A 57,671-nucleotide genomic window follows, 5' to 3' on the forward strand; every position below is an offset into this window, starting at 1 on the left:
CTGCAGCCGGCGAGGGCGGCGGCCACTAGCGAGCCCGCGAGCACGCCGGCCGCTCTCACCCGAGCTCTTTGCGGAACCAGTGGGTTGCTTCGGCGTTGTCGTTGTACGCCGGCACCTCCTGCCACCCGGCCGCCCGGTAGAGGGCAAGCGCCGACGTCAACGTCGCGTTCGTGTCGAGTACGCCGACCGAAGCGCCCAGCTCGACCGCAGCCGCCTCGAGCGCCTCCAGCAACGCCCACCCGGCACCGCGGCCGCGTAACGCGGGGCTGAGGTACATCCGCTTGACCTCCGCCGTCGACGGGTCGAGCAGGCGAACCGACCCGCAGCCGACCGCCGATCCGCGCTCGTCACGTACGACGAGGAACCGGCCGTTCGGCGCCACGAAGTCGGCCTCCGACACCGCGCCGCCGCGGCTGGCGTCGTACCCGAACGCCTTCTGGACCTCCGCGAGGTAGGCCGCGACCAGCTCCCTGGCCTCCTCCGAGCCGGCATCCGCGGGCTCGATCACCAACCCCTGGCGATCCTCCGGTGTGCTCACGGCGTCACGCCTACTGCGCGTGGAGCGCCGCGTTGAGACCACCCCACGAACCGGTCCGCGGCCTCGCCTCGAGGGCACCCGTGACGGTGTTGGTCCAGAACTGCATCCCGCTGATCCCGGCGAGCTCACGAGCGGCGACCACCTCGCCGTCGGGCAGCGTCACCTTCGATCCCGCGGTGACGTAGCAACCCGCGGCAACCACGCAGTCGTCGCCGAGCGGGATCCCGATGCCGGAGTTCGCTCCGAGCAGGCACCGCTCGCCGAGGGACACGACGATCTGGCCGCCGCCGGACAGCGTGCCCTGGATGGAGGCTCCGCCTCCGATGTCGGTGCCGTCGCCAACCACGACTCCCGCGGAGATCCGCCCCTCGACCATCGAGGTGCCGAGGGTGCCGGCATTGAAGTTCACGAACCCCTCGTGCATGACCGTCGTGCCCGGCGCGAGGTGAGCGCCGAGCCGGACCCGGTCCGCGTCGGCGATCCGCACCCCGCTCGGTACGACGTAGTCGGTCATCCGCGGGAACTTGTCGACGCCGTACACCTCCAGACGCACCCCCGCGCCGCGCGCCCGCGCCCGCACCGCGTCGACCTCGTCGGCACCGATCGGGCCGAGTGAGGTCCAGGCGACGTTGACGAGCAGTCCGAAGATGCCGTCGAGGTTGGCCTCATGCGGCCGGATCACCCGATGCGAGAGCAGCTGCAGCCGAAGATAGGCGTCGGCTGCATCCGCCGGCGGGTCGGCGAGCGAGGAGACCACGACCTCGACCGGCTCGACCTTGACCGAGCGGATCTCATCGACGCTCGGTCGCAGCGCCTCGCCCGGCTCCGCGGGCGTCGACCCGAGGACGGGCACGGGGAACCACGCCTCGAGCACCCGCCCGGACCCGTCGTAGGTCGCCAACCCCCGCCCGGACGCCGCATCCTCACGAAACCCCACGCCGCTCACCCTACGAGGTCACACAAAGCGGAAATACCGGCCGCCACCCGTAGCGTGTACGCCGTGATCGACCCGAATCTGTCCGGCGAGGCGCTCACTGCGTCCCTCGTCGACATCCCGTCGCCCTCCGGCGGCGAGACCAGGCTGGCCGACGAAGTCGAGTCGATCCTGCGCGGCGCGACGCACCTGCACGTCGAGCGCGACGGCGATGCCCTGATGGCCCGGACCGAGCTCGGCCGCTCGCAGCGCGTCGTCATCGCCGGTCACCTCGACACGGTGCCGGTGGCGGACAACCTGCCGAGCCGCCGCGACGGCGACAAGCTCTACGGCTGCGGTACGTCGGACATGAAGGCCGGCATCGCGGTGATGCTGCGGCTGGCCACCTCCGTCGAGCAGCCGCGCCACGACGTGACGTGGCTGTTCTACGACAACGAGGAGACCGACGCCGCCCACAACGGGCTCGGCCGGGTGTCGCAGAACAACCCGGACTGGCTCGCCGCCGACCTGGCGCTGCTCATGGAGCCGACGTCCAACCGGGTCGAGGCGGGCTGCCAGGGCACGCTGCGCGTCCTGGTCGTGGTCACCGGCCGCCGCGCCCACTCCGCGCGGTCGTGGCTGGGCGAGAACGCCATCCACGGCGCCGCCGAGGTGCTCGCCCGGCTGTCGGCGTACGAGCCGCGGCGAGTCGAGATCGACGGCTGCGAGTACCGCGAGGGGCTCAACGCGGTCCGCATCGAAGGCGGCGTGTCGGGCAACGTCGTGCCGGACCGCTGCACGATCGCGGTCAACTTCCGGTTCGCCCCCGACCGCAGCGAGGCTGACGCGCTCGCCCACGTGCAGGAGGTGCTCGCCCCGTTCGAGTGCGTATTGACCGACTCCGCGCCCGCCGCACCACCACGGCTCGGCGAACCCTCCGCTCGCGACTTCCTCGACGCGGTCGACGGCGAGCCGCAGGCGAAGCTGGGCTGGACCGACGTGGCCCGCTTCGCCGCGCTCGGCATCCCGGCGCTCAACTTCGGGCCGGGCGACCCGAACCTCGCCCACACCCGCGAGGAGTACGTCGAGGTCCCCCTCATCGCCGAGTGCGAACGGACGTTGCGCCGCTACCTCAGCGGCGAGTGACGGTCCGCCGCCGCGCGACGGGTCCTCGTCCACGTAAGGTCCGATCGTGACCTCAGTCGACCCAGAGCGCCTGCCCGACGCCCAGCCGGTGCTCGGCGGCGCCACCCCGGAGAAGCAACGCGGGCCGATCCGGCTGCGGCGGGGCCAGGTGCAGTCCACCACCACCGACCAGCGGCTGCTCGACACCCGCGGCCCGTCGGACTGGGTGCACACCGACCCGTGGCGGGTGCTGCGGATCCAGTCGGAGTTCGTCGAAGGATTCGGTCTGCTCGCCGAGGTGCCCCGCGCGGTGAGCGTGTTCGGCTCAGCTCGGACCAAGCCGGACTCCCCCGAGTACGCCGCAGGCGTGCAGCTCGGCGCCGCTCTCGCGCGCGCTGGCTGGGCGGTCATCACCGGTGGCGGTCCCGGCGTCATGGAGTCGGTGAACAAGGGCGCCAGTGACGCGGGCGGGGTCTCGATCGGGCTGGGCATCGAGCTGCCGTTCGAGCAGAGCCTCAACGAGTGGGTCGACGTCGGGGTCAACTTCCGCTACTTCTTCGTACGCAAGACGATGTTCGTCAAGTACGCCCAGGCGTTCGTCGTGCTGCCGGGCGGCTTCGGCACGATGGACGAGCTGTTCGAGGCGCTGACCCTCGTGCAGACCCGCAAGGTGACCTCGTTCCCGGTCATCCTCTACGGCTCGGCTTACTGGGGCGGGCTGCTCGACTGGCTGCGCTCGACGATGCTCGCCCACGGGATGATCAACGAGGCCGACCTCGACCTGATCCAGGTCAGCGACGACGTCGACGAGATCGTCGCCATCATCGACCAGAGCCAGGCGGGCCACCCGGACGTCCCGAAAGCCTGACCGGCGTGACCAGACGAGTCCTGGCGAGCGGGCTGCTCGTCGCCGCGCTGCTCGCCGGTGGCTCGGCAGCGACGAGCGCCGCGGGCGCCCGCGCCGGATCGCCGATGAAACACTGCGCGCTGCCGGCGGCCGGCCAGCAGGTGGGCAGCGCGACGCCGGCCCAGGAGGACCTGCGCGCCGCCGACGTCGCCGACGCGATCAACTACGCCGACACGCATCTGCGCGCGAGCGTTCAGATCTTCCGCAACAACTGCCGGGTCGCGGCGGGCCTGCTCGACTCGGTCACCGACAACGCGGCGTACGAGGTCTTCAGCTCGACGAAGAGCGTGATCTCGATCCTGACCGGCATCGCCTACGACCACAACGAGCTGAAGCTGTCCGACCACATCGGCAAGTACCTGCCGCACGGTCCCGGCTGGGGTGACACGGCACACCGCGCCATCACCATCCGGGACCTGTTGACCGAGACCGCCGGACTTCGTGAGTCGATCCTCACCGAGTTCGCCTCGACCGGCACCGACCCCGACGTCGCCCAGGAGGCGCTGGCTCAGCCGCTGGTGCACCGACCCGGAAGGTTCTTCGAGTACACCCAACGGGTGCCGGACCTGCTGGCGTACGTCGTCCAGCGCGCGGTCGGCGAAGACCTCCAGAAATACGCCCAGCAACACCTGTTCGGGCCGATCGGCATCCCGCTCGACAGCTACTTCTGGCTACGCGACCGGTCGGGCAACACCTACGGCTACGCGAACCTGTTCATCCCGCCGACGCAGTTCGCGAAGCTCGGCCTGCTCATGGTCGACGACGGCGCCTGGCGCGGTCATCGCGTGTTGTCCAAGCGCTACATCCGGATGCTGAGCACGCCCACCCCGACCAACCGCTGCTACGGCTTGCTGTTCTGGGTCAACGCCGGGCGCTGGTGCACCAGCGCCAACATCCCGAGCGCGCAGACGGTTCACCACCGGATGATCCCGGCCGCACCGCGCGACCTCTTCGCGATGGTCGGCGCCTTGCAGCAGAACAACTTCATCATCCCGTCCCTGCACATGACGGTGACCTGGACCGGCGCGTTCGGCGACACGACTCTGAACCTGCCCGGCGTCCTCAGCGCCTCGCCCGGCGGCTCCGACCTCTACGACAACTTCTTCCGGTTGCTGATGCGCGGCGTCACCGATCAGCACATCCGAGATCCCGGCCCGTACCGCTCACCCCCGCAGGACTACGACATCGACCCCGTCAACTTCATCAGCCCCGCCGTGCTCGCGACCGACCTCGTCACGAACCCGCAGTGCAACGTGCTGGTGTGTCACGGCACGTTCCCCGCCAAGGGATGGGGTGAGGACGGCCAGGAGATCGCCCGGTACGTCGGCGGTCTGCTAGAACCGAAGCTGTCGTAGTCCTTCAGCCTCGGCGGGGCGTCATCCCCAACGCGGTGATCGCAGCGAGCAGGTCGAGGCCCGCGATCGTCCACCAGGCGTGCTGGAAGCCGTGATGGAGCGCGCCATAGCCAACCGGTGAGCCGAGGACGGCGACGAACACGCTGACTCCGAGCACCAGTCCGATCTGCCGCGACATCGACACCACTGCCGAACCGGTCGCCGACCGCGCTGCCGGGAGGTCGGCGGTCGCCGCACTCATGATCGTCGGGAACGCGAAGCCGACTCCGGCTCCGCCGACCAACCAGCCGGGAAGCATGTCGGCGGCGTACGACGGGCTCGCCCCGACCGCCACCGAGACCATCAGCGTCCCGACGCCGAACAGCGCGCAGCCGAGCGCGGCGAGGCGCCCCGGCGCGACGCCGCGCGACGCCAGCCGCTGCGCCACCGCGGTGAACAGCGGCACCATCAGCGGACCGGGCGCGACGGCGAGGCCGGTGCGAATCGCCGAGTAGTGCCAACCCTCCTGCAGCCAGAGCACGATCGCGAGCAGCCCGGCACCGAAGGCGGCGTTGAACACGACCGCGGTGACGTTGGACCAGGCGAACGACGGCACTCGCAGCAGCGAGAGCTCGATCACCGGCAGGTCGTGGCTGCCGGAGCGGCGCCAGAAGATCGTGATCGCGGATGCCGCGACGACGAAGGCAGCGACGACCCCCGGCGAACCCCACCCCCAGTCCGGACCTTTCACCAGGCCCAGAGCAAACGAGCCGACGCCGACCACGATGAACACTGCACCCAGCAGGTCGGGGATGCGCTCGACCGACAGGTCGTGCGAGTCACTGAGGACGCGGTAGCCGGCGATGAGCGCTGCGACCCCGATCGGGATGTTCACCAGGAAGACCCAGCGCCAGTCGAGCTGCACCAGCAAGCCGCCCACGACCGGCCCGAACGCGGCGGCGAGGGCACCGATCGCCGCCCAGATCCGGACCGCCTTGACCTTGCGATCTGCGGGGGTGGCGGCGAGCAACAGGCCGAGGCTGGTGGGAGTCAGCGCGGCGGCGCCGACCGCCTGCAACCCGCGGAAGGCCACCAGCGACCACAGCCCGGGGCTGGCGGCGCACGCCGCACTCGCGGCGGTGAACAGACCGAGGCCGGCGAGGAAGCCGGTGCGACGACCGTAGCGATCGGCGAGGCGTCCGAGCGGCACCAGCAGGGCGGCGTACAGCACCGCGTAGCCGTTGAGAATCCAGCTGAGGTTGCCCAGCGACTGGCCGTCGAAGTCGCGGCCGATGTCGGCGAACGCGACGTTGACGATGAACAGGTCGAGGCTCGCCATGAACGACGCGGTCGACAACACGATCAGCACCGACCGGTAGCGCGTCGCTGCAGCGGTGACTGCAGCACCGCTCGCCGGCGCTGTCGTGCCGGTGGCGGCAGCAATCGATGTCGTCGACATGTGACCCTCGCAAAAGGTGATGGCAGGTGGGTTTGGATTTCCAACCGAATGGTGGGCACGCTAGCCGACCGAGTTTGATTTGCCAACCCTCTGTGCGACAATCCCTTAGTGAGCCGCACCGCAACCGCCCGCTCGGGATCCGACCACCCAGGAATCGAGGCATCCCCGCGCCGAGAGTGTTCGGTGGCCGCCGCGCTCGACGTGATCGGCGAGAAGTGGTCCTTGCTGGTTGTCCGTGAGCTGCTGTTCGGCGTCGACACGTTCAACGAGATCGCCGCCCGGACCGGCGCGCCTCGCGACATCCTGACCGCGCGCCTGCGCCGGTTGGAAGAGCTCGGCGTGATCGAGCGCCACGCCTACTCCGAGCGGCCGCTGCGCCACCGGTACGCACTCACCGCCAAAGGCCGGGACCTGCGGCCGGTGATGATGACGCTGAAGCACTGGGGTGACACCCACGTGATGGGCACGGTCATGCCGCCGGTGTACGAGCACAGCTGCGGCGCGGTGTTCGAACCGCAAATCGAGTGCGCCGCCTGCGAGCAGACCGTTCAGCCCCGATCGCTGACCAGGACCGACGTCCACCCCTAGCGAGCGCCGCGCGTGATAGATCACATAGGTGGCGCTCGACCTTCGTACCGTCGCTGACGACCTGCTGCTGCGCGACCCGGATCGTGCGGCGATCGTCGATCCCGACCTCACCTGGACCTATGCCGAGCTCGCGGCCGCCGTTCGGCACGCGGCAGCGCGGCTGCGCGCGGCGGGCGTCGAGGTCGGCGGCTTGGTCTACGTCATTGCCAACCCGGGACGGCTGGCGTTGGCCGCGACCTACGCCGCGATGCGTCTGGGCGCGACCCCGGCGCTGCTGAACCCTCGGCTGACCGCCGCGGAGGTCGCCGAGCTGGTCGGGCTGGCCGGCGCTGGAGCAGCGGCGGTCGTCCAGTCCGGCTACACCGACCGCGTCACCGGCCTCGACCTGCCGCTGGTGACCGAGGAACTGCTCGACCCGTTCACCGGCGACGACTCGCCGGCGACGGCGCAGGGAAAGAACGGGTTGCTGCTGTTCACCAGCGGTACGACGGGTCTGCCGAAACCGGTGCCGGTCCCGGCCGCGACGCTGACCGCGCGGCTCGCGGCGTACGTCGACCCGCCCGCTGCGCAGGTCCGGCTGCTCTGCGTGCCCACCCATCACGTCGGCGGGCTGATCGGAGCGATGGTGTGCCTGAGCGGCGGGCACACCGTCGTCGTCCAGCCACGCTTCGACGCCGGCGAATGGTTGCGGCTCGTCGAGACCCACCGGGTCGAGCTGACGTTCATGGTGCCGACCATGCTGGCGCGGGTCGCCGACCACCCCGACTTCCCGACCGCGGACCTGTCGAGCCTGCGGATGGTGACCTTCGGCGCCAGCCCGATGCCCGCCGACCTGCTGCGCCGGCTGACCGAGGCGATGCCACAGACCGGCTTCGTCAACACCTTCGGTCAGACCGAGACCCTCGGCGGGATCACCGCCAGCACCCCGGAGGACAGCCGCCATCCCGTGCATCGCGAGTCGGTGGGACGTCTCGTCCCCGGCGTGGTGGTGAAGGTGGTCGATCCGGCGACCGACCGCGAGGTTCCGGCCGGGGAGGTCGGGGAGCTGCTCGTGCAGTCGGACCAGAACGTCGAGGACGGCTGGCTGCGCACCGGAGACCTGGTACGCCTCGACGCCGACGGCTACCTCTACCCGCACGGCCGGCTCGCCGACACGATCAACCGCGGCGGGGAGAAGTTCGGACCGGCCGAGGTCGAGGCCGCGATCCGCTCGCACCCGGCGGTCGTCGACGCTGCGGTCGCCGGCGTACCCGACCCGGAGATGAACGAAAGGGTCGGCGCGATCGTGGTGACAGGTGAGCCGCTCGACACAGGCGCCCTCCAGCAGTGGTGCGCTGAGCGGATCGCTAAGTACAAGACGCCGGAGCTCGTCGTGTTCGCTGACGAAGTGCCGTTGACCGACATGGGCAAGGTCGACCGCTTGGCGGTCGTCCGCATCGTGACTGGGGGCTGAGGTGCTGTACGTCCACGAGGTGCACGAGGTGAGGGGACGGTCGGAGGAGGAGTTCGAGGCGAAGCTCCGCGACGAGTGGATGCCCATGCTCGCGACGGGCGACGACGCGCGGCTGCTCTGGTACCTGCACTGGATCCACGGGACCGGCCCGGCGTACCACGTCGTCACCGTCACCGCAGTGCGCGACGGCGCCGCATGGCAGCGACTGGCCCAGCGACTGCAGACCGGTGACCTGCGCGACTGGCAGACCGACCTCGACGCGATGCGCCACGGCGTGTCCTCGACCATCATGCTGCCGGTGCCGTGGTCCCCGTTGCAGGACGTCGACTTCGCCACGGTCCCCACGACGCCACAGGACCACGACCCGGTCGTGTACATGGAGGACACCGGCTGGCCGCACGCCTCGCTGGTCGACTACACCAGCTTCTGGGGCACCGGTTACTACGAGCCGATGGAGAAGCGCCCGAAGGACTCGCGCCTGCTCGACATCGAGCTGTGCTTCCAGCCGGCGTACGGCGCCGGCCGGCGCAAGGAGGCGGTCCTCTGGCAGCGCGTCCTCGACAACAACCTGCTGCTCAACCTGCTCACCAAGGACACGCCTGCCGAGCTCAAGCAGCCGGGGATGTTCATGCACGAGGCCCTGAACTACCGCGACACCTGGCGCAGCCGGCTGCTGCGTACCTCCCGCTGGTCTCCCCGCTGATCACGCGTTGAGGTCGACCAGCAGCGACTCGTAGCCGCGCAGCGCCTGAAGGTCGCGCCGGCGACCTGAGCCGGGCACGACCTGCAGATCCGGGAATCGTTCGAAGAGCAGTCGCAGACCGACCCGGCCTTCCATGCGGGCCAGGTTCGCGCCGAGGCAGTAGTGCACGCCGGCGCTGAGCGCGAGATGGTCGCGCGCGTTCGGCCGCTCGAGGTCGAACTCCGCCGGGTTGTCGAAGACGGCCGGGTCGCGGTTCGCGCCGCCCAGGAAGCACAACAAGGTCGTGCCGCGCGAGATCGGATACCCGTCGACCTCGGTGTCGATGATCGCGACCCGGCCGGTGATCTGCACCGGGCTCTCCAGCCGCAGCAGCTCGTCGGGCACCTGCTCCCACAGCGCCGGGTCGGCCGCGAGCCGCTGACGTGACTTCGCCGACGCGGCCAGGACCGCGACCCCGCTGCCGAGCAGGTTCACCGTCGTCTCGAAGCCCGCGCCGAGCAGCAGCAGCGCCGTCGCACGAAGCTCCAGGTCGGTGAGCCGGTCCTCGGGTTCGGCATTGACGAGCTGGCTGAGGATGTCCTCGCCAGGCTTGCGCCGCAGGTTCTCGAAGTGCTGGTTGAACCACCCGTTCATTGCCCGCAGTGCACGGTTGATCGCGGTGTAGTCGCGGTGCGTGACGCCGAAGTCGAGGACCGGCGCGGCAGCATGACCCCACGCCAGGAACTGGTCGCGCATGTCGGCGGGTACGCCGAGGATCTCGGCGATCACCGCGACCGGCAGCAGGTTGGCGTAGTCCGCGACGACGTCGACGCGGTCACGTCCCTGCAGCCCGTCGAGCAGCTCGACCGCGCGCTCCTCGACCCGGTCGGCGACCTGCTGCAGCGCACGCGGGGTGAACGGTTTCGACACCATCCGGCGGTAGCGGGTGTGAGTGGGCGGGTCGACCGCCAGCAACGACGGCGCGTCGATGACGCTGGCCAGCTCCGGGTCGGCCGCGCTGAACAGCCACTGGACGAGCCTCGGCGTACCACTCGCGTCGTTGAGCGCGACGCTGAACGCGTTGCTGTCCCGCAGCGCACCCGACACGATGCCGTAGTCAGCGGTCGCGTTGACCAGTGGCGCCTTGATCACCCGGCCACCGCGGCGGATCTCGTCGAGCAGCGGATACGGATCCTCGCGCGCCCCGGGCTCGAACAGCAGCCTGCTGACCGGGTCGCCGCGACGCGCCTGGATCTTGAGCACGGTCCGAGCGAGCCGGTGCAGCGCGAACCACCGCACCTGCTCCCGCGCCGCCACACCCACCCGGCTCACACCCAGAGCCTAAGCACCCCTGCGTCGAGCCCAACGTTGTTGGTCTTTCACTACCCGTTGAAAGACCAAAAAGGTTGGGCTCGGCGCAGGGGGGTGTGGTTGCGTGGCGCGGTGTCGATAGCTCCGGATGGCAAGGACTGGACCTGGGTGCTCCGCGAGCGGTGCCCGGAGTGCGGCTTCGAGTCGTGGGCCTTCCCGCGCGAGGAGATCGCGGCCATGGTCCGGGCGAACGCCGCGCGATGGCGCGACGTACTCGCCCGTCCCGGCGTACGTGCCCGCCCCGACCCCTCGACCTGGTCACCGCTCGAGTACGCCTGCCACGTCCGCGACGTCTATCGCAAGTACGACGAGCGCGTGCACCTCATGCTCGACAGCGACGATCCGCTGTTCGCGAACTGGGACCAGGACGTCACGGCGATCGAGGACCGCTACGACGAGCAGGACCCCGCCGCCGTCGCGGCAGCCCTGACCGAGGCGGGCGACGCGGTGGCGAGCACTTTCGACGGCGTCGTGGGCGGCGACTGGGATCGCCCGGGCCGACGCAGCGACGGGGCGAGCTTCACCGTCGAGTCGCTGGCCCGCTACTTCGCCCACGACTGGGTTCATCACATCTGGGACGTCAACCGCGCCACGTGAAGGCGCCCGGCCCGCGACATTGCGTCATGATCGTTTCGATCGGCATCCGCGGGTGAGGAGGCTTCGGGATGAGCAAGCTCACCGTGCTCGTGCTGGGCGCCGGATTCGGCGGGCTCGAAGTCGCCGCTCGACTCTCGGAGGCGGCGCCCGGCGAGGTCGACGTGACCCTCATCGACCGCAACGACTCGTTCGTCTTCGGTTACTCGAAGCTCGACGTGATGTTCGGCGTCACGTCGCAGACCTGGCGGACGCGCTATCGCGACCTGGCCCGTCCGTCGGTGACCTTTCGGCAGGAGACGGTCACGGCGATCGAACCCCGCACCAGGACGGTCACGACCGAGACCGGCAGCTACACCGCCGACGCGCTGGTGGTGGCACTCGGAGCAGACCTCGACGTCGCCGCCACCCCCGGGCTGACCGATCGCGACGAGTTCTACTCCGTCGCCGGCGCGGAACGCTTCGCCGCCCGGATCAGCGCCTTCGAGCGGGGCCATGCGGTGATCGCGGTCGCCGGTACGCCGTACAAGTGCCCGCCGGCGCCGTGCGAGGCCGCGCTGATGCTCGACCACACGCTGCGGCTACGCGGCCGTCGCGACGACACCCGGATCACCGTCGTCAGCCCGCTGCCCAAGCCGGTGCCGCCGTCCGAGGCCACCTCCGAGGCGCTGCTGGACGCCTTCACCGAACGCGGCATCACCTTCCGCCCCTCGACCCGGATGACCGAGGTCGTCGGCGATCGTGGCCTGATCCGGCTGGATGACGGCGACACCATCTCCTACGACCTGCTGCTCGCCGTACCTCGGCACCGGGCTCCTACCGCGGTGGCCGGCCTGCCGGCAGGGACGGACGGCTGGGTGCACGTCGATCCCTACACCTTGCAGACCGGCATCCCCGACGTGTGGGCGATCGGCGACTGCGCGGACGCGCCGGTCCCGCGGGCGGGCGTCTACGCCGAGCGCGCTGCCGGCGTGGTCGCCGAGCAGATCCTCGCCAAGCTCGACGGCCGCGACGTCGCGCCGTACGACGGCTACGGCTCTTGCTACATCGACTTCGGCGGCGGCCGGGTGGCCCGGGTCGAGGTCACCTTCATGACCGACGAAGGAGTCCAAGGCGGCCCGTTCGCCGAACCCTCGCTGGCGATCGGCCGGGAGAAGGAAAGCGCCGGACCGGCCCGGATCGCGCGCTGGTTCGGACCGGCGGCGGGCTGACCACTCAGCGCAGCGGGCGGCTGGCCCCCCAGTACTCCCGGTTGAGATAGGAGCCGCGCAGCCGCATCACGTCGACCCGAGCGCCGGTGTACGGCGACTGGATCACCCGGCCGTCCCCGGCGTAGATCGCGACGTGATGGATGCCGGACCGCTTCCGGTTGTAGGAGAAGTAGACGAGATCGCCGGGTCGCAGCGCACGTCGCGGCACGGATCTGCCCACCAGTGACTGGTCGGCGGCGTCGCGCGGCAGCCGGATTCCGAGCATCGAGTACACGGTGGACGCCAGACCGGAGCAGTCGAAGCCCCATGAGGTCATGCCGGCCCACAGGTAAGGCAACCCGAGGAAGCGCCGCGCCTGGGCGACGACCTGCCGGCCGGACGGGCGCAGCGCGGCTGTGTCGGGGGCGTGGATGCTGACCGCCGAACGAGGCAGACTGCCGGCTCGCAGCGGACCTGCGGCGGCAACGACCACGCGGCTGCCTGAGACCTGGATGACCGGAAGGGTCGTCGCGTAGCTCAGCGCCACGGTGCGCAGATGCCCGCCGGCCGTGCCGCGCAGCTGCGCCCGCCGGGCGGTGACGGTCGCCTCGCGGCGCCACGCCCCCCAGTCGGCCGGTTCCGCCGCGAGCTGCCGGCTGGCGATCCAGCCGACGATGCCGGTGGGGTAGCGACCGCCCGTCTGGTCGGGGATCCGGATCCGGCTGAGTGTCCCGCGTCGGGCGAGTACGACGACCTGCTCGCCGTACCTCACCTGGGTCGCCAGGCGCTGGTAGAGGTGGCTGCGCTGGAAGAAGCTCATGCCGTGCAGCCAGTCGAGCAGGTGCGCGGGCGATTGCATCGCCGGCCGGTCGACCGGCTTCACCCGATGCGGGCCGGCCCACACCTCCGCGGCAGACACGGCGACGATTGCATTCCGAGCCGGCCGCGGTGCGGCGGCGGCGCCCGACGCGGTGGCGGCGGAGTCGAGCAGCTCGGTCAGCGCCCGAGTACCGATGGAGGCAGCGCTGGCCGCCGCGACGGACGGGCCCGCGCCGGGAAGGGTGACGGCGGCGAGCAGACCCCCGGCGACCGCAAGACCGGCTACGGCGAGCAGCGCTCGCGGCCGGGCGTCGGAGCAGGGAATGAATCGGGGTGGACGCAAGGTCGTCGGCCTCCATGTGTCGTGCTGGGCGGCACGGATGGCGCAGGACCCCTAGGCATCGACACGTTCCGGCAGACCCTGAAGGCGTCAGGGTCCGGCAGTCACTCCCCGAGGTAAAGGAAGCCGTAGGCCTCGTCGCGGAACGGGATCCCGGCCTCGGTGAGCGCGGCGTCCCAGTCGCCTCGGCAGTCGGGATCGGCGCCCTCGGAACCGTGGTCTGACGTCAGAAGGAACGTCGTGGCCTCGTACATCCCCATCCGGTCGAGATGGTCGAGGAAGACGCCGAGCCGGGCATCGGCGTCGCGCATCGCCGCATGCGCGACCGCCGAGTGCGGGCCGCCCTCGTGATGCCCGGTGTCGGTGAGCAGGACGTTCCACCAGGTCAGCTGCGGCGCCTCCGACGGCGACGGCCACAGGTCCAGCAGCTGCGTCAGCCCAACCGCGTCGACCGACGACGACCACGCGTAGCCCTTGATGCCCACGAAGTCCTCCGTCGTGTGCGGGTCGGTCGTGGGATCGGGCAGCAGCGAGTCCATGTCCGAGGCGCCGCCGGAGGAGCCGGACTCCCGGATCAGCCGGAACGTCGAGTACGTCGCTCCCGAGTCGGCCGGCTCGTTGATGCACGCCGTCGGCCCCGGCACCCGGTCGAAGGCGGTGCGTACGCCGGGGGCGAGCCACTCCGACCAGCGGTGCCAGGTACGCGCATCGTTCGTCAGCCGCTGCACCGCCTCGCTGCGGTCGTAGTAGGCGTTGTTGACGATGCCGTGCCGACCCGGGCCGACGCCGGTGAGCGCACACGTGTGGTTGACCAGCGTCACGCTCGGGAACTCCGCGATCGCGCCACCGGCGAACGCGCAGCCCCGTTCCAGCAGCCGGGCGACGGCGGGCAGCTCCCCCGCCGCGGCCAACGCGTACAACGAGTTCGAGTTGCAGCCGTCCCACAGCAGCCCGACCACGGGGCCGGGGTGCGGGACGAGGACGTCGACGAGCGCCTGCCCGTCCATGTCGCCCAGCTCGGCGAGCGGCACTCCGGCCAACCAGGCAAGCGTCGGCGCGACGTCGGGCACCCGCGCCGCCAGCGGGAGCACGCCCCGTGCGGTCACCGCGGGACCCGACAGGATCAGCGGCGCTCGGGACTGCACCACGTTGAGCGACCCGTGCTCGCCGCGGTGCCCACCCCGCTCGGGCCAGAAGTGACGGCCGGTGTGGACCACGGCGATGTCCGGAGCCGCCGGCGCGCTGAACAGTGACGCCAGCCGCTCGCCCGCCCAGGGGTAGGAGTTGCGGTCGTTGGCCGGGGACGGGTCGGCGAGCTCGTCGACCAACGTGGCGAACGCGAGCGGGTCCTGCGAGGCGATCGGGTTGCGGCCGTGGAGCACCTCAGCGGCTGAGTCCGGCTCGCGGCGCGAGAGGCGAGCGGCGCCGGTCGCGTTGGCCACCACGATGGAGTCGCCATCGGCGTACCCGATGAGGTCGACGACGGCTGACAGCGAGCTGTCGCAGAGCACGTCGACCGCGGCGTCGCGGAGCACCGCCGCGGAATCCGTCACTCGCCCAGTAAAACGGAAGAGCGGATGTGCCATGCGCCCGCTATGGGCTCGGATGGCACATCCGCTCTTGGGGCAGGTTCCGTGGACCTACCCGACCGAGAGCATCTGTACGGCGCGACGGGCCGACTCGGCCCGGCGCTGGCGGCGCTTGAGCACCGCCAGCCGTCGTACCAGCTCCCGATGCCGACGCTGCTCGTTCTCCCGCGACTGGTCGCGGGCTACCGACTCGTACAGCAAGGGGTGAAACATCGTGGAACTCCTTCGAAGCCGGGTGGCGGCGTAGGAGCCGTTCATGCGGCGACCCACACCTCGTCCTTGCGGGGGCGTCCCCGCGGTCGCTTGCGCGCCACGATCGCGCCCTGGACGACCAGCTGGCCGCCCCACACGCCCCATGGCTCGCGTCGCTCGAGCGCCTCGCTCAGGCAGGACAGCCGAAGCGGGCAGTCCAGACAGAGCGCCTTCGCGCGCTCGACGTCAGCCGGTGACTCGGCGAAGAAGAGATCCGGGTCAACCAGGTGACATGGCAGTGCGCATTCGGTGGTCTGCGCCATCTCCTGCCCACCTCCTCCATCTCGTTGTGCCGTTTCGGACAAATCGCGGTGTTTTCGGCAAAACAAAAGCCGCGGACCCTTTCGGGTGCCGCGGCTCCTGAACGCCGGTCTGTCGAACTCCGTCAGACCGGATCCCAGAAGCCTGGGGCACCTGCTGCGCCCTTGTTTCGCTTCGACCACATGGCTGCGGCCGCGAGCGTCGTCGTGCCAAGCGCGCACGTCGATGCCGGCGATACCCACGAAGCCACCTGAACCGGGGCAGCATGGAGGGCCGACATCGCGATCACGTTGCTGATCATCGTGGCCACCTCCTCCGGTTCCGGGCGCGGCCTTCGGCCGACGCCAACTGAACGCACCATACGGGTCGGTCCAGACCGGTGCAAAGCATTTATTGCGGACTTGATCAGAAAGTTATTTCTTCTCGCCGACGACGCGCAGCAGACCTTCCTGGACCATCGACACGACGTGGCGGCCGTCCCGCGTGAACAGCCGGCCGATTCCCAGCCCGCGCCCTCCGGACAAGCTCGGCGAGGACTGGTCGTAGAGCAGCCAGTCGTCGGCGCGAAACGGGCGGTGGAACCACATCGCGTGGTCCAGGCTGGCGACCATGATCTCGCGGTCGTCGTCCCAGGTCATCCCGCCGGCGAGCAGCGCCGAGTCCAGCAACGTGAGGTCGCTGGCGTAGGTGACCGCACAGACATGGATCAGCGGGTCGTCCGGCATCTCGCCGCTGGCCTTCAGCCACACCTGCTGGGTGTGGCGGTTCGCGGTGTCGCCTTCGGGCAGCCACGGCGGGTCGCTGACCCACCGGAGGTCGACCGGCCGCGGCCGGTCCCAGTTCGGCATCGGCGGGAAGCCCTGAGCGATGCGGCGCTCGGAGATCGTCGGGACCGTCTCGGGGTCAGGCGCCGCGGGCATCGGGAGGTAGGTGTCGACGCCGGGTTCTTCCACCTGGAACGACGCCGACAGGTGAAAGATCGGCTTGCCGTGCTGGACGGCGACCACCCGTCGCGTGGTGAACGAGCGGCCGTCCCGGATCCGGTCGACCTGGTAGATGATCGGGATCGTCGGGTCGCCGGGGCGCAGGAAGTAGGCGTGCAGCGAGTGCACGTGGCGATCGTCGGGAACCGTCCGGCCCGCGGCGACGAGCGCCTGTCCGGCCACCTGGCCGCCGAAGACCCGCTGCACGGTCTCGTCGGGGCTCAGCCCCCGGAAGATGTTCACCTCGAGCTGCTCGAGATCGAGAATGGTCAGCAGCGCAGGAAGCGGCGCGGCCTCGGTCACACCGGCGAACTTAGCGCGAGAGCGGAGGTGCCATCCGCTCAGGTGCGGAGTGCGGCGAGGACCTCGTCGCCGTACAGCTCCAGCTTCTTCGGACCGACACCCGGTACGGCGGCGAGCTCGTCGCGATCACCCGGCACCCGCTGCGCGATCGCGAGCAGCGTCTTGTTGTCGAAGACGATGAAGGCCGGGACCCCGTCGTCCTGGGCCCGCCGAAGCCGCCACTCGCGCAGCCGCGCGAACACCGGGTCGTCGGGCAGCACCGCCTTCGGCGAACGGGCCCGCTCGTCCGGCGCCGATGGCGGGCGGACCGCGTCGAGAAACCGGGAGGGCTTGCGCGAACGTCGGCCACCCGGCGCGCGGGCCAGCGCCCAGGAGAGGTTCAGGTGCCGTCGGGCACGGGTGACCCCGACGTAGAGCAGCCGGCGCTCCTCCGCGATCTGCTCGGCCGTCGACGCGTGGATGATCGGCAGTGTGCCGTCGACCAGGCCGACCAGGAACACCGCGTCCCACTCCAGGCCCTTCGCGGCATGCAGCGAGGCAAGGGTCACCCCGTCCACCGGCGGCGCGTGCTGCGCGTCCTGTCGCGCGACCAGCTCGCCCACGAAAGCCGACAGGTCTGCGGCAGGGTCCGCGGCGGCGAGCTCTTCGGCCAGGCCGACGATCGCGCGAAGCGACTCCCACGCGTCGCGCGCGGCACCCGCCCCGCTCGGCGGCGTGTCGCGATACCCCATCGCGGTGAGCACGTCGGCCACGATCGACGGCAGCGACTCACCCGACGTCTGCGACTCCGGCCGCGCGGCTCCCCGCAGCCGGGTCATCGCCTCGCGTACTTCCCGCCGCTCGAAGAACCGCTGCCCGCCGCGGACGACGTACGGGATGCCTGCGTCGGCGAGCGCCGCCTCGTAGACCTCCGACTGCGCGTTCACCCGAAACAGCACCGCTTGCTCGCGCAGCGGCACCCCGGCCTCGCGCAGCGCGGCGATCCGGGAGGCAACGGCGGCCGCTTCGGCAGGCTCGTCGTCGTAGGAGGCAAAAGCCGGCTCCGGGCCGTCGCCGGCCTGAGCCCGCAGCCGCGACTCCGGCTCGATCCGGTTGGCCAGCGTGACGACCTGGTTGGTCGAGCGGTAGTCGCGAACCAGCCGCACCACGCTCGCCGCGGGAAAGCGCCGCCCGAACTCGCGCAGGTAGTGCGGTGAGGCGCCCGTGAAGGAGTAGATCGTCTGGTTGGGATCACCGACGACGCAGAGGTCGTCGCGGTCGCCCAGCCACGCGTCGAGCAGCCGCTGCTGCAACGGGTTGACGTCCTGGTACTCGTCGACGGTGAAGTGCCGGTAGCGCTCGCGGACCTCGTCGGAGATCGATCTGCTGTTCTCGATCGCGGCGGCCATCAGCAGCAGCAGGTCCTCGAAGTCGATCTGGTCGCGGTCAGCGTTGACCTTCTCGTACGCCGCGAACACCCGCTGCACGTCCTCGAAGGGGAACGGCGGCTCGCGGTGAGCCGCCCGGGCGCGGACTGCGTAGTCGGCCGGCTCCACCAGCGCCGCCTTCGCCCACTCGACCTCGCTCGCCAGGTCACGCTGTCCCGCCACGGGGACGGCGAGCTTGCATGCCGCCGCAGCTGCCCGAATCGACGGCAGCTTGCTCTCGATCAGCGTCGGACGCGCCCCCGACGAGATCCGCGGCCAGAAGTAGGTGAGCTGGCGCAGCGCGGCCGAGTGGAAGGTGCGCGCCTGTACGCCGTCGGCACCGAGCCCGCGCAGCCGCGACCGCAGCTCCCCCGCGGCGCGGGTCGTGAACGTCACGGCGAGCACATGACTGGGCGCGATCTGCCCGTCGATCACCTGGTAGGCGATCCGGTGCGTGACCGCGCGAGTCTTGCCCGTGCCGGCACCGGCGAGGATGCAGACCGGTCCGCGCGGCGCCGTCACCGCCTGCCGCTGCTCCTCGTCGAGGCCGCTGAGCACCCGATCCAGCACATCCGCGGCCACCAGCTAATCCAACCAGCAGCCACGGACAGCGAGCCGGGGCCGACGGGAAGGATTCATCGCGTGCGCGCGTTCCAGCCAGTGCCACCGATCGAGACTGGGAGCATGTGATGAGCGGCCGGCTGACGATGTACACCACGAGCTGGTGCGGCTACTGCGTGCGCCTCAAGAAGGGGCTCGAGCGCGAAGGCATCGACTTCGACGAGGTCAACATCGAGACCGACCCCGAAGCTGAGGCGTTCGTCGTCGCGGCCAACAACGGCAACGCGACAGTGCCGACGCTGAAGCTCCCGAACGGTGAGGTCATGACGAACCCGCCACTCCCCACGCTGCTCGCCGCCCTCGGCGCCGGCTGAGCCGTCGGCGCGGGACGCGCCTGTTAGGTTGCCGACCGTGGCCGACATCGCCGGGATGCTCGCGGATCTGCGAGCCGAGTCCGACGACCTCGACGCGGTGATCAGCAGCGCCGACCCGTCGGCGCTATCGCGGCCCACGCCTGCAGAGGGCTGGTCGGCAGCGGACAGCCTCGGCCATCTCTGGTTCTTCGACCGGGAGGGCAGGCGAGCCCTCGAGTCGCCTGCCGAGTTCGGCGCTAAGCTCGACGCGCTGTTCGCCGATCCAGACGGGTTCATCGCGGCTCATCTGGCGTCGATCCGTTCCCTCGGCGACGCCCTCGTACCGTCCTGGCAGGACGAGCGCCGCAAGATCATCGACGCTCTCGCAGCCATCGACCCCGCCAGCCGGGTGCCGTGGTACGGACCGTCGATGTCGCCGATGTCGTTCGGTACGGCGCGGCTGATGGAGACCTGGGCACACGGTCAAGACATCGCCGATGCGCTCGGCGTGACCCGTACGCCGACCGACCGGCTGCGCCACATCGCGCATCTGGGAGTCAGCACCCGCGCCTTCTCCTATGCCGTTCGCGGCCAGCAGGCGCCCGACGTCCCGGTGTTCGTCTGCCTGACCGCGCCCAGCGGCGCCGAATGGACCTGGGGCGACCCGGACGCGCCCGACTCGGTGCGCGGGCCCGCGTTGGACTTCTGCCTGCGGGTCACCCAGCGGCGGCTGGTCGACGACCTCGGCCTCGAGGTGACCGGCGCTGCGGCACGGGAGTGGATGACGATCGCCCAGGCGTTCGCCGGCGGTCCGACCCTCACCGACGCGAGCCGGCGCGGCCTCACCGCCCGCTAGCCGGTGTTGTGGTCAGCCGGTGGCGGCGGCGAGCTCGGCGTCAGCCTGGCGCTGCTGCGCCCGCTTGCTCGGCCGCTTCACCATCGTCGGAGCCGCGTCTTCGTCGCTGACCGTGAAGAACGCGAACACCGCGGCGCACAGCGCCAACGCCGCTGACACGACGAAGGCCGCGTGGAAGGCGCGCAGGTTGGCGTGCGGATGCCCGTGGACGAGGCGCGTGACGCCGACTGCGGAGATCACGGTGGTGAGGATGGCAACGCCGAGAGCGCTTCCGACCTGTCGCGCCGTGTTGAACAGCGTCGACCCGCGGCCGGTCGAGGCCTGGCTGATCGTCGCGAACGCTGCCGCCTGCACCGGGGTGAAGACATGCGCGATGGACAGCCCGAGCAGGAACATCAGGCCGCGCACCAGCCACAGACTCGTCCCGAACCCGATGAAGGTCATGCACAGCGCCAGTACGGCGACACCGGTCAGCCCGGCGGCGATCAGCCGGCGCGGGCCGACCTCGGGGTAGAGGCGGGTCGAGATCTGCGCGCCGATCATCACACCGATGGCCTCGGGGAAGGTGCTCAACCCGGCGTTCAGCGCGGACAGGCCGAGGCCGACCTGGAAGAACAACGCCACGACGTACAGCGTGCCGAGAAACGCAGCCATGCCGATGAACAGCACGATCGTCGAGGACCGGAACAGTCGGTTGCCGATCAGGTGCAGGTCGATCATCGGGTGCGCGTGAGCGAGCTCGTAGCGCACCAGCAACGCGAGCAGTACGACGCCCGCGACGGCCAGGCCGAGGATCGTCGGCGAGCCCCAGCCGCGTGAGGGCCCTTCCGACAGCGCGTACATCAGCGCGGGCAGGCCCGTGCCGGCCAGCAGGAAGCCACCGATGTCGAACCGGCCGGCGTCGGGCTGGCGGTGCTCGTGGAGGAACAGGATGCCGAACACCAGCGCAGCGATGCCGATGGGCAGGTTGACGAAGAACACCCACCGCCACGACACATCGGTGACCAGCAAGCCGCCCAGGACCGGGCCGATGGCCGGCGCGAACGCCGTCGGGACGATCAGGATCCGCGAAGCACGCACCCGCTCGGCGGGCGGGAACGTCCGGTACAGCAGCGCCATCCCGGTCGGGGTGAGCATCCCTCCACCGACGCCCTGGAGGATCCGGAACACCACGAGCTGGGTGAGGTTCTGCGACAACCCGCACAGCGCAGACGCGCCGGTGAAGATGACGATGGCGGTCAGCAGCATCCGCTTCATGCCGAAGCGGTCGCCCAGCCATCCCGAGGCGGGGATGAAGACGGCGAGGCTGACCAGGAAGCCGACGACGACGCTGTCGATGTGAGCCGGGCTGACGTCGAAGTCGTGGGCGAGCTGCGGCAACGCGACGTTGACGATGGTGATGTCCATGATCGCCATGAACATCGCTGACACGAAGACCACGCTGACCGCGATCTTGGGATTGATGCGGTCTGCAAGCACGTCCTAAGCAAACACCGCCGAGGCAACGGAGATTCCCGCGGCTATGCGCATGTGCCATCCGCTCGTTCGAGCCAGCCGGTGATCAGCCAGTGGGCGATCGATGACGCCGGCGGCAGCGTGTCGACCTCGCGCTGCAACGCGGCCCGGTCGAACCACCGCACGTCCTCGAGCTCGTGGTCGCGATCCGCGACGTCGCCGCCGACGACCCGCGCCTCGTACCCCAACATCAACGACTGCGGGAACGGCCAGGGCTGGCTGGCGCGATAGACGACCCGGTCGATGAGCACCCCGGTTTCCTCGCGGACCTCGCGGTGCACCGCCTGCTCGGCCGACTCCCCCGACTCGACGAAACCGGCGATCGTCGAGTACCGACCTGCGGGCCAGGACGGCTGACGGCCCAGCAGCACCCGGTCGGCGCCGTCGTGCAGCAGCACGATCACCGCCGGGTCGGTTCGCGGGAAGTGCTGGGAGCCGTCCGCGACGCAGCGGCGCGACCACCCGGCCTGGATCACCTCGGTCGGCTCGCCGCAGCGAGGGCAACGCGGATGTGTCGCGTGCCAGTTGCCGAGCGCGATGAGCGTGACGAGCAGCCCGGCGTCGAGGTCGCTGAGCGCCGCGCCCATCATTCGCAGGTCGAGCAGCCGGCCACCGAGCACCCGCGGCGGATCACCGATCGTGCCCCAGTAGGCGACGCCGTCCTCGCCGACGCCGAGCAGCAGCCGCTCACCGTCACCCTGCCAGCCGGCGGCGTCGACGAAGTGCAAGGCCGGCGGGCCGTCCTCGAGGGCGGTGGCGCGTCCGGCCTCGTCGACCACCAGCAGCTTTCCGCTCTCCCACGCCGACGCGAGCCACGCTGCGTCTTCGCGATGCAGCGCGGCTCGATCGACGGCGGTGCGTGACAACGACGGGATGGTCTCCACCCCGCCAACCTAGAGCTAGTGCGAGGCGCGAGTTGGCCGGTCCTTCGTCACGCCGGCGACCACGAACTGGTGGCGAGCCGAGGTCCAGCGCCAGGTGATGACGTAGTTCGTGCCGGCCGCGCAGTTCGGTGTGCAGTTGTTGGACACCGAGATGAACCGACCGGCGGCGACGTGTCCGTACGGCTGCGAGGTGCCCGGATAGGCGCAGCTGAGTGCCTTGTGGTTGGGGCACTTCGCGAAATGCGCGGGCAGCCAGGTGCCGTTGGCGTCGTACATCACGCCGCCGAAGTAGCTCACGTCGCCGCCGATCGTGCGCACTGCGACCGACGCGTGGCCGGGGATCACCTCACCGCCGTCCGAGAGCCGGGTGACGAACCGACCGGGGCCGTACTTCGTGACCGGCGCACCGTCGGGATGCCAGGCGCCGCCGGCGTAGCGGACGACGACGATGGCCTGCTTGGTGGCGTAGGCCCCGACGTAGGCCGAGCGGTCCGCGATCGGACCGGCGACATGCTTGCCGTCGTGGGCGGCGGCGTAGCGGGTCAGCGACGCCGCGGACGGCGCGGCCGCGGTGTGGACGCTCTGCGACCCGTTGGCGGGGACGACGACCACGGCAACCGTGACCGCGGCCGCCGCGACGGCGACCAGTCCGCCGCCGACGGAGATTCGAAACCTACGAAGCTTCACTGCGCGCTCCCGGAGTACGTCGAGGGGTGGGCCAACAGGGTCGAGAGGCGCGACAGCGCGCTCCAGTCGTTCACGAATCTCCTTCTCGGTCATCTCATTCATCGGTGGTCACCTTCAACTCAGCAGCGAGCCGCTCGAGGGCCCGGGAGGTGTAGGACTTCACCGCACCGACGCTCACTCCCATGAGGTCGGCGGTCTGCGCCTCGGTGAGATCCGCGTAGTAGCGAAGCGCCACGGCCTCCCGCATCCGGCGGGGCAGAGTGCGCAGCGCGACGACGACGTCCGTTCGGTCGACCGCGGCGGTCGCCGCGTCGTCGACGCGCTCACTGCGATGGACCAGCGGCGCGTACTTCGTGGCGACGAGCCGGCGTCGCATGGCCGACCGGGCGAGGTTCATCACCGTCGTACGCAGGTAGGCCAGCGACGCCTCGGGGTCGCGCAGGCGAGTCAGCCGGCCGTTCGCCGCCAGTCGGACGTAGGCCTCCTGGACGACGTCCTCGCACGCCGCGGTCTCGTCGAGCAGCAGGGCGGCCAACCGCACGAGCCCGCGATAGTGCACGACGTAGAGCGCGGCCAGCGGGTCGCCCCCCGCCGCGTCGCTCACCGCTCCATCGTGCCGCTGTCGCGGCAGCAGCTGCGTCATTCCTGCCTCACGCGGGTCCAGACGCCTGCCTCACCCGGAAGGTTGCACGCCCTCCTGGCCGATCAGCGCGGCGAGCTCGGCACGGCTGAGCAGGCGCTGCGGGCGTACGACGGACATGTCCCGCACGTACAAGAAGCCCGCGGTCACGACGTCCGGGTCGACGCCGGCGAGATCCGCCCACGCCAGCCGGTAGATCGACAGCTGCAGCGCGGCCGCGTCGAACTCCGTCCCGGTCGGTTTGGCTCCCGTCTTGTAGTCGATGACGTCGTATCCGCCGTCGTCGCTGCGGTAGACCGCGTCGATCCGGCCGCGCAACAGCCGGCCGCCGACCACCATCTCGAAGGGCGCTTCGACCTTCGCCGGGATCCGTTGCGCCCAGCCGCCGACAAGGAACTTCTCCTGCAGCTCGGCGAGATCGGCGTCGGACAGGTCGGCATCCTCGGCGCCTGGGAGGTCGTCGGGCTCGAGTAGCGCCGCGGCACCGTAGAGCTGCTCGACCCACTGGTGGAAACGCGACCCGCGCCGCGCCTGTGCCACCGGTCGAGCCGGCAGCGGGCGCGCCAACGCCGCAGCGAAGGCGTCCTCGTCGCGGGCGAGCGCCACCACCTGGCTCGTGGTGAGCCTCGCCGGCACTGGGACCTCGACGATCCGGTTGCGCCGGCGACGCGCCTCGTCGAGCAGCAGCGCGGTGTCGCGCCGCCACTCCTCGCCGATGCCGGCGGAGTCCGCCGCGAGCATCGGCAGCTGCTGCGCGCCCGTGCGTGCCGCGACCACGAGGTCTGCGGCGGCCCGGCGGCGGGCCGCCTCGTCAGGTTCGGTAAGGACCGGCCACGCGACGTCAGCCACTCCGGCGTCGAGGATCGGGTTCCCGGCGCCATCCTCCGGGTCGTCGCACCAGCCGTCGATGACGACCTTCGGTTCGCCGAGCGCCACCACTTCCTTCAGGAACGGCGAGAGCGGACAGGCCTCCTTGCGGGTGCCGCTCCAGCAGTAGGCCGACAACCAGAGCTCTCGGCGGGCACGGGTGAAGGCGACGTAGGCGAGCCGCCGTTCCTCGTCGGTGGCGTCCGAGCGCCACTCGGCCTTGAACGCCTCGAAGTCGCTCTTCTCGTAGCCGCCGAGCTCCGGCAGGTCCTCGCGATCGCCGCGGCAGGCGAACGGCAGCACCGCCGCGCCGGTCACCCAGCTCGACCTCGACCGCGACGTCGGGAACACGCCCTCGACCAGCCCGGGGACGGCGACGATGTCCCACTCCAAGCCCTTGGCGGCATGGATCGTCATCAGCTTGACGGTGTCGGTGTCCGACACCGCGCCGAGGTCCAGACCGCGCTCGTTGTCGGCGGCGGCGCGCAGGTAGGCGACGAACGCGGCGAGGTCGGCCTCGCCGTCGATCCCGTTGAACTGCGCCGCGACGTCGAGGAACGCGTGGATGTTCGCGCTGCGGGCCGCCGCCAGGGCGGCGTCGGCGGCTTCGATCTCCACGTCGAGTCCGGTCGTCGCGATGATCTCGGTGACCAGGTCGACCAGCGGCTGACCGACGAGACGGCGCAGCCGACGGATCTCCGCCGCGAACCGCCCGAGCCGCTCGACCGCCTCGGCGGACAGGCCGGGGTGCTTGCCCGGCGACTCGATCGCTTCGAGCAAGGAGGGCGCCTCGACCGGATCCGCCGTCGTCGTCGCCTGGGCGAGCACGGTGTCGACGCCCGCTGCGACCGACGGCTCGTCGGCAACCGCACGGGAGTCCGCCCCAGCGGCAACGTCCGCGTCCTCCACCTCCCCGGACAACCGCAACCGCGCGAGGTGGCCGGCGCGGCGCCCGATCGCGGCGAGGTCGCGTACCCCGATTCGCCAGCGCGGGCCGGTCAGCAGCCGGACCGCCGCGGCGTTCGACGTCGCGTCGGCCAGCAGGGTGAGCATGGCGACGATGTCGCTGACCTCCGGCATCGCCAGCAGACCGCCGAGCCCGACGACCTCGACCGGGATGTCACGCGCGGCGAGCGCCTGGTGCAGCCGCGGGAAGTCGGTACGCCGGCGGCCGAGGACGGCGATCTGTCCCGGCGCCGTGCCGTCAACGATCGCCCCGGCCACCCGATCGGCCAGCCAGCTCGCCTCGTCGTTGGCGGTGGGCAGCCGCGACACCCGGACCATCCCGCTGTCGGTGAGATCCGGCTTGGCGCGCAGCCACGGCAGGTCGAGCCAGGACCGCCGCTTGGTGAGCAGCGACGTCTGCAACGGTTCGGCGACGGCGTTCGCGACGTCGAGAATCCGCTCGTGGCAGCGAAAGCTCATCATCAACGGCATCGCAGCCGTCGAAGCCGGGTCGGGCGCGAAGTGCTCGGCGAAGCGCGACAGGTTCGACGACGCCGCGCCACGCCAGCCGTAGATCGCCTGGTTCGGGTCTCCGACCGCGGTCACCGCGTGGCCACCGCCGAACAACGTCGCGAACAGCACGCGTTGCGAGACACCGGTGTCCTGATACTCGTCGAGCACGACCAGTCGGTATCGGTCGCGTTCGATCGCCGCGACCTCGGGCGCGCGCTCGGCGATTCGGCAAGCGAGCGCGATCTGGTCGCCGAAGTCGATCAGATCCAGCCGCGCCTTCTCCTCCTGGTAAGCCGTGACGAGGGCCAGGAGCTCGTCGCGGGACAGCGTGCGCTCGGCCATCTCGCGGACCCACGCCAACGTCTTGGGCAGGCTTGCGACCGCCTCTCGCACCGCCGCGTCATGGCGACGGACGTCCTCCGGGGTGCACAGGTGGTCCGACAGTTCGCCGGCCAGCGCAACGATCAGCTCTGCGACGTACGACGTGCTCCAGTCCAGGTGCGGGAACGGGCCGGGCGCCCGGCTCGCGACGCGCATCGCGAGCTGCCACTGCACCGCCTCGGTCAGCAGCGTCGCGCCGGGCTCGCGGCCGATTCGCAGCGCGTGGTCGCGCACGATCTGCGCGGCGTAGGAGTTGTACGTCGCAACCGTCGGCAGCTCTTCGGTGTCATCCGCGGACGGTTCGCGCGCGGGCAGTCGGGCGACGCTGTGGCGGACCCGCTCGGCGAGCTCGCCGGCCGCCTTGTTCGTGAACGTGACGCCGAGGATGCGGTCGGCCGGGACGCCGAACCAGGCGATCGCGTGCACGATCCGCGCCGCCATCACGGTGGTCTTGCCCGACCCGGCGCCGGCGACGACGAGCTGCGGGACGAGATCGGCAGTGATCACCGCGAGCTGTTCGTCGGTGAAATCCTTGCCGAGCAGCTCGGCGAGGTAGCTGCCATCGGCGGTCGGGACAGTGGTCACGACATCACCTGTGCGCCGTCTTCCCGCGACGGACACGACGTTCGGAACCGGCAGTAGCCGCAGCCGTCGTTGGGCCGGGCCGGGAACGTCTCGTTGCGGATCCCGCTCGCGATACCCCCGACCAGCTCGTCCACCCAGTCCTCGTCCGGACCCAGCGCGTCCTGACGCTGCACCTTCACCTTGTCGCGCGCACTCTTGCGCAGCTGGACGAGCTCGGCGCCGCCCGGGGTCGTCGACCACTGGGCGAACGCGCCTTGCCGCGTCACGAGCTGGTAGACCCCGAGCTGGGCGTCGGTCTTCACCCGCTCGTCGGTGGGCGGGTTGCGGCTGGTCTTCAAGTCGACGACGACGAGCTTGCCCGCACTGTCGAGCTCGATGCGGTCGGCCCGGCCCCGCACCACGACGTCGTCACTGACCGCGATCTCGAAGGCGACTTCTGCGCTGGCGCACTCACGGTCGTTCGCGGCGTGCCAGGCAAGGAAGCGTTGCAGGGCGTCGCGCGCCTCTTTGTGGTCTCGCACGGCCTGCCACTTCGCGTCGTACGGCAGCAGATGCCACACCGAGTCGAGCCGCTCGACCAGCACGTCGATGTCGGCGTCGAGCTCGCCGACCACGACCGCCTCGGCAAGGGCGTGCACGATCGACCCGAACCCCTGGGCCGTGGAGGTGCTCTCGCTGGCGTGCGCCTCGCGGTCCAGGAACCAGGCGCGCGGACAGCGGTCGAAGGCCGCGACCGCCGACGCCGACAGCGCCACCGGCTGGTCCGGGTCGCGGACCGCGGCGGCACCGGGGGTCCAGTCCGCCAGCCCCCACCATCGGTCCGGCGACGCGGCGGCGACGAGCGGCTCCCCGTCGTCGTCGGCGGCATCGGCGAGGTCGGCAAGACACGCCGCGGCGACCGCCTGCAGCTCGGGTTCGATCGCGTCGTCACGCAACGCACGTCGCAGCCGGCCGACCAGGGATGCCGTCGACAGCACGCCCGTGCTCGACGTGATCGACTCGGGCAGCTCCAGGCCGGTCTCGGTGAGCAACCGCGACGGCCGCTCCGCGAGGTCGTCGGTGCCAGAGGTCGCGGTGAGCACCAGCCGCTGACGAGCGCGGGTGACCGCGACGTAGAACAGCCGCCGCTCGTCGGTGAGCAACGCCGCCGTCGTCGGGCCGCCGCCGGGCACCCCCGCGGCTAGCCCATCGGCGTCGAGCAGAGTGCCGCGACGGCGTACGTCGGGCCAGACGCCCTCCTGCACGCCGGCAACGACGACGAGGTCCCACTCCAGGCCCTTCGAGCGATGGGCGGTCAGCAACCGCACGGACCCGAGTGCGCCGGCCTTCTCCTCGAACGGCGCGGCGGGGATCTCCTGCGAGGAGACTTCGTCGAGCAGGCCGTCGACCGTCGCCCGCGGCTGGCTGTCCTCGAGCCGGTTGGCGAGGTCGAACAGCGAGAGCACCGCGTCGAGGTCGCGGTCCGCCGCTCGGCCTTCCGCGTCCGGCGAAACCGCTGCGTTGGCGAGCCGATGCGCCCAGTCGGACCCGTCCCACAGCGCCCACAGCACTTCTGCGGGGGTGCCGCCGCCGGCCGCGACCTCCTCAGCAGCACGCAGGATTCGGTTCAGCCGCAGGGCGGGGGCGGCGATCCAGTCCTCCACCGTCGCGAGCACCCCCGGGTCAGCCACCGCCTCGGCGACGAGCAGGGCGGAGGGCCGTGCCAGGCCACCTGCCGCCTCGCGGTCGATCTCGCGTAGCCGCCGTCCCAGCGCGCGCAGCTGCGACGGAGACGCCCCCGCCAGCGGTGAGGTGAGCAGCAGTCGCGCGATCTCGGGAGAGATCGACGCGGGCTCGCGGCCGAGCCGCTTCGCCCGCAGCCGCTCCGCGACCACCTCCAACGCGCGCAGCAGCGGTGCGACCGCCGGGTCACGGGACAGCGGCAGCTCGTCGGCGGCGACCGACACCGGCACCCCGGCCGCGACGAGCGCGCGGCGTACCGTCGGGATGCTGCGTACGCCGGAGCGGACGAGCACCGCCATCCGCGACCAGGCGATCCCGTCGAGCAGGTGGCTGCGACGCAGCAAGTCCGCGATGCCCGCGACCTCCGCCGCCACCGAGGAGAACAGCCGAATCTGCGGCGGCGGACCGGGCGGACCGGCAGGCTCGAGCCCGCGATGCTCCTCCCGGCGGGGGGTCAGCTCGCCGAGCGGGAGGCGCGCGGCCGCGGCGCGCGAGAGCGCAACCAGATCCGGGCCCGATCGCCGGCACACCCGCAGGGCGGTGACCGGGGCGGGCGCCCCCGCCGCAGTACGAAAGCGGTCGGGGAACTCGATGATCCCGCGTACGTCGGCACCCCGGAAGCCGTAGATCGACTGGTCCGGGTCGCCGACCGCGACGAGCAGCCGACCACGACCGGCGAGCAACCGGAGCAGCTCCTCCTGCGACGGGTCGGTGTCCTGATACTCGTCGACGTATACCGCGCGGTAGCGGGTGCAGACCTCCGCAGCCGGCCCGCGCAGCAGCCTGACGGCTCGGTCGACCAGGCCCGCGTAGTCGACCTCGTTGCGCAGCGAGAGCACCTCGAGGTACTCGGCCATGAAGTCGCTGGCGGCGATCCACGACGCCTGGCCGTGCCGCTCGCCGAGGGCGCGAAGGGCAGACGGGTCGAGACCGCGCTCGCCGGCGCGGTCGAGCAGGTCGCAGACCTCGCGGGCGAACCCGCGCAACGTGAGCGCCGGCCGAAGCTCGTCGGGCCAGCGGGTACGTCCCTGGCCGGCGGCGTTGCCCGCGAGCAGCTCCCGCACCCGCAGCTCTCGCTCCGCGCCCGACAGCAGCCGCGGCAGGACGTCACCGGGCGCGACGCCGTAGCCGCGCAGGATCTGCAGGCAGAAGCTGTGGAACGTCGACGCGGACGGCTCGACGACGGTGCGGCCGAGCCGTGCGGCGATCCGGCTGCGCAGCTCCTCTGCGGCCTTGCGGCTGAAGGTGAGCACGAGCACCTCGTCGGGCGCGGCGCCCTGGCGCACCCGCTCCACGACCGCCTCGACGAGGGTGGTCGTCTTCCCGGTTCCCGGACCGGCCAACACCAGCAACGGACCGTCGCTGTGGTCGACGACGGTCTGCTGGGAGGGGTCGAGCTCGGGCGCCGCGACCGGTTCGACCGGTGCGCGCACCAGCCGGTAGGTCGGGCTCGCGTTCACTCCGTAGATCTCAGCACCCGGCTACGACGTACCCCGTCCCAGCGGGCGCGGCGCAGGTCGACCCGTTCGCCGTCCATCGGTACGCCGTCGGCACGCAGCAGCGGAACCTGGCGATCTCTGACCTCGGGCGCACACGACCCGTCGCTGCGCACGACGCGATGCCACGGCACCTCTGCGCCGTAGTGGCGCATCACGACCGCGACGGTCCGGCCGGTGCCCTGCCCGACGTACTCCGCGACATCGCTGTAGGCCATCACGTGGCCGACCGGGATCGCGTCGACCGCGTCGAGCACCGCGCGCGCGTAAGGCGTCACGCACCGGACCCTAGTGACCACTAGCGTCAGGGCCCATGCGCATTCTCGTGATCGGCGGTACCCGGTTCGTCGGGCGCCACATCGCCCAGACCGCACTCGATCGCGGCCACGACGTCACGCTGTTCAACCGCGGGCGCAGCGACCCGCAGGCGCTGCCGGCTGCGACCCACCTCGCCGGTGATCGCAACAGCGACCTGTCCGCGCTCGCGGATGGCGAGTGGGACGCGACGATCGACGTGAGCGCTTATGTGGCGCGTCAGGTCCGCAGCCTGCTCGATGCGCTCGGCGGGCGGGCCGGACACACCACCTTCATCTCGACGATCAGCGTCTTCGACGTCGGACGGCTGCCGCGGCGCGGCTTCACCGAAGAGGCACCCCTGCTCGAACCGTCCTGGGCGCAGGACTACGACGCTGCGAAGTACGGCGAGCTCAAGGTGGCCTGCGAGCTCGCGGTGGCGGAGGCCGCGACGACGCCGTTGATCATCCGGCCCGGCTTCGTCATCGGACCCGGCGACAACACCGAACGCTTCACCCACTGGGTGCGCGAGGTCGCGGCGGGGAAGGCGTTCGACGCCCCAGACCCGGACCAGCCGCTGCAGGGAATCGACGCCCGCGACCTCGCGGCCTTCACCGTGGCGGCCGTCGAGCACGCTACGACGGGGACCTTCGACCTGACCGCGCCGGCTCAGCCGCCGACGTTCTCCCAGGTGTTCGACACCATCGCGGCGGCACTGGACGTCGGACTTCCCGAGATCACGTGGAGCAAGGCCTCGGCCGCGCTACCGCTCAGCCTGCCGCGAGAAGCCTGGCCGATGATGCACGCCGACGTCTCGAAGGCGGTCGACGCGGGCCTGACGTGGCGCCCCCTGGCCCAGACGGTTCGCGACCTCGCCGACCACATCGGCCTGCGTACGGCCTAGTAGAGCGGTTCGTCTCCCAGCACCTGGGTCTGCCAGGCGGTCACCCCGCCCTGCACATGCTTGGCGTCGGAGAAGCCCGCGTCCTTGAGCAGCGCCAGAGCCTCGGCCGAGCGCACCCCCGACTTGCAGTACAGAACGACCGGCTTGTTCTGCGGCAAATCGGCCAGCTTCGAGGGCAGCTCACCCTTCGGGATCAGCGTCGCGTCGGGGATGCGCACGATCTCCCACTCCGCAGGCTCCCGCACGTCGACGAGATAGATGTCGTCCCCGCGCTGCTTCATGGCGTTGAGCTCGCCCGCGGTGATCGTCGACCCGGCCGCAGCTTCGACGGCCTCGTCCGACACGACGCCGCAGAACGCCTCGTAGTCGATGAGCTCGGTGATCGTCGGGTTCTTGCCGCACAGGGGGCACTCCGGGTCCTTGCGGACCTTCACCGACCGGTAGGTCATCTCGAGCGCGTCGTAGATCATCAACCGGCCGACGATCGGTTCGCCGATCCCGGTGATGACCTTGATCGCCTCGTTGACCTGGATCGAACCGATCGATGCGCAGAGCACGCCGAGCACGCCACCCTCGGCGCACGACGGGACCATGCCGGGCGGCGGCGGCTCCGGGTACAGGCAGCGGTAGCACGGGCCGTGCTCGGACCAGAACACCGACGCCTGGCCGTCGAAGCGGTAGATCGAACCCCAGACGTAGGGCTTGTTGAGCAGCACACAGGCGTCGTTGACGAGGTAGCGGGTCGCGAAGTTGTCGGTCCCGTCGACGATCAGGTCGTACTCCGCGAAGATCCCCATCACGTTGGAGGAGTCCAGCCGCTCCTCGTGCAGGTTGACCTGCACCAGCGGGTTGATCTCGGCGACCGACGCCTTCGCGCTCTGCGCCTTCGACCGCCCGACGTCGCTCTGGCCGTGGATCACCTGACGCTGCAGGTTCGACTCGTCGACGACGTCGAAATCGATGATGCCGAGCGTCCCGACGCCGGCGGCAGCCAGGTACATCAGAGCGGGCGAACCGAGTCCTCCGGCGCCGACACAGAGCACCTTCGCGTTCTTGAGCCGCTTCTGACCGTCCATGGCGACGTCCGGGATGATCAGATGCCGCGAATACCGACGTACCTCTTGCGGCGTCAGCTCCGCGGCGGGCGCTACGAGCGGGGGAAGCGGCACAACGTCACCTCTGGTCGAGAGCTGTCAGGCGCAGGCGCCGGTCGGTTACAAGCCTTGCACAGCGGAAAACCCCCGGATCGCACCGGTTGTTCCATCGCCGACCGAGAAGGGCGGCTACCAGGAGAACCAGCGACGGCGACCTTCGGGCGCCTGTTCCTGGGCGTCGTCATGGCCGTCGGAGTGGCCGTAGGCCTGCCACTGTGCTTCCTGGTCGAACGGCTCGTTCGCCGACCCCGGTGATCCTGCGGCGGCCGGCGCTGCACCAGGCGACGGGCTCCACGCCGGCAGCGGCGGCGGGACCGCGGCGCCCGGCGAGCTCGCGCTGAAGTCGACGTCCGCGCTGTCTTCGACGTCGTCGGGGTGCTGGTCGTCGTCGGGGTGCGTGTCGTGGTCGGGCGCCGGTTCGTCGTCGGCCGTCTCCGGCACGGCCGTCAGCGTCGCTGGCGCTGTCGCATCGGTGGTGGCCGGGGCGGGCGCGTCCGCGGACGTGGTCTGCGCCGGGGTCTGCGGCGCGGACGCCTGTGCGGTGGAGGCCGACACCGCGGCCGCCGGCTCGTCGACCGGGGCGATCGCGGCGACCGAGTCGGCGCGGGCGCGGCCGAGCAGCGTCTGCGCGAGTGCGACGATCGCGTCGTCGATGTGAGCCTTGATCCGCTCCTCGGCAGCCGCCACCGCCGCGTCGACGTCTGCATCGGAGGCCCCGCCGGAGGTCGCGGCAGCCGGCGCGGGCGCGGCCTTGGCCAGCTCCTCGACCTGCTCGCGCAGCGCGGCGAGCGCAGCGGTCGGCGAGTCGGCCGCCAGTGTCGCGACCTGACCCCGCAGCGAGGACAGCTCGCCGGCCAGCGATGCCAACCGGGGTTCGAGGGCAAGGACAGCGCTGTCGTCCCCCGACCCGCTCGACACCGCGAGCGCCGCCTGTGTGCCGGAGGCGATCGAGTCGAGGCTTGCCTGGGTCCCGGTAGCGAGCGCCTCGACCCGGCCGTGCAGCGCCTGCAGCGAGGCGTTGTGCTCGGTCAGCGACTGGCCCAGTCGCTGGGACAACGGGCCGATCATGCCCTCGAGGGCGGCCAGCCGCTCACTGACACCCGAGTCGGGCCTCGCCACCGCCGTCTCGATCGCGCTCAGCCGTTGCGCCAGCGGCGCGAACGAGCCTTCGATGCCAGTGAGGCGCTGCTGGAGCCCGTTGATGTTGTCCTGAAGTGCCGACACGCGCTCGCCGTACGAGGGCAGGGCCTGCATGCCCGTGGTCAGTACGCCGATCGTCTCGGCCTGCGAGCGCACGTGCGCGTCGATCGCGCTGAGGGCACCGCGGGTGTCCGCGAGCTCCTCACCGCGTTGGGCGACCATCCGCGCCACTCCGTCGAGTCGCTCGGCAAGGAAGCGGACCGCTTCGCGAAGCTCGGCGATCACGCCGTTCGCCACCTCGGCGCCCGCGACGCCGGGCTCGGCGCGCATCTCGGCGATCTGCTGGCCGAGCCGCATCACCTGGTTGCGGACATCGGTCAGCGCCGCGGTCGGGTCAGGCGCGGAAGGCACCGATCCTGGCGCTCCCGACGGGTCCATGCTCACCGACATCTCCTTGATCGATCGCTTGGAATGAGTATCCCCGTTCGAGCGGGTTCGCGCAGTCTTCGACGCTTCTCCCGGAACGTCGCGTCACGGATCGGCGAACGCTGAGTACGCTTCGGCCACCGTGACCGCATCAACCGAGACCGCCGACCGGGGCCGGCGGCTGCCTCGTTCGGCGCGGCGCAAGCAGCTACTCGGCGCGGCGCAAGAGGTGTTCGTCGCGCACGGGTACCACGCCGCTGCGATGGACGACATCGCCGAACGTGCCGGGGTCAGCAAGCCGGTGCTCTACCAGCACTTCCCGAGCAAGCTCGAGCTCTACCTCGCGCTGCTCGACCTGCACGCCGACGCGCTGGAGCGTCAGGTCCGCAACGCCTTGGAGAGCACGAGCGACAACCACGACCGGGTGTTTCGCTGCGTGGAGGTCTACTTCGACTTCGTCGACGAGCCGGGCGGTGCCTTCCGGCTGGTGTTCGAGTCCGACCTGCGCAACGAACCCACCGTGCGAGAGCGGGTGGACCGTGCGCTGCAGCGCTCGGTGGAGGCGATCGCAGACACGATTGCGAGAGACACCGGCCTCAACCGGGAGGATGCGGAGGTCCTGTCCTGCGGGCTTGCTGGGGCGGCGGAGATCAGCGCCCGATGGTGGCTGGACTCGGAAGGCCGCATCCCCAAGCAGCGGGCGATCGAGCTGATCCAGACGCTGACGTGGCGCGGGATCGGCGGCTACCCGCGTGCCGGGTCGCCGCCGGCCTGAGGGCCGGTTCACCGTCGGCGTAGCGCCAGATCTGCGGCTACCCGCGAGCCGAGTCACCGCCGGCGCGAGGGCCGGTTCACCGTCGGCGTAGCGCGAGATCGGCGGCTACCCGCGAGCCGAGGCACCGCCGGCCTGAGGGCCGCTTCACCATCGGCGTAGCGCAAGGTCGGCGGCTACCCGCGAGCCGAGGCACCGCCGGCGCGAGGGCCGGTTCACCATCGGCGTAGCGCAAGGTCGGCGGTTACCCGCGAGCCGAGTCACCGCCGACGCGAGGGCCGGTTCACCGTCGGCGTAGCGCGAGTTCGCCCCGGCGTACCGGCCGGTCAACTAGCCTGCCCCGCATGGAGGTTCGCATCGGCATCAAGGGCGCCCCGCGCGAGATCTCGTACGAGAGCGCGCAGACCGCCGACGAAATCCAGCAGCTGGTCGAGAAGGCCATGCGCAGCGAGGACCCTGCGTTGACCCTCGTCGACGAGAAGGGCCGGCGCGTGATCGTCGCCATCGACAAGCTGGCCTACGTCGAGATCGCCGAAGGCGATCCGCGCCGCGTCGGCTTCGGCGCCCTCTAACCAGCAACGCTCCGTTGCTGGGCCATTCCCCCCAGTAACGCTCCATTGCTGGGCCATTCCCCCAGCGACGCTGCGTTGCTGGGGTGGTAAGCCGGGTGACGCTGCGTTGCTGGGGTCAGGAGGCCAGGCCTAGCGACTCCATGCGCTCGGTGTGGCGCTGAGTGAGTCTGGCGAGCATCTCGCCGAGGGCGGCCAGGTCGCCGGCACCGCCGACGATCAGCCGGGTCAGTGCGTCGCGGTCGACCGCGACCCGCTGCGCCTGGACCAGCGCCTCCCCGACGAGGCGGCGTGCCCACAACGCCAGCCGGCCGGCGACGGCCGGATCCGCCTCGATCGCCGACCGGACGTGCGCCACCGCGAACTCGGCGTGTCCGGTGTCGTCGAGGACGTCTGCGACCAGCGACTGCGTCTCGTCGTCGGCGAACTCGGCGATCTCGCGATAGAAGTCGGCCGCGAAGCCGTCGCCGACGTAGGCCTTGACCAGGCTCTCCAGCCAGTCCGACGGCGACGTCGAGTCGTGAAAGGAGGTCAGCGGCTCGACGAACGGCGCCATCGCCACCGTGGAGTCGACGCCCATCGCGGCGAGTCGCTCGTGCAGCACCTGGTAGTGCTCGAACTCGGCGACCGCCATCGCGCCGAGCGCCGCCTTGTCCCCCAGGCTGGGCGCGAGCGAGGCATCAGCGGCGAGCCGCTCGAAGGCGGTCAGCTCGGCGAGGGCGAGTACGGCGAGCAGGTCGACGGCCGCTTGATGGTGATCGGCCTCGCTCATCGGGTCAGACCAGTCCACGTGCACCGCCACCTTCGGTTGGCCGAGCAGTTGGCCGACGCAGCCGGCCGAGTCGACGGCCAGCCGACGGCGCGGACGCGCCGGCGCCCATGCCGCCCGCCGCACCTTAGCCGCCGCGCCACTACACTTGTGGCTGCAAGATCCGAATCCCCGCACGACCCGTGAAATCCGCGGAGCGCCGTGGTGTGTCGGCCCCCCGCGAACCCGCGGGCGCGGGCCCACCAAGCAAGCAGACGGACTCCGCCCGTAGGCAGGAGCCCGTCCCACCTTGAAAACCTTTGCCGAGCTTGGGGTTTCCGACGACATCGTCGAGACCCTGGCAAGCCACGACATCACCACCCCGTTCCCGATCCAGGCGCTCGCGGTGCCGCTGGCCATCAAGGGCCACGACCTCATCGGGCAGGCCCGCACCGGCACCGGGAAGACCCTCGCCTTCACCATCCCGGTGTTGCAGCAGGTCACCCCGAACGCCGAGAGCGGCAAGCCGCAGGCCCTCGTCGTCGTACCCACCCGTGAGCTCGCCAGCCAGGTGGCGCGCGACGTCGAGCTCGCCGGCGGCGGGCGCGGCACCCGCGTCCTCGTCATCTACGGCGGCCGCTCCTACGAGCCGCAGCTCGAGGCGTTGCAGCGCGGCGTCGACGTCGTCGTCGGTACGCCGGGCCGACTGCTCGACCTCGCCAACCAGCGAGCGCTCGACCTGTCGCAGGTCAAGATCCTGGTGCTCGACGAAGCCGACGAGATGCTCGACCTGGGGTTCCTTCCCGACGTCGAGCGGATCGTGTCGCAGCTTCCCGAAGCACGCCAGACGATGCTGTTCTCGGCGACGATGCCCGGACCGGTCGTCGCTCTCTCGCGCCGCTACCTGCGCCACCCGACCCACGTGCGCGCCGAGTCTCCCGAGGACAGCGCGACCGTACCCACCACCAGCCAGTTCGTCTTCCGGGCCCACCACCTCGACAAGCCCGAGGTCCTCGCCCGGGTGATGCAGGCGGAAGGTCGCGGCCTGGCGATGGTGTTCACCCGCACGAAGCGCTCGGCCGACCGGATCGCCGCCGACCTCGCCGAGCGCGGCTTCGCCTCCGCCGCGGTGCACGGCGACCTCGGTCAGGGCGCCCGCGAGCAGGCGTTGCGCGCCTTCCGCAACGGCAAGATCGACATCCTGGTCGCGACCGACGTCGCCGCGCGCGGCATCGACATCCAGGGCGTCACCCATGTCGTCAACTACGAGTGCCCCGACGACGAGAAGACCTACGTCCACCGGATCGGCCGCACCGGCCGCGCCGGTGAGACCGGCACGGCGGTGACCTTCGTCGACTGGGAGGACGGCTACCGCTGGGGCATGATCAACAAGGCCCTCGACCTGCCGTTCCCGGAGCCCGAGGAGACCTACTCCACCTCCGACGTGCTCTACGAAGAGCTCGACATCCCGCGTGAGGCGACCGGTCGGCTGCCGAAGGCGGCGCGGACCCGCGCCGGCCTCGACGCGGAGGAGATCGAAGACCTCGGCGAAACCGGGCGCCGCCGTCCCGCGCAGGGCAACGCCCGCGGCACGGCCGAGCGCCGCTCCGGCGGCGGGTCACGGCGCGGCACGAACGGCGCACCGCACGCCGACGCACCACGTGCCCCGCGGCCGCCGCGGCAGCGTCAGCGCACTCGGGGCGGTACGGCGGTGACGCCCGGCGACAACGAGCCGGCGCGACCGACACCGCCGGCTGAGAGCGCACCGAGCGCCGAGGGCGCGCCGCGCAAGCGCCGCCGCCGCCGTTCCCGCGGCGGCAGCGGTCGCCCTGACGGCGCATCAAGCGCGACGACGACCACTCCGACAGAATCGGCGTCGACGGACGTCTGAGAACGTGTCCCGGCAAACAGCGACCCGAGGGGGAGTTTGATGGCGCTGCGGACAGTGGGCCCGCGGCTCACCGGTGAGAGTGTCGAGGACCTCGTCGCCTGGGTGACCAACCTCGCCGGATGCCCGACCGTCACCGACACGGTGGTCGCCACCTGCGCGCACCCGTTGCACGCCGACGACCCCGCCGCCTGGTTCTACGTCGAGGCGGACGCCGAGGCAGGCGTGGCTCGGCTGCGCTGCATCGCCGGCGGGCACGTCCACGAGCTGCTCGACTCCGCCGACCACTGGACCTACCCGAAGGCGTGGCAGTGCCCGGCATGCAGCCAGTCCATCGCTGAGGTCGTCTACGGCATCCACACCGAGGACGGCACCGCCCGATGGGTGGTGGTCGCGGTGCGCTGTGTCGAGTGCGGTGAGGTGATGGGCGTCACCGACGTCGTGGTGCCCGAGGTGCCGCTCGAGGAGCTCAAAGCCCAGCTCTGAGCGGCGTCAGATCTGCCAGGTGAAGCGCACCCAGCTGGGTCGGTGGCAGGACGGGCACTTCAGGTACGCCGGGTACTCGCGGTCACCGATCCCGATGGCCTTCACCTCGTCACCGTGCCCGACCCGCAGCGCCAGGTGCAGCGACGGGAAGGTGGCCCGGATCGCCTGGACCGGCCCGAGCACGGTGCGCGCCTGGCAACGCGAGCACTCGACGAGCGCCGAACCCACCCCGGGGCGGGCCACGTCGGCCGCGGAGGTGAACAGCGCGCGTTTGCCCTCGGCGTCGACCGCGGCCGGCGGCGCGGCCGGTGCGGACGCCGCGTGAGGCGTGCGCGGGCGTACCCGGTCGAAGCTGGTCATCCGGCCTCCGTCCCGGTCTGCGCCACATCGGCGTACGTCGCGTCATCACGTGTCGGGTCGACCTGCGCCGGCTCGCTCGCTGCCGCGTCGAGGTCGATCGTCTTCGCCGGCTCCGGCGGCAGCCCGGCGAGGCGGCGGGCGAGCGCGCGGTAGGCGTTGGCGCCCGGCGTCGTACGACCCGCGCGCATGATCGTCTTGCCGGCCGCCGGCGCCTCGGCGAACCGCACCGACCGCGGGATCGGCGGCTCCAGCACGTCGAGGGCGTACCGGCTGGCGATGTCGGCGAGGACGGCACGCGAGTGCAACGTCCGGCCGTCGAAGAGCGTGGGCAGCACTCCCAGCACGGTCAGCGCCGGGTTGGTGAGCCGCTGCACGTCGTTGACCGTGTCGAGCAGCTGACCGACACCGCGGTGCGACAACGTCTCGCACTGCAGCGGGACGATGACCGAGTCAGCCGCGGTGAGGGCGTTGATGGTGAGTACGCCGAGGGTCGGCGCGCAGTCGAACAAGACGACGTCGTAGTCGGCGCGCAAATCCTCCAGCGCCAGCCGAAGCACGTGCTCGCGCCCGGTCCGGGTGAGCAGCTGGGCCTCGCACCCCGCCAGGTCGATCGTCGCCGGCAGCAGGTCAGGCCCTTCGGCGGTGTGCTGCAGGACCATGCGCGCCGACACCCGGCCGAGCAGCACGTCGTGGATGGACAGCTCGAGGTCTTCGGGATCGAGACCGAGCGAGAAGGTCAGGCAGGCCTGCGGGTCGAGGTCGACGACCAGCACCCGGCGATCGAGCTCGCACAGGGCGGCGGCGACCGAGGCGACCGTCGTCGTCTTTGCGACACCGCCCTTTTGGTTGGCGACGGCGTACGTACGGCAGTTCGTCAAGGTGTCCTGCCAGTGCTCGTAGGGGGCGACGCACCTGTGCGGAGTGCCCAACAGGCTAGCGGTTAGCCTGCCGCGGTGAGCGTCCCCAAGCATTTGCAGCCCGATCCGGCGATGTCGCCCGCCCGGGTCCCGGCCGCCTCGGGCGAGCTGGCCGCACTGGTCGCCTCCCCCGAGCTGGCCGGCGCCACCGGGTCGCGGCGCGGCGTGCTGCTCGTGCCGGGCTACACGGGCAGCAAGGAGGACTTCTGGCACCTGCTGCCGGCACTGGCGCGCAACGGCCGGCCCGCCACAGCGATCGATCTGCGCGGCCAGTGCGACTCGGGTGGTCCGGAGGAGGTCACGGCGTACACGATCGAGGCCCTGGCCGCCGACGTCGCCGCGTTGCTCGCGGCCGCTGACGAGCCGCTCCACCTCGTCGGGCACTCCTTCGGTGGCCTGGTGTGCCGGCAGGCGGTCCTGTCGGGCGCCCCGGTTCGCTCGCTCACCTTGCTCGGCTCGGGCCCCGGTGCGCTCGGCGGGCACCGCGCCGACCTGGTCGAGGTGATGCGGCCGATGCTCGACGAGGGGGGCGTCGCCCACGTGTGGGACGCCATCGGTGCCTCGGCGACGGCCGGACAACCCGCCGAGGTCGCCGCGTTCATCGAGCACCGGTTCCGCGGCTCGCCGGCGGCGGCGCTGCTGGGGATGGGCAACGCGCTGGTCAGCGCCGCCGACCGGGTCGACGAGCTCGCCGCAGTCGGCGTACCGATCCTGGTGGCCTGCGGGGAGAACGACGACGCCTGGTCGCCGGCGGACCAGCAGCTCATGGCAGCGCGGCTCGGGGCGCCGTTCGTCCCCCTGCCCGGCGCCGGCCACTCGCCGAACGTCGACGTGCCGGACCTGGTCGTCGAGACCCTGGAGTCGTTCTGGGAGCCGCTCGACTAGGCCGAGTCGTCGATGGTCGACACGATCTCCTCGGCGAGGCCGGCCCACGGCCGGACCGGTTGCGGGGCTGCCTGCTGACCCGCCGCGCAGTGCGCGCGAAAGTCACACCAGCCGCACTGCGGCCCGGGCCGCGACGGGAACAGCTCCTCCATCGCGTCCCGGTCGTCGCCGGCGGCGGCGGAAGCGGCGTGCACCTCGGCAAGCTCCACCCCGATGTCCTCGACGCGGGCGAGCTGACGGGCCAGCGACTGCTCCGTGTGCTCCCACACCACCACCTCGCCGCTCGGCAGATGATGCAGCTCGACCCGGTGACACGGCAGCCGCATCGTGCTCGCCGCGGCGGCCGCATAGATCGCCAGCGCGAGTGAGCCTCGCGCGTCGTCAGTCGTCAGCACGTGACGGCCCGTCTTGTAGTCGACGATCACGAGCTCGTCGCCGCGACGGTCCAGCCGGTCGATGCGCCCCGACAGGGCGAGGCGGCCCGTCTTCATGGCGACGGTTCGCTCGACGCCGAGCGGCTCGTGCGCCGGATCGAGGGTCTCGACGTAGCGCTGCGCCATGTCGGCGGCGCGGTCGCGCCAGGCGGACGCGTGCTCGTCGTCCCGGAAGCCGAGCGGCTCCCACTTGTCGTGGATCAGCCGTCGTACCGCTTCGGGCGTGCGCTGCTCGACCGGCAGGCTCCACCACGCGGCGAGGGCGGCGTGCACGGCGGCGCCGACCGAGTTGTGCGCCCATGGGGCGCCCTTGGCGGGCGTCGGCCGGTCGAGGTAGCTGAACCGGTAACGGCGAGGGCAGTCGAGCCAGCTCGTCAGCCGCGACGGCGTCGCCGAGAACAGCCGCGGCGGCACCGCGAGGTCCAGCGCCCCCTGCTCGGTCACGCCCCCAGTCTGGCGGGCACCTGGGACAGTCGCGGGGAGATCGAGCCGAAACCGACCTCGCGTGCCCCGGTGCGGTCGCGCAGGTCGGTCAGGTGGATCTCGTCGTACATCAGTACGCCGGCGGTCGCCGGCCACACCAGCATCCACAGCCACGCGGCCTGCGCCTCACCGAGGAATCCCGCCCGGTCGGGAGCCAGCGGCACGCTCCACAGCGCGGTCGGGTGGGAGGCCGCGATGACCTTGGCGTCGGCCGCTCCGCGCCCGAAGCCCTCGCCGGGGTCGGGCTCGCTGAGTCCGGCGTGGCGCGCGCCGAGGCCGACGCCGGGCTCCTCGGCGATCACGAGCAGCTCCGCGGGACCGCCGACCGGACTCGGGCCCGACATCGCGGTCACAGTGGCGCGGGCGCCCGTGCGCTCGTCGCCGGCGTACGCGAAGCCGCTGCAGACCCAGCCGGGCGGCAGCCCGAAGGCCAGCCACAGCGGCACGTTGGCGCGCTGCGCCACGTGCTCCATCGCGTCAGGGCCGGTATGGCTCAAGACGGTGTACGGCGCCACCGAACCATGCAGCGCGCACTGCCAGGCGCTCGACCACAGCCCGGGCGCGCGCACCTCGTCGCCGCAGCGCGGGCAGGTCGGAGCGGGGTGCACCCTTGCACGGTCCTCACCGGGATGGGAGATCGTCAAGACCGTGATGCCCCCGGATCCGGCCGGCCAATCGAGCGAGCCGATCGTGTGCGCCGGCGCCGTGATCCGCGACGACGCCGGCCGACTGCTGCTGGTCCGCCGCGCGAACCCGCCGGCGAAGGGCAGCTGGACGCTGCCCGGCGGCCGCGTCGAGGCCGGCGAGACCCCACGGCAGGCGGCGGCGCGCGAAGTCGCCGAGGAGACCGGCCTGACCGTCACGGTCGGTGATCTGCTCGCGACGGTTCCGGTCCTCGGCTACCGCGTCCACGACTTCGCGGCGACCGTCGTGTCGGGCAGGCTGCAACCGGCCGACGACGCCGCCGACGCGCGGTGGTTCTCGCTTCGCGAGCTCGGCGCCCTGGACCTGTCCCCCGGCCTGCTCGACGCCCTTGCCGACATGGGTGTCGGTTAGGACGCGCTCGCCGCCGGCAGTACGACGGTGCAGAACGCGCAGCGGGTCGCCTCGGCCGAGATCGAGCTCTTGCACTCCGGGCACACCTTGGTCGGCGTCGCCGGCGCCGGACTGGGCTTGAACCGCTCCATCAGGACGTTCACCGGCCGGACCACGAAGTAGTAGACGACCAGCCCGATCAGCACCAGCGAGATGACGGAGTTCAGGAAGTCGCCGTACACGAACTGTGCGCCGCCGAGCGTCCAGTGACGCGTCGCGAAGTCCGACGCCTTGCCGAGCGGGATGCTGACCAGCGGGGTGATGAAGTCCTTGACCAGCGACTGCACCACCGCGGTGAAGGCAGCGCCGATGACGATGCCGACGGCGAGGTCGACGACGTTGCCACGCAGGATGAAGCTGCGGAAACCGTCGAGGTCGAGCCGGCGGGCGCCGGTCCGGACCGCGCCGGTGATCCGGTGCATGGGGGGGTCTTGTTCGCTCATGCCCGCAGGCTAACCACCACCGCTTCAGGTGATCGTCACGCCGCCGTCGACCGCGATCGTCTGGCCGGTGACGTAGCCCGCGGCGTCGGAGACCAGCCAGACCAGCGTCGCGGCGAGCTCCTCGGGGTCGCCCTTGCGGCCCATCACGACGCGCGACATGACCGCGTCGAGGTAGCCGGGCTTGTACTGGTCGCTCATCTCGGAGGTGAAGAAGCCAGGCGCGATGCAGTTGACCCGGATGTCCTTGCGAGGCGTCCACTGCTGGGCGAGGTCGCGGGTCAGGCCGACCAGCGCCGCCTTGGAAGCGGAGTACGCCGCCTGCGGCAGGCCGGCAGTCGTCAGGCCGAGGATGCTGCCGATGTTGACGATCGAGCCGCCGCGGGTCGACGCGCGGGCGAACGCCTGCGCCATCCAGTAGCAACCGTTGAGGTTGATGTCGATGACCTCACGGAACTGCTCCGGGGTTTCCTTCGTGCTCGGCACCGCCGTACCGACTCCTGCGTTGTTGACGAGGATGTCGACGCCCCCGAGCTCCGCGACCGCCGCCGCAACCAGCGCCTCGCAGTCCTCGGGCTTGGACACATCGGTGGCGACCGCGACGCATCGCCGCCCGGCGGCTTCGACGAGTGACTTGGTCTCGGCCATCCGCTCGACGCGTCGGGCGCCGATCGCGACGTCCGCGCCGGCCTCGGCGAGGGCTTTCGCGAATGCGACACCGAGCCCGGATGAGGCTCCCGTGACGATCGCCACCTTGCCAGCCAACGAGAAACGATCGAGCACACCCATGCGGCCGAACCTTAGTCAACGGTGTCGGCCAAGCCCGCGACGTCCCCGATCCCCCCCAACTCGAGCGGTAACCTCCGGATCATGGCCACGGGTACGACGACGCGCGTTTTCCTTGCGCGTCTGGCCGACCTGACCGTCCTCGACCCGAAGGCGGACCAGGTCGGCCGCGTCCGTGATGCCGTAGTTGCGCTGCGCGGCACCGCGGCGCCGCCGCGCGTGCTCGGGCTGGTCGTCGAAGTTCAGCCGCGGCGGCGCGTCTTCGTCCCGATGGGACAGGTGACGAGCATCGACGCCGACGCGGTGATCGTGCGAGGCCGGATCAACCTGCGACGGTTCGAGCGCCGGGCCGGCGAGACTCTCGCGATCACCGAGCTGCTCGACCGCAAGGTGACGTTGACCGAGGACGGCTCGGCGGTGACCGTCGTCGACGTCGCGATGGAGCAGAGCCGGACCCGCGACTGGTTCCTGACCCGGGTCGCGGTCCGATCGGGCGGGTCGAGCTTCCGCCGCCGCGGGCCGCTGCGCACGCTGGACTGGGAAGCGGTCACCGGCTTCGCCCAGCACGAGGAGGACCAGGGCGCCGCGAACCTGCTCGCGGCTTTCGACCAGCTCTCGGCGCCGGACCTCGCTCACGTCCTTCACGAGCTGTCGGAGAAGCGACGCGGGGAGGTCGTCGCGGCGCTCGACGACGAGCGGCTCGCCGACGTACTGGAGGAGCTGCCCGAAGACGACCAGGTCGAGATCCTCGCCAAGCTCGAAGGCGAGCGGGCCGCCGACGTCCTCGAGGCGATGGGGCCGGACGACGCGGCCGACCTGCTCGGCGAGCTGCCGTCGGACGAGGCGGAGCGGCTGCTCGGGCTGATGGAGCCCGACGAGGCCGACGACGTACGCCGGCTGCTGACCTACGCCGACAACTCGGCCGGCGGGATGATGACCAGCGAGCCGATCATCCTGCCGCCCGACGCCACGGTGGCCGAGGCCCTCGCCCGGGTGCGTGACCCGCAGATCAGCCCCGCCCTGGCCGCCCAGGTCTACGTCTGCCGGCCGCCGACCGAGACCCCGACCGGCAAGTACGTCGGGACCGCGCACATCCAGCGGCTGCTGCGCGAGCCGCCCTCGACGCTGGTGTCCGGGGTGGTCGACACCCAGATCGACCCGCTCGGACCGGACTGCCCGCTCCAGGAGGTGACGGCGCACCTCGCGACGTACAACCTCGTGGCGATCCCGATCGTCGACGACGCGGACCACCTGCTCGGCGCGGTCACCGTCGACGACGTTCTCGACCACCTGCTGCCCGAGGACTGGCGCGAGCGGCCGTCGGGCGAGGCCGGGGCGTCCCGTGGCGCGTGAGAACCGCCGCCAGTCGCGGCTCGACCAGCCGCAGGACACCCGCCGCAGCATCGCGCTGCCCCGCTACAACGCCGACTCGATGGGCCGGATCTCCGAGCGGGTAGCGCGCTTCCTCGGCACCTGGCGGTTCATCGGCTACATGTCGCTGTTCATCGGCGTCTGGATCATCTACAACGTCGTCGTACCGACCAGCTGGCGCTTCGACCAGTACAGCAACAAGTTCACCCTCCTCACGCTGCTCCTCTCGCTACAGGCGTCGTACGCCGCGCCGCTGATCCTGCTTGCGCAGAACCGGCAGGCCGACCGCGACCGGGTGCAGTACGAGGCGGACCGGGCGTTGTCGGAGCGGGCGGTCAACGACACCGAGTACCTGACCCGGGAGATCGCGGCGATCCGGCTCTCACTCGGCGAGGTCGCGACCCGTGACTACATCCGCGGCGAGCTACAGCGCCTGCTCGACGAGCTCGCCCCCGACCGCCCCGACCCCGAAGCGGATGGCACATAGCTACCGCTCTGGCTGAGCGGATGGCACATGCGGATTGCTGTAGGCGTAGCGAGGTGCCATCCGCGCCGACGTAACCTGGGGGCACGATGAGCCAGCCCACTTTGCCGAGCGTCGACGCGGTCACCGCGGCACTGGCGACCGTCCAGGACCCTGAGATCCACCGCCCGATCACCGACCTCGGCATGGTCGACGACGTCGCGGTCGCCATCGACGGCACGGTCGAGGTCAAGATCCTGTTGACCACGGCCGGCTGCCCGCTGCGCGATCGGATCACCAACGACGTCACTGCGGCCGTGTCCAAAGTGCCGGGCGTGACGAGCGTCAAGGTCGCACTCGACGTGATGAGCGAGGAGCAACGTCAGCAGCTGCGCGCCACCTTGCAGGGCGGCCGCCCGCAGCGCCAGATCAGCTTCGCCCAGGCGGGTTCGCTGACCAAGGTCTACGCGATCGCCAGCGGCAAGGGCGGCGTCGGCAAGTCGTCGACGACCGCGAACCTCGCCGTAGCGATGGCTGCCGCCGGCCACACCGTCGGCATCGTCGACGCCGACGTCTACGGACACTCGATGCCGCGCATGTTCGGCATCACCACGCCACCGGCGATCGTCGACGGGATGATCGTCCCGCCCGAGGCGTACGGCGTACGAGTCGTCTCGCCGGGCATGTTCGTCGAAGGCAACCGCCCGATCGCCTGGCGCGGGCCGATGCTGCACCGCGCGCTCGAGCAGCTGCTCGCCGACGTGTTCTGGGGCGATCTCGACGTCCTCCTGCTCGACCTGCCGCCGGGGACCGGCGACATCGCGATCTCGACCGCTCAGCTGCTGCCCGGCGCCGAGGTGGTGGTCGTCACCACGCCGCAGCTCGCCGCCCACGAGGTGGCCGAGCGTGCCGGCTCGGTCGCGATGCAGACCCGGCAGCGCCTCGCCGGAGTCATCGAGAACATGGCCGGTTTCCCGTGCCCGCACTGCGGCGAGCTGATGGACGTGTTCGGCTCCGGCGGCGGCCAGGCGGTCGCCGACAGCCTCACGGCGCTGGTCGGCGCGCCCGTGCCGCTGCTGGGTTCGGTGCCGATCGAGCCCGCGATCCGCGAGGGTGGCGACGTCGGTACGCCGGTCGTGGTCGGGGCGCCGGAGTCGGCTGCCGCGAAGGCGTTCGTCGCCATCGCCACGGAGCTGGCGGGCAAGAAGCGTGGCCTCGCCGGCCGGATGCTGACGCTCAGCCCCGTCTAGGCAACCCACCGCCACGACCCGTCGGCGTACCGCTGAGGTCGCCTCAGGTCAGGTCGCGTCGTCGTCGTACGGCGGCCGCTCGCCGGCCTGGAGGGCCACGGTCGCGCGGCGTTGCCGGGGCGCGACCGGGGAGTCGTCGTCGGTGAAGATGTCCTCGACGAAGCGCCGCGGATGCAGACCACGCAGGTCCAAGTCCGCCAGCTCGGGACCGAGCTCGGCCTTCAGGTCGCTCGCGGCACCGCGCGCCATCGCCCGCAGCTCGCGCAGCATCCGCGCCGCGTCAGACGCCGCCTTCGGCAGCCGATCCGGGCCGAAGATGAGCAGCCCGAGGATCGCAAGGACGAGGACCTCTTCCCAACCGAGGTTCCCGAGCACGCGTCAAGGCTAGCCCCGCCGCGGGCGGTGTCACGAAGCTCAGGTGCTGCGGCTCGACCCGAGCACGAGGGAGACCTCGTGGCGATGCCCGTCGCGCAGATAGGTCAACGTGATCCGGTCGCCCGGCACCCGGCTGCGGATCGCGACGATCAGCTCGTCGGCCGTCGTGATCCGCTCGCCGTTGACCGCGACGATGATGTCCCCCGGCTCCAGCCCGGCCTTCGCCGCGGGGCCACCCGGGGTCACCGCGTCGGCGTCGGAGCCGGACCCGATCTCGGCGCCGTCCCCGGCGTACGCCGCGTTGAGCTGGACGCCGATGATGGCGTGCGTCGAGTAGCCCCTCGTGATGATCTGCTCGGCGATCCGCTTCGCCTCGTTGATCGGGATCGCGAAGCCCAACCCGATGCTGCCGGTCTGCTGGCCGGAGATCCCCTCCGAGGACAGGGACGCGATCGCGGAGTTCACCCCGATCACCCGGCCTTCGATGTCCACCAACGGTCCGCCGGAGTTGCCGGGGTTGATCGCGGCGTCCGTCTGGATCGCGTCGATCACGTCATCCGGGATGCCCTGCTCCCCGCCCGCCTCGACGGGTCGGTTCAACGCGCTGATGATGCCGCTGGTCACGGTGCCGGCGAGGCCGAGCGGTGACCCGACGGCGACCACGGTGTCGCCGACCGCGAGGTCGTCGGAGTTCCCGAGCGCGACCGGTACGAGGTCGCGCACGCCCGTCACCTTGATGATGGCGATGTCGTCGACGGTGTCGGGATGGCCGACGATCTTCGCCGATACCCGGTCCTTGTCCGGAAGGATCACCGACAGGCTGCCGCCCGCGGCGGCGGCAGCGATCACGTGGTTGTTGGTCATGATGAAACCGGCCTTGCTCAACACGATGCCGGAACCGGTGTCGCCGCCGTCGTGTGACTTCACCTGGATCGACACGACGCTGGGCAGGATGAGCCGGGCCACCGCGGCCACCGAGTCAGTGCCGCCGCTGCTGATGTCCGGCTCGCTGGTCGCACCGAGCGTCACCGTACGCACCGAGCCGTCGGTGCCGTCGTGGTCGTGGACGACGAGCCCGCCGACTGCGCCTCCGAGCACCGCCGCGACGACGGCGATGAGGGCGGCGACCATGACGCTCACCCCCGCCGTACGCTCCCGCGGCGGTTTGGCGCCCGGAGCGGGAGCGCCAGTCGGCGGCGGAGACCACCACTGGGCGGGCGGTTGCGCCGGAGGCTGGATGGGCGGCTGCGGAGGCGGCCAGCCGTCGCGCTCAGTCATGCCATCCATTGTCAGGTACGCCCGCCGCGGCGCCGACGTGGATACGCTGACGCCGTGCCCGAACGCAGCGAGGCCGAGATCGCGCTGGACAACTGGCGTCACGCGGAGGCCTGGCTCGAAGAGGACGACCCGATCGCGGCGGCCCGCCCGAAAGGCAAAGGGCTCGGCGCCGTACCGATCGGTGCCGGCGGCGGGGCGATGCTGCGCTTCCTGGCCGCCAGCGTCAACGCCCGGGCCATCGTGGAGGTCGGCACCGGTGCAGGCGTGTCCGGAACGTGGTTGCTGCGCGGCATGGCGCCCGACGGCCTGCTCACCTCGATCGACGCCGAAGCCGAGCACCAGCGCGTCGCGAAGCAGACCTTCCTCGCGGCCGGCTTCCCGCTGTCACGGTTTCGGCTGATCGCCGGCAACGCCCTCGAGGTGCTGCCCAGGCTCTCCGACGGCGCCTACGACATGTTCTTCGGTGACGCCGCCAAGGAGGAGTACTCCGCCTATCTCGACGAGGCGATCCGGTTGCTTCGCCCCGGCGGCATCCTGGCTTTCGACAACGCGCTCTGGCACGGGCACGTCGCCGACGAGAGCAACCGCGACGCCGGAACCGTTGCGGTGCGTGAGCTGCTACGGCGGGTCCGCGACGACGAGCGGCTGGTCCCGGTGCTCGTCCCGAGCGGCGACGGCCTGCTGATCGCCCAGGTGCGCCCAACGGACCACCCCGCCCCGCCAGACCCAGACCAGCCCACCCAGTAACGCTCCGTTACCTGGCCTTTCCGCCCAGCAACGCTGCGTTGCTGGGGGGATTGGCCCAGCAAAGGAGCGTTGGTGGGGGGTAGGCCCAGCAAAGGAGCGTTGCTGGGGAGGGGTTGGGTAGGTGGCGGCGGTCAGGTCGGGATGGTTTGGCCTTTGCCGACCACCACGATGCCGGTGTCGCTGACGAAGAAGCCGCGCGCCCGGTCCTCGCCGTGGTCGACTCCGATCGAGACCCCGGGAGGTACGACGACACCTTTGTCGATGATCGCTCGCCGCAACACTGCACCACGACCCACGTCGACGCCGTCGAGCAGCACGCACTCGTCGACCTCCGAGCCGGTGTGGATGTCGACGCGTGGCGAGAGCACCGACCGGCGTACCCGCGCCCCCGACACCACGCAACCGGGCGAGACCAGCGACTCGATGGCGCTGCCGATGCGGCCCGGCTCGTCGTAGACGAACTTCGCCGGCGGCAGCGGCGGCGTGGCGGTGAGAATCGGCCATTGGTAGTTCCACAGGTTGAACGCCGGCCGCGCCGACACCAGGTCCATGTGCGCGTCGTGGTAGGTCTCGATGCTTCCCACGTCACGCCAGTAGGCGGCGTCACGCTCCGTGGCACCCGGGATCACGTTGGAGTCGAAGTCGTAGACGCCGACCTCCCCGGCGTCCACGAGAGCCGGGATCACGTCCCCGCCGAGGTCGTGATTCGACCGCTCGTCGAAGGCGTCACGCTTCACGGCGTCGACGAGCACCCGCGTGTCGAACACGTAGTTGCCCATCGAGGCGAGCGTCATGTCCGGGTCGTCGGGCAGCCCCGGCGGGTCGGACGGCTTCTCGAGAAACGCGTCGACCTTGCGCCCGTCCGAGGTCTGGATGATGCCGAACGCCTTCGCCTGCTCCCGCGGCACGCGCAGCCCCGCCACGGTCACGCCGGCACCCGACGCGATGTGCGCCTCGACCATCTGGCGGGCGTCCATCCGGTAGACGTGGTCGGCGCCGAACACGACGACGTAGCTCGGCTGCTCGTCGTAGATCAGGTTCAGCGACTGGTAGATCGCATCCGCCGACCCGGCGAACCACCGGGGACCCAGCCGTTGCTGCGCCGGCACCGGCGTCACATAGGTGCCGAGCAGCGACGACATCCGCCAGTTCATCGAGATGTGGCGGTTGAGCGAGTGCGACTTGTACTGCGTCAGCACCACGATGCGCAGCAGGTCGGAGTTGACCAGGTTGGACAGCACCAGGTCGATCAACCGGTAGATTCCGCCGAACGGTACGGCGGGCTTGGCCCGATCCGCGGTCAGCGGCCACAGCCGCTTGCCTTCACCGCCCGCAAGGACCATGCCGAGCACGCCACGGGCAGCCACAGGATCATTCTCCCAGCATCGACGCCGCGGAAACGCCCAGCCGGCCTATGACAGGCTTTCGAGCCAGCGCAGGAACGTGCGTACGCCGAACCCGGTCGCGCCCTTGGTGACCTCGTGCTCGTCCCCGTCGGCGCGCGCCGGCCCAGCCACGTCGAAGTGCGCCCACGGCACGGCGCCGTTGCCCCGCCGTACGAACTCGCGCAGGAACAGCGCCGCCGTGATCGACCCGCCGCTGTAGTGCTTGGCGGGCTCGCCGATGTTGCGCAGGTCGGCGATCGGGGACTCCAGGCTGTCGCGATAGTCCTCGACCAGCGGCATCGACCACACCCGTTCGCCGGCGCTCTCGGCGGCGCTGACGAGCTCGTCACGCAGCCCGTCGGTGGTGGCGTAGCAAGCGGCGTGGCGTTTGCCGAGCCCGAGATAGGCCGCCCCGGTCAGCGTCGCGATGTCCACGACCACGTCGGGCGCGAGCTCACGGCTGGCGTAGGCGAGCGCGTCCGCAAGGACCAGCCGGCCCTCGGCGTCGGTGTTGAGCACCTCGCTGGTGGTGCCGCCGTAGTGGCGGATGACGTCCCCGGGGCGCATCGCGTCCGCGCCGGGAAGGTTCTCGGCCATCGGCACGAGGGCGGTGACCTTCACGCGTACGCCGAGGGCGGCCAGCGCCGTCATCGTGGCGATGACCGCCGCGCCGCCTGCCATGTCGGTCTTCATCGACGGCATGCCGTCCGGGGGCTTGAGCGACAGCCCACCGCTGTCGAAGGTGATGCCTTTGCCGACGAGTACGACGTGGCGCGTCGCACCCGGCCGGTCCCAGCTGGCCTCGAACAGCCGCGGCGGGCGCGAGGACCCGCGGCCCACCGCGACGACGCCGCCGAATCCCTCCGCGGCCAGCTCGGTCTCAGTGCGGATCCGCACCGCCAGCCCCGCGGCCTCACACAGCTCGCCGGCCCGCTCCGCGAGCCACTGCGGCGACTTCTGCAGCGACGGCTGGTTCGCCAGGTCGCGCGCCAGGTGCACCGCGGCGACCACCGCGGCCGCCTGCGCGAGCGCGGACTTGCACTCGGCGGCGTTGTCGACGACGAGCTTCACCCGCCGCAGCGCGGACGGCTTCGCCTCCGCCCCGGCGCGGAACTTGTACGACGCCAGGCCCACGCCCTCGGCCAGCGCGCGAACCTCCTCGGGGCCGCGGCACGCGGCGATGGTCGTGGCCAGCGACTTCGAACCCGACGCACGGCGGGCGAGAGCCGCGCCGACCCGCCGCAGCTGCGCCGGCGTACCGTCACCGCAGCCGACGAGCAGTACCTGGTCGACCCCGTCGCGATGCAGCGGGATGGCGACCAGCTCACCCGCTTTGCCGCTGGCCTGCTCCGCCTTCAGGAACGGGCCGGGATCGACGCCGAGCGCGTCTAGCGCCTCGGCGCCGGCACCCACGTCCGGCAGACCGCGTCGGCGTGGGACGGTGGGAAGGGCGAGAACCTGGCCAGCGCCGACCAGCGGCCCGCGAACGGCCGCGATCGACGGAGCCGTCGCCACTAGGCGACGGCGGACTTCAGCGCGTCACCGAGTGCCGTGGCCTCGTCGGGCGTCATCGCCACGACGAGGCGGCCACCACCCTCGAGAGGCACGCGCATCAGGATGTCGCGCCCCTCCTTGGTCACCTCGAGCGGACCATCGCCCGTCCGCGGCTTCATGGCAGCCATGCGCGTGCTCCTTCACTTGTCAGTCTGTGTCCGCTCCGCGAGGGGCGGCAGGACTCCATTATCGCGGACATCGCAGTCTGGTGCGCCGCGAGTGCGGATTTCGGGCCGCTGCAACGCGAATCGGCCGGGCTCACCGCGAAGTGAACCCGGCCGATCGTGGCGCTGATGGAGCTAGCGGACGGTCACTCCGACGACGTTGGTGAATCCGGCGGTGACGCCACCCCGACCGGCCACCCGCGCCTGGAAGCGCAGGCGCTGACCGGGGTGAGCCCGCAGCGTGCCCGTGACGTTGCCGTGCCCGCCGGTACGCCCACTGCCGATCTTGTGCCGGACGCCGCGACGGAGCTGGTAGAACGTCACGCCGACGTTGGCCAGGCTCGGGTGGCTGAGCACGACGAGCGACAGGCGGACCCGGTGTGGGCCGAGGACCGTCTGGTTGACGTGCATCCTCGGGTGCTCCGCGCCGGTGCAGTGCGTCGTGCAGCCGGTCGGGCCGCCGCCGCAGTTGACGGTGCAGCCGCCCGCGCCGAACGTCACGGTCGCCTGGGCCGGGTTGTTCGTCGTCGGCGCGCCCGCGCTGACGTCGGTGACGGTGACCACGTCGCTGCCCGAGCCGCCGCCGTCGACGTAGGAGATCGCGGCGGTGCCGCCCGATCCGGTCGTCGCCACACCGGAGGTGTGGTTACGGCCGGCGACCGTGTAGTCGAGGGTCTGGCCCGAGACGCCGGCGCCGAACTGGTCGAGCACCTTGCCGGTGATGTTGACCGTGCCGCCGTTGGCGACGTTCTGCGTCGCCGGCGTCGCCGTGACGTACGTCGGCTTCGGCGCCTGGAACGTCGCGGAGGCGACTGCCGGACCGAGGCCACCGGCCTGCGGGCTGCCGACGGTGGCCTGGACGGTCACCTTGTCACCGGACGCCGGGTTGGTCTCGGAGATCACGAAGATCGCGTTGCCACTGGCGTTGGTGATCACGTTGCCGGCCGTCGAGGCGACGCTTGCCGGGCCGCTGACCACCGTGAACTGCACCGGCACGTCGCCCAGCGCAGCTCCACCCGGGCCCGCGACGTGCGCGGCGAAGATCACCGTCTGCTGGCCGCCGTTGCCGGTCGTGACCGTGCAGTTCGGCACCAGCGAGTTGTCGTCGGTGACCAGCTCGTCCGGGCAGTTCAGCGTGAGGGTGCTGCCGGCCGGCGGAGCCGTCCCGACCGTCACCTTCGCCGAGACCTGCGGGTCGTTCGAGGCCGGGGCGGTCTCACCGGAGCCTTGCGGCGCGAAGAACGTCACCGCGTCGGTGCCGATCGCGCTGCCCGCGGTGAGCGTGCAGGTCGTCGTACCCGACTGGCTGGTCGCCGGGCAGGCGACCGGCGCCTTTGTGGCGTCCGGGCTGCCCGAGGCGACCACGTAGTCGACCGTCACGCCGGGCAGCGGCGTCGAGTTGGTGTTCTGCGCCAGCACCGTGAAGGTCGCGGTGCCGCCGGTGACCACACCCTGCGACGTCGGGGTCACGGTGAGGATCTTCACCGCGGTCTGGCCGCCCTTGACCACCGAGAGCGCCTGCGCGCCGGTGGTCAGGTTGCCCGAGCTCGCCGCCACGTTGACCGTGCCCGCGGTGTTGGAGCTGACCCCGAACAGCAGCTGGCCGGGGTTCGCCGGGTTCTGGCCCGTCGTACCGGAAAGCACCAGGTTGTCGGTGTAGGTCGGCGGGTCGAGCAGGCCGAGGATCGGGTCGCCACCTTCGGAGGTCTCGTTGTGGGAGACGACCGTCAGCGGCGGGGCGCCCGCAACGCCACACGGGGACAGCGACGGGCCGGGCGGCGTCGCACCGATGCCGAGCAGGCCGCCCTGAGCCTGGCCGAGACCCTGGGTGATCGTGATCGTCACCGGCTCGGACAGCGCCGGGCTGAGGTTGACCGCGTAGACCTGGCAGCCGCCGGTCGCGACCTCAGCCGAGTGCTGGCCCGGTGCCAGTTGCGGCGTCATGGTGATCGAGGACAGCGTGACGAAGTTCGCCTTGACCACCGCGTTGGGCTCGGTGTTGGCGAACGCCGCCTGCATCGCGGTCTCGTTGGCGCCGAACTGCTGGAAGTTCGTGTCGTCGTACACCGTGACGGTGTCCAGGCCCGCCGCGCCGTGGTTCGGCACGTTGCAGGTCCAGTCCGAGGTGCCGCCGTTGAGCGGGGTGCACGGCACCGAGGTGTCGGCGGCGTTGCCGGCGTCCGGGCCGTTGGTCACCGTGAAGCGCACGTGCGGGACCTCGGTGGCCGGCGCGTTGACGTGCGCGCTGATCGGGGCCGTGCCGCTGACGGCGTAGTTGCCGGAGGCGGGTGTGGCGGTCACCGTCGTACCGAAGGTGATGTTGATCGTCGTCGACGCCTCGCCCGCGTCCTGCTTCTGGTTGTCGTTGGCGTCGTCGAAGATGTTGAGGGTGTCGGTGCCCGGCGTGCCGCCGTTGGTGATCGAGCAGGTCCAGCTCGCCCCGGCGCCGTTGCAGAGCACGGCCGGGCTGGCCGGCGTCATGTCGGGGTCACCGGCAGTCGTGACGGTGTAGTCGATCGACGGGGTGTTGCCCACCGGTACGCCGCTGACCGAGACGCTGACCACGGCGGTGCTGCCGGGCGTGTGGGGCGGGTTGGTGTCGGTCGCCGACAGCGACTCGAAGGCGAAGTTGTTCGACGCCGACGGCTCGGTCGCCTCCGCCGTGCCGTTGTTGTTCAGGTCGTCGAAGACCTCGATGGTCGGGTTGTCGGCGCGACCGCCGTTGCTGAGCGTGCAGACCGAGGTGCCGGTCGTCGCGGTGGCGGTCGTGCGCTGGAAGGCGGTGCAGCCCGGCGCCGCGCTGTCCTGCCCGGCGAGGACGAGCTCCTTGATCACCGGGGTGTGGGCGACGGGGACGCCGGTCAGGCTGACGGTGTAGGAGGTCTGGTTCGGCTGCTGGTTGCCGGCCGGGGCCTGGACGATCGTGATCTGCTCGAAGTTGACGTTGAACGTCGCCGCGGCCGGTTCGGTGGTGTCCTTGACTCCCGGCGTACCGCTCGGGTCGGCGTCGTCGAAGATCGTGACGTGGTCGACCCCGGAGGTCCCGTTGTTGGTGAACGTGCAGCTGTAGACGCCGGTGACGCCGGTCTGCGCACAATTGAAGGTCTGGTTGGCCACGCCCGGCGCGTCCGGGTTGCCGGCCTGGATCGAGCCGACGATGTTCGCCGGGTTGTCGGCGGCGGCGCCGGTGACCTGAACGCTGATCGTCGCGGTCTCGCCGGTGCCGTAGAGGCTCTGCAGCGGCGCGGCGGCGATGGTCTCGAAGCTGACCTCGGCCGGGGCCGACTGGGTCTTGGGGGCGGTCACGTCGGTGACGACGACCGTGTCGGTGCCGGCGCCCTTGACGTTCTTGACGGTGCAGGTCCATTGGGTGTGCGTCGCGGACAGCGCGGTGCACGCGGCCTGGGTGAGGCCCTGGTCAGGACCGTCGGTCACGTTGAGGACGAGGTTCGCGGGCGTGACCGCGACGTCGGTGGTCACGTCGACCGTCGCCGTGGTGCCAACCGCCCAGCGGGGCTGCGTCGGGGTCGCGGTGATGTTCGCCGCGGCGGCAGCAGGAGCGGCGAGCGGTACGCCGAGCCCGATCAAGCCGGCGGACAGTGCCGCGACCGAACTCAGCCAACGCACGGAGTGCCTGGTGTGCATATGTCGTGCTCCTCCCGGACTGCCCACAACAGAACAGTGTCCCCGCTACGTTGAACGCTCAGAGCGCAGGCCGGTAGTTGCCCCAGGTCGGGCAATACCGGTCAACACGGGACATCATAGGGGCGCACCTGCCGCTCCGCCCGGCAGGTCGGGTGTCCGTTTCGCACTATTTTTTCGGTCGGTCTACCGCCGGTTCAGGGCCGCTCACCAGGGCCAGCGAGCCCGCCGGCTCCGCTTGCCCGTGGCGTCCGTCGCGGTTGACGTCGTCCCACGCGCGGATCGTGTCCCTGCCTTTTCGCGAGACCGGGTAGCCGAACAGGGCCACACCTTTCGCGTTGGTGCGGACGATCCCCGACGCCGCGTCGGTGCCGGCCACGGCGAAGTGAACGGGCTGGCCAGGCGCCGGCACCCCGCCCGCCCCGGTCACCACCGCCGCGACGAGCTCGATCGCGCCCGCTCGCGCGCCGGGCGCGGCTTCGACGGTGAGGCTGGTCGGCACGACGGGGGCCGACACCGTGTAGCTCGCCGCCGCGGTGCACGACCCGGCTGGGCACTGCGCGGCCGGGGAGGCGATCGTGGCGGTCAGCCTGCCGGCGCCGTGCTGGCGGCGGCGGGTCGTGACCGTGACCGTCGCCGTACCGTCCGCCGCGGTGACCGGCTGGGACTCGGTCCCGGCCGCGAGCGCGCCGGTGTCGCTGACGGCCAGGTCGACCGCGACGCCGCCGACGGGGTTGCCGAAGCCGTCGACCACCCGTACGACAAAGCGGCGCGACCGGCCGGCGACGATCGATGCGGATGCCGGCGAGACGGTGAGCGCCGCGGCGTCGGCGGGTTCGGGCGGCGCGTAGCCGATCGCGGCGTGGCCGGAGAGCCGGTCGGCGGTCGCGGTGACCTGCTGCTGACCCGGGGTGGTGGCCGTGACCGCGGCGAAGGCGACGCCGGCCCGGTCGGTGGTGGCCGGATAGCTCGACTCAGCTGCTGCCTCCGGTTGGCCGACCGGCTCGGCCGGGCCCACCGAGCCGTCCGAGACGGTGAAGACGACGGGCTTTCCGGCCAGCGCCTCGCCGAGGGCGTTGGTCACCGCGGCGCAGACGACAGTCACGCGCGCCAGCGGGACAGCCGTCACCGGCGTGGCGCCGTCGGTGGAGCACGCGTCGTCGTCGACGGCGAGCCCGCTGGCATCCATCGACACCTGCTGGGCGTACGCCGGCCCGTCGAGGAAGTCGACCGTGCCGGTCGCGGACTCGTCGTCGCCGGCGTCGATGACGGCCACCGTGTCACTCGTCGGGCTGCCGGTGCCGCCGCGGTCGCGGTAGCCGATCGTCGCCGTACCGTCCGCGCCGGTCGTGACGTTGCCATGAACGCCGTCGTTGCGCCCGACGACGACGTAGGAGAGCTGCTGCGCCCCGCCGGCCCCGCCGACCTGCACCGTCAGCGACACCTCGCCGCCCTTCGTGACCGACAGCGCCGCCGGCGTCACCGTGAGGTCACCGGCCGCGGTCGCCGCATCGGCCTCATCGGCGTGGCTGGGTGTGAGGCTGACGGC

55 protein-coding genes (1 of these 55 running past the window's edge) are annotated in these 57,671 nt (G+C 71.3%); 21 read left to right on the top strand and 34 right to left on the bottom strand.

Annotated elements, in window-relative coordinates:
- Positions 1-55: 55 nt before the first annotated feature.
- Entirely contained in the window at positions 56-538 is a 483-nt protein-coding gene (locus VG899_12900) for a GNAT family N-acetyltransferase (protein ID HWA67251.1), read from the bottom strand.
- Positions 539-548: 10 nt separating this feature from the next.
- Entirely contained in the window at positions 549-1,475 is a 927-nt protein-coding gene (locus VG899_12905) for a DapH/DapD/GlmU-related protein (GenBank protein ID HWA67252.1), read from the bottom strand.
- Positions 1,476-1,541: 66 nt separating this feature from the next.
- On the opposite strand from VG899_12905, the gene dapE reads away from it, so the two are divergent.
- The 3 genes from dapE to VG899_12920 all read left to right on the top strand — a co-directional run bounded on the left by dapE (position 1,542) and on the right by VG899_12920 (position 4,838).
- A complete protein-coding gene (gene dapE, locus VG899_12910) occupies positions 1,542-2,597 on the top strand; it encodes a succinyl-diaminopimelate desuccinylase (protein ID HWA67253.1) in 1,056 nt (351 codons plus the stop codon).
- A 70-nt stretch (positions 2,598-2,667) separates the two neighbouring features.
- Positions 2,668-3,444 carry a TIGR00730 family Rossman fold protein gene (locus VG899_12915; GenBank protein ID HWA67254.1) on the top strand — a complete coding sequence of 259 codons (777 nt, stop codon included), beginning with the start codon at positions 2,668-2,670 and terminating at the stop codon, positions 3,442-3,444.
- Between the two features lie 5 nt (positions 3,445-3,449).
- A complete protein-coding gene (locus VG899_12920) occupies positions 3,450-4,838 on the top strand; it encodes a serine hydrolase (protein ID HWA67255.1) in 1,389 nt (462 codons plus the stop codon).
- 4 nt (positions 4,839-4,842) lie between these two features.
- Here the strand turns inward: VG899_12920 and VG899_12925 are convergent, their stop codons facing one another.
- Positions 4,843-6,276, bottom strand: a complete 1,434-nt coding sequence (locus VG899_12925; GenBank protein ID HWA67256.1) for an MFS transporter — start codon at positions 6,274-6,276, stop codon at positions 4,843-4,845.
- Between the two features lie 108 nt (positions 6,277-6,384).
- On the opposite strand from VG899_12925, the gene VG899_12930 reads away from it, so the two are divergent.
- Genes VG899_12930 through VG899_12940 form a run of 3 tightly spaced genes read left to right on the top strand, consistent with a single transcriptional unit; the run spans position 6,385 to position 9,020 of the window.
- Positions 6,385-6,864 (top strand): helix-turn-helix domain-containing protein, encoded by a 480-nt coding sequence (locus VG899_12930; protein ID HWA67257.1) that lies wholly within the window; start codon positions 6,385-6,387, stop codon positions 6,862-6,864.
- 28 nt (positions 6,865-6,892) lie between these two features.
- Positions 6,893-8,317: a fatty acid--CoA ligase family protein gene (locus VG899_12935; GenBank protein HWA67258.1), complete on the top strand. Its 1,425-nt coding sequence runs from the start codon at positions 6,893-6,895 to the stop codon at positions 8,315-8,317.
- A gap of 28 nt (positions 8,318-8,345) precedes the next feature.
- Positions 8,346-9,020: a hypothetical protein gene (locus VG899_12940; protein ID HWA67259.1), complete on the top strand. Its 675-nt coding sequence runs from the start codon at positions 8,346-8,348 to the stop codon at positions 9,018-9,020.
- On the opposite strand, the gene VG899_12945 is transcribed toward VG899_12940, so the two are convergent.
- Complete coding sequence (locus VG899_12945) at positions 9,021-10,331, bottom strand: cytochrome P450 (protein ID HWA67260.1); 1,311 nt, start codon at positions 10,329-10,331, stop codon at positions 9,021-9,023.
- 111 nt (positions 10,332-10,442) lie between these two features.
- On the opposite strand from VG899_12945, the gene VG899_12950 reads away from it, so the two are divergent.
- Entirely contained in the window at positions 10,443-10,967 is a 525-nt protein-coding gene (locus VG899_12950; GenBank protein ID HWA67261.1) for a DinB family protein, read from the top strand.
- A gap of 68 nt (positions 10,968-11,035) precedes the next feature.
- Positions 11,036-12,175: an FAD-dependent oxidoreductase gene (locus VG899_12955; protein HWA67262.1), complete on the top strand. Its 1,140-nt coding sequence runs from the start codon at positions 11,036-11,038 to the stop codon at positions 12,173-12,175.
- A gap of 4 nt (positions 12,176-12,179) precedes the next feature.
- Here the strand turns inward: VG899_12955 and VG899_12960 are convergent, their stop codons facing one another.
- The 7 genes from VG899_12960 to VG899_12990 all read right to left on the bottom strand — a co-directional run bounded on the left by VG899_12960 (position 12,180) and on the right by VG899_12990 (position 18,677).
- Positions 12,180-13,316 carry a C40 family peptidase gene (locus VG899_12960; GenBank protein ID HWA67263.1) on the bottom strand — a complete coding sequence of 379 codons (1,137 nt, stop codon included), beginning with the start codon at positions 13,314-13,316 and terminating at the stop codon, positions 12,180-12,182.
- A gap of 101 nt (positions 13,317-13,417) precedes the next feature.
- Complete coding sequence (locus VG899_12965; GenBank protein HWA67264.1) at positions 13,418-14,866, bottom strand: alkaline phosphatase family protein; 1,449 nt, start codon at positions 14,864-14,866, stop codon at positions 13,418-13,420.
- An 87-nt stretch (positions 14,867-14,953) separates the two neighbouring features.
- A complete protein-coding gene (locus VG899_12970; GenBank protein ID HWA67265.1) occupies positions 14,954-15,172 on the bottom strand; it encodes a hypothetical protein in 219 nt (72 codons plus the stop codon).
- A complete protein-coding gene (locus tag VG899_12975) occupies positions 15,157-15,417 on the bottom strand; it encodes a WhiB family transcriptional regulator (protein HWA67266.1) in 261 nt (86 codons plus the stop codon). Before VG899_12975 ends, VG899_12970 begins: the two co-directional genes overlap by 16 nt.
- A 122-nt stretch (positions 15,418-15,539) precedes the next feature.
- A complete protein-coding gene (locus VG899_12980; GenBank protein HWA67267.1) occupies positions 15,540-15,716 on the bottom strand; it encodes a hypothetical protein in 177 nt (58 codons plus the stop codon).
- A gap of 112 nt (positions 15,717-15,828) precedes the next feature.
- Entirely contained in the window at positions 15,829-16,701 is an 873-nt protein-coding gene (locus tag VG899_12985; protein ID HWA67268.1) for an acyl-CoA thioesterase II, read from the bottom strand.
- A gap of 38 nt (positions 16,702-16,739) precedes the next feature.
- Positions 16,740-18,677 carry an ATP-dependent DNA helicase UvrD2 gene (locus VG899_12990; GenBank protein ID HWA67269.1) on the bottom strand — a complete coding sequence of 646 codons (1,938 nt, stop codon included), beginning with the start codon at positions 18,675-18,677 and terminating at the stop codon, positions 16,740-16,742.
- A gap of 119 nt (positions 18,678-18,796) precedes the next feature.
- On the opposite strand from VG899_12990, the gene VG899_12995 reads away from it, so the two are divergent.
- Together VG899_12995 and VG899_13000 are read left to right on the top strand one after the other, a co-directional pair.
- Positions 18,797-19,042: a glutaredoxin domain-containing protein gene (locus VG899_12995; GenBank protein ID HWA67270.1), complete on the top strand. Its 246-nt coding sequence runs from the start codon at positions 18,797-18,799 to the stop codon at positions 19,040-19,042.
- Between the two features lie 37 nt (positions 19,043-19,079).
- Positions 19,080-19,877, top strand: a complete 798-nt coding sequence (locus VG899_13000) for a TIGR03084 family metal-binding protein (protein HWA67271.1) — start codon at positions 19,080-19,082, stop codon at positions 19,875-19,877.
- Between the two features lie 12 nt (positions 19,878-19,889).
- Here the strand turns inward: VG899_13000 and VG899_13005 are convergent, their stop codons facing one another.
- From VG899_13005 to VG899_13035, 7 genes are all read right to left on the bottom strand, one after another.
- On the bottom strand, positions 19,890-21,356 hold the full coding sequence (locus tag VG899_13005) for an MDR family MFS transporter (GenBank protein HWA67272.1): 1,467 nt from the start codon (positions 21,354-21,356) through the stop codon (positions 19,890-19,892).
- A 41-nt stretch (positions 21,357-21,397) separates the two neighbouring features.
- Complete coding sequence (nudC, locus tag VG899_13010; protein HWA67273.1) at positions 21,398-22,276, bottom strand: NAD(+) diphosphatase; 879 nt, start codon at positions 22,274-22,276, stop codon at positions 21,398-21,400.
- 15 nt (positions 22,277-22,291) lie between these two features.
- Complete coding sequence (locus VG899_13015; GenBank protein HWA67274.1) at positions 22,292-22,963, bottom strand: hypothetical protein; 672 nt, start codon at positions 22,961-22,963, stop codon at positions 22,292-22,294.
- Between the two features lie 94 nt (positions 22,964-23,057).
- The gene (locus VG899_13020) at positions 23,058-23,567 is read right to left on the bottom strand and encodes a SigE family RNA polymerase sigma factor (protein ID HWA67275.1); all 510 of its coding nucleotides are present in this window, start codon (positions 23,565-23,567) and stop codon (positions 23,058-23,060) included.
- Between the two features lie 69 nt (positions 23,568-23,636).
- Complete coding sequence (locus VG899_13025) at positions 23,637-26,894, bottom strand: ATP-dependent DNA helicase (protein HWA67276.1); 3,258 nt, start codon at positions 26,892-26,894, stop codon at positions 23,637-23,639.
- Positions 26,891-30,076: an ATP-dependent DNA helicase gene (locus VG899_13030; protein HWA67277.1), complete on the bottom strand. Its 3,186-nt coding sequence runs from the start codon at positions 30,074-30,076 to the stop codon at positions 26,891-26,893. The genes VG899_13025 and VG899_13030 overlap by 4 nt, the downstream gene beginning before the upstream one ends.
- Positions 30,073-30,390 carry an MGMT family protein gene (locus VG899_13035; protein HWA67278.1) on the bottom strand — a complete coding sequence of 106 codons (318 nt, stop codon included), beginning with the start codon at positions 30,388-30,390 and terminating at the stop codon, positions 30,073-30,075. Before VG899_13035 ends, VG899_13030 begins: the two co-directional genes overlap by 4 nt.
- A 35-nt stretch (positions 30,391-30,425) precedes the next feature.
- On the opposite strand from VG899_13035, the gene VG899_13040 reads away from it, so the two are divergent.
- Positions 30,426-31,310: an NAD-dependent epimerase/dehydratase family protein gene (locus VG899_13040; GenBank protein HWA67279.1), complete on the top strand. Its 885-nt coding sequence runs from the start codon at positions 30,426-30,428 to the stop codon at positions 31,308-31,310.
- Here VG899_13040 and moeZ read toward each other — a convergent pair.
- Together moeZ and VG899_13050 are read right to left on the bottom strand one after the other, a co-directional pair.
- Positions 31,307-32,479 carry an adenylyltransferase/sulfurtransferase MoeZ gene (gene moeZ / locus VG899_13045; GenBank protein HWA67280.1) on the bottom strand — a complete coding sequence of 391 codons (1,173 nt, stop codon included), beginning with the start codon at positions 32,477-32,479 and terminating at the stop codon, positions 31,307-31,309. The genes VG899_13040 and moeZ overlap by 4 nt on opposite strands.
- Before the next feature lie 114 nt (positions 32,480-32,593).
- Positions 32,594-34,048, bottom strand: a complete 1,455-nt coding sequence (locus VG899_13050) for a hypothetical protein (protein HWA67281.1) — start codon at positions 34,046-34,048, stop codon at positions 32,594-32,596.
- Between the two features lie 124 nt (positions 34,049-34,172).
- Between VG899_13050 and VG899_13055 the strand changes: the two genes are divergently transcribed.
- On the top strand, positions 34,173-34,805 hold the full coding sequence (locus VG899_13055; protein ID HWA67282.1) for a TetR/AcrR family transcriptional regulator: 633 nt from the start codon (positions 34,173-34,175) through the stop codon (positions 34,803-34,805).
- Between the two features lie 341 nt (positions 34,806-35,146).
- Positions 35,147-35,374 carry a DUF3107 domain-containing protein gene (locus VG899_13060; GenBank protein HWA67283.1) on the top strand — a complete coding sequence of 76 codons (228 nt, stop codon included), beginning with the start codon at positions 35,147-35,149 and terminating at the stop codon, positions 35,372-35,374.
- A 115-nt stretch (positions 35,375-35,489) separates the two neighbouring features.
- On the opposite strand, the gene VG899_13065 is transcribed toward VG899_13060, so the two are convergent.
- On the bottom strand, positions 35,490-36,143 hold the full coding sequence (locus VG899_13065) for a ferritin-like fold-containing protein (GenBank protein ID HWA67284.1): 654 nt from the start codon (positions 36,141-36,143) through the stop codon (positions 35,490-35,492).
- A 286-nt stretch (positions 36,144-36,429) separates the two neighbouring features.
- On the opposite strand from VG899_13065, the gene VG899_13070 reads away from it, so the two are divergent.
- Together VG899_13070 and VG899_13075 are read left to right on the top strand one after the other, a co-directional pair.
- A complete protein-coding gene (locus VG899_13070) occupies positions 36,430-38,010 on the top strand; it encodes a DEAD/DEAH box helicase (protein HWA67285.1) in 1,581 nt (526 codons plus the stop codon).
- A gap of 39 nt (positions 38,011-38,049) precedes the next feature.
- Positions 38,050-38,493 carry a hypothetical protein gene (locus VG899_13075; protein ID HWA67286.1) on the top strand — a complete coding sequence of 148 codons (444 nt, stop codon included), beginning with the start codon at positions 38,050-38,052 and terminating at the stop codon, positions 38,491-38,493.
- Between the two features lie 6 nt (positions 38,494-38,499).
- Here VG899_13075 and VG899_13080 read toward each other — a convergent pair whose 3' ends face one another.
- Together VG899_13080 and VG899_13085 are read right to left on the bottom strand one after the other, a co-directional pair.
- Positions 38,500-38,853 (bottom strand): hypothetical protein, encoded by a 354-nt coding sequence (locus VG899_13080; GenBank protein ID HWA67287.1) that lies wholly within the window; start codon positions 38,851-38,853, stop codon positions 38,500-38,502.
- Positions 38,850-39,731, bottom strand: a complete 882-nt coding sequence (locus VG899_13085; GenBank protein ID HWA67288.1) for an AAA family ATPase — start codon at positions 39,729-39,731, stop codon at positions 38,850-38,852. The genes VG899_13080 and VG899_13085 overlap by 4 nt, the downstream gene beginning before the upstream one ends.
- A 75-nt stretch (positions 39,732-39,806) precedes the next feature.
- Between VG899_13085 and VG899_13090 the strand changes: the two genes are divergently transcribed.
- Positions 39,807-40,655 carry an alpha/beta hydrolase gene (locus VG899_13090; protein ID HWA67289.1) on the top strand — a complete coding sequence of 283 codons (849 nt, stop codon included), beginning with the start codon at positions 39,807-39,809 and terminating at the stop codon, positions 40,653-40,655.
- Here VG899_13090 and VG899_13095 read toward each other — a convergent pair.
- Entirely contained in the window at positions 40,652-41,533 is an 882-nt protein-coding gene (locus tag VG899_13095; protein ID HWA67290.1) for a PD-(D/E)XK nuclease family protein, read from the bottom strand. The two genes, VG899_13090 and VG899_13095, sit on opposite strands and share 4 nt — an antisense overlap.
- Positions 41,530-42,180, bottom strand: a complete 651-nt coding sequence (locus VG899_13100) for a DUF6758 family protein (protein HWA67291.1) — start codon at positions 42,178-42,180, stop codon at positions 41,530-41,532. Before VG899_13100 ends, VG899_13095 begins: the two co-directional genes overlap by 4 nt.
- A 43-nt stretch (positions 42,181-42,223) precedes the next feature.
- On the opposite strand from VG899_13100, the gene VG899_13105 reads away from it, so the two are divergent.
- Positions 42,224-42,628 carry an NUDIX hydrolase gene (locus VG899_13105; protein HWA67292.1) on the top strand — a complete coding sequence of 135 codons (405 nt, stop codon included), beginning with the start codon at positions 42,224-42,226 and terminating at the stop codon, positions 42,626-42,628.
- Here VG899_13105 and mscL read toward each other — a convergent pair.
- Complete coding sequence (gene mscL, locus VG899_13110; GenBank protein HWA67293.1) at positions 42,625-43,110, bottom strand: large conductance mechanosensitive channel protein MscL; 486 nt, start codon at positions 43,108-43,110, stop codon at positions 42,625-42,627. The genes VG899_13105 and mscL overlap by 4 nt on opposite strands.
- A gap of 24 nt (positions 43,111-43,134) precedes the next feature.
- Positions 43,135-43,896 (bottom strand): glucose 1-dehydrogenase, encoded by a 762-nt coding sequence (locus VG899_13115; protein HWA67294.1) that lies wholly within the window; start codon positions 43,894-43,896, stop codon positions 43,135-43,137.
- Between the two features lie 81 nt (positions 43,897-43,977).
- Here VG899_13115 and VG899_13120 point away from each other — a divergent pair, with 81 nt between their 5' ends.
- From VG899_13120 to VG899_13130, 3 genes are all read left to right on the top strand, one after another.
- Positions 43,978-45,246: a CBS domain-containing protein gene (locus VG899_13120; GenBank protein ID HWA67295.1), complete on the top strand. Its 1,269-nt coding sequence runs from the start codon at positions 43,978-43,980 to the stop codon at positions 45,244-45,246.
- On the top strand, positions 45,236-45,751 hold the full coding sequence (locus VG899_13125; protein HWA67296.1) for a DUF1003 domain-containing protein: 516 nt from the start codon (positions 45,236-45,238) through the stop codon (positions 45,749-45,751). The genes VG899_13120 and VG899_13125 overlap by 11 nt, the downstream gene beginning before the upstream one ends.
- Before the next feature lie 86 nt (positions 45,752-45,837).
- The gene (locus tag VG899_13130) at positions 45,838-46,977 is read left to right on the top strand and encodes a P-loop NTPase (protein HWA67297.1); all 1,140 of its coding nucleotides are present in this window, start codon (positions 45,838-45,840) and stop codon (positions 46,975-46,977) included.
- Positions 46,978-47,025: 48 nt separating this feature from the next.
- Here VG899_13130 and VG899_13135 read toward each other — a convergent pair whose 3' ends face one another.
- Together VG899_13135 and VG899_13140 are read right to left on the bottom strand one after the other, a co-directional pair.
- Positions 47,026-47,352: a sec-independent translocase gene (locus VG899_13135; protein HWA67298.1), complete on the bottom strand. Its 327-nt coding sequence runs from the start codon at positions 47,350-47,352 to the stop codon at positions 47,026-47,028.
- A 39-nt stretch (positions 47,353-47,391) separates the two neighbouring features.
- Complete coding sequence (locus VG899_13140) at positions 47,392-48,483, bottom strand: trypsin-like peptidase domain-containing protein (GenBank protein ID HWA67299.1); 1,092 nt, start codon at positions 48,481-48,483, stop codon at positions 47,392-47,394.
- A 201-nt stretch (positions 48,484-48,684) separates the two neighbouring features.
- Between VG899_13140 and VG899_13145 the strand changes: the two genes are divergently transcribed.
- Positions 48,685-49,377: an O-methyltransferase gene (locus VG899_13145; protein ID HWA67300.1), complete on the top strand. Its 693-nt coding sequence runs from the start codon at positions 48,685-48,687 to the stop codon at positions 49,375-49,377.
- 131 nt (positions 49,378-49,508) lie between these two features.
- Here VG899_13145 and glgC read toward each other — a convergent pair whose 3' ends face one another.
- The 5 genes from glgC to VG899_13170 all read right to left on the bottom strand — a co-directional run.
- Positions 49,509-50,744: a glucose-1-phosphate adenylyltransferase gene (gene glgC / locus VG899_13150; protein HWA67301.1), complete on the bottom strand. Its 1,236-nt coding sequence runs from the start codon at positions 50,742-50,744 to the stop codon at positions 49,509-49,511.
- 45 nt (positions 50,745-50,789) lie between these two features.
- Positions 50,790-52,277 (bottom strand): leucyl aminopeptidase, encoded by a 1,488-nt coding sequence (locus VG899_13155; GenBank protein ID HWA67302.1) that lies wholly within the window; start codon positions 52,275-52,277, stop codon positions 50,790-50,792.
- A complete protein-coding gene (locus VG899_13160; protein ID HWA67303.1) occupies positions 52,277-52,444 on the bottom strand; it encodes a DUF3117 domain-containing protein in 168 nt (55 codons plus the stop codon). The genes VG899_13155 and VG899_13160 overlap by 1 nt, the downstream gene beginning before the upstream one ends.
- Positions 52,445-52,615: 171 nt before the next feature.
- The gene (locus tag VG899_13165; protein ID HWA67304.1) at positions 52,616-56,107 is read right to left on the bottom strand and encodes a hypothetical protein; all 3,492 of its coding nucleotides are present in this window, start codon (positions 56,105-56,107) and stop codon (positions 52,616-52,618) included.
- 184 nt (positions 56,108-56,291) lie between these two features.
- Positions 56,292-57,671: the 3' portion of an Ig-like domain-containing protein gene (locus tag VG899_13170; protein HWA67305.1), read on the bottom strand. The gene runs 42 nt beyond the window's last position; 1,380 of the gene's 1,422 nt are visible here — the last part of the coding sequence; the start codon falls outside the window, past its right edge; it ends in the stop codon at positions 56,292-56,294.

The organism is Mycobacteriales bacterium (assembly GCA_035550055.1).
In the GTDB taxonomy this organism is placed as follows: Bacteria; Actinomycetota; Actinomycetes; order JAFAQI01; family JAFAQI01; genus DASZTV01.

What these genes read in the sequence shown, in the direction of transcription:
- VG899_12925 (HWA67256.1), bottom strand. Translation starts at nt 6,276, where the DNA reads ATGTCGACGACATCGATTGCTGCCGCCACCGGCACGACAGCGCCGGCG.
- VG899_12955 (HWA67262.1), top strand. Translation starts at nt 11,036, where the DNA reads ATGAGCAAGCTCACCGTGCTCGTGCTGGGCGCCGGATTCGGCGGGCTC.
- VG899_12975 (HWA67266.1), bottom strand. Translation starts at nt 15,417, where the DNA reads ATGGCGCAGACCACCGAATGCGCACTGCCATGTCACCTGGTTGACCCG.
- VG899_12980 (HWA67267.1), bottom strand. Translation starts at nt 15,716, where the DNA reads ATGATCAGCAACGTGATCGCGATGTCGGCCCTCCATGCTGCCCCGGTT.
- VG899_12995 (HWA67270.1), top strand. Translation starts at nt 18,797, where the DNA reads ATGAGCGGCCGGCTGACGATGTACACCACGAGCTGGTGCGGCTACTGC.
- VG899_13040 (HWA67279.1), top strand. Translation starts at nt 30,426, where the DNA reads ATGCGCATTCTCGTGATCGGCGGTACCCGGTTCGTCGGGCGCCACATC.
- VG899_13060 (HWA67283.1), top strand. Translation starts at nt 35,147, where the DNA reads ATGGAGGTTCGCATCGGCATCAAGGGCGCCCCGCGCGAGATCTCGTAC.
- VG899_13065 (HWA67284.1), bottom strand. Translation starts at nt 36,143, where the DNA reads ATGAGCGAGGCCGATCACCATCAAGCGGCCGTCGACCTGCTCGCCGTA.
- VG899_13075 (HWA67286.1), top strand. Translation starts at nt 38,050, where the DNA reads ATGGCGCTGCGGACAGTGGGCCCGCGGCTCACCGGTGAGAGTGTCGAG.
- VG899_13080 (HWA67287.1), bottom strand. Translation starts at nt 38,853, where the DNA reads ATGACCAGCTTCGACCGGGTACGCCCGCGCACGCCTCACGCGGCGTCC.
- VG899_13105 (HWA67292.1), top strand. Translation starts at nt 42,224, where the DNA reads ATGCCCCCGGATCCGGCCGGCCAATCGAGCGAGCCGATCGTGTGCGCC.
- mscL (HWA67293.1), bottom strand. Translation starts at nt 43,110, where the DNA reads ATGAGCGAACAAGACCCCCCCATGCACCGGATCACCGGCGCGGTCCGG.
- VG899_13115 (HWA67294.1), bottom strand. Translation starts at nt 43,896, where the DNA reads ATGGGTGTGCTCGATCGTTTCTCGTTGGCTGGCAAGGTGGCGATCGTC.
- VG899_13120 (HWA67295.1), top strand. Translation starts at nt 43,978, where the DNA reads ATGGCCACGGGTACGACGACGCGCGTTTTCCTTGCGCGTCTGGCCGAC.
- VG899_13130 (HWA67297.1), top strand. Translation starts at nt 45,838, where the DNA reads ATGAGCCAGCCCACTTTGCCGAGCGTCGACGCGGTCACCGCGGCACTG.
- VG899_13140 (HWA67299.1), bottom strand. Translation starts at nt 48,483, where the DNA reads ATGGTCGCCGCCCTCATCGCCGTCGTCGCGGCGGTGCTCGGAGGCGCA.
- VG899_13160 (HWA67303.1), bottom strand. Translation starts at nt 52,444, where the DNA reads ATGGCTGCCATGAAGCCGCGGACGGGCGATGGTCCGCTCGAGGTGACC.